At 45.7% G+C, this 54647-nt stretch carries 70 protein-coding genes and 1 riboswitch (1 of these 71 running past the window's edge); of the genes, 18 read left to right on the top strand and 52 right to left on the bottom strand.

The window, feature by feature from the left end:
• The 4 genes from BLT53_RS17665 to BLT53_RS17650 all read right to left on the bottom strand — a co-directional run.
• A protein-coding gene (locus BLT53_RS17665) for a diacylglycerol kinase (protein ID WP_090237061.1) crosses the window boundary here: on the bottom strand, window positions 1–282 show its beginning. The gene continues 639 nt to the left of window position 1, outside the view; the window shows 282 of its 921 coding nt (coding positions 1–282); its start codon is at window positions 280–282; the stop codon falls past the left edge of the window.
• Window positions 283–429: 147 nt separating this feature from the next.
• Complete coding sequence (locus BLT53_RS17660) at window positions 430–744, bottom strand: DMT family transporter (RefSeq protein ID WP_090237060.1); 315 nt, start codon at window positions 742–744, stop codon at window positions 430–432.
• Window positions 744–1085, bottom strand: coding sequence for a DMT family transporter (locus BLT53_RS17655; RefSeq protein WP_090237058.1), 342 nt, complete (start codon window positions 1083–1085; stop codon window positions 744–746). The genes BLT53_RS17660 and BLT53_RS17655 overlap by 1 nt, the downstream gene beginning before the upstream one ends.
• 13 nt (window positions 1086–1098) lie before the next feature.
• Entirely contained in the window at window positions 1099–1674 is a 576-nt protein-coding gene (locus BLT53_RS17650; RefSeq protein WP_090237057.1) for a TetR/AcrR family transcriptional regulator, read from the bottom strand.
• 137 nt (window positions 1675–1811) lie between these two features.
• Here BLT53_RS17650 and BLT53_RS17645 point away from each other — a divergent pair, with 137 nt between their 5' ends.
• The 3 genes from BLT53_RS17645 to BLT53_RS17635 all read left to right on the top strand — a co-directional run bounded on the left by BLT53_RS17645 (window position 1812) and on the right by BLT53_RS17635 (window position 3257).
• Complete coding sequence (locus tag BLT53_RS17645) at window positions 1812–2306, top strand: GNAT family N-acetyltransferase (protein ID WP_090237055.1); 495 nt, start codon at window positions 1812–1814, stop codon at window positions 2304–2306.
• 65 nt (window positions 2307–2371) lie between these two features.
• Window positions 2372–2821, top strand: a complete 450-nt coding sequence (locus BLT53_RS17640) for an HXXEE domain-containing protein (RefSeq protein ID WP_090237054.1) — start codon at window positions 2372–2374, stop codon at window positions 2819–2821.
• A gap of 106 nt (window positions 2822–2927) precedes the next feature.
• On the top strand, window positions 2928–3257 hold the full coding sequence (locus BLT53_RS17635; protein ID WP_244520495.1) for a DUF1516 family protein: 330 nt from the start codon (window positions 2928–2930) through the stop codon (window positions 3255–3257).
• Between the two features lie 46 nt (window positions 3258–3303).
• Here the strand turns inward: BLT53_RS17635 and BLT53_RS17630 are convergent, their stop codons facing one another.
• Together BLT53_RS17630 and BLT53_RS17625 are read right to left on the bottom strand one after the other, a co-directional pair.
• Window positions 3304–3876 (bottom strand): non-oxidative hydroxyarylic acid decarboxylases subunit B, encoded by a 573-nt coding sequence (locus tag BLT53_RS17630; protein ID WP_090237052.1) that lies wholly within the window; start codon window positions 3874–3876, stop codon window positions 3304–3306.
• Window positions 3877–4096: 220 nt separating this feature from the next.
• Entirely contained in the window at window positions 4097–5542 is a 1446-nt protein-coding gene (locus tag BLT53_RS17625) for a glycoside hydrolase family 1 protein (RefSeq protein WP_090237051.1), read from the bottom strand.
• 226 nt (window positions 5543–5768) lie between these two features.
• Here BLT53_RS17625 and BLT53_RS17620 point away from each other — a divergent pair, with 226 nt between their 5' ends.
• Window positions 5769–6497 carry a MurR/RpiR family transcriptional regulator gene (locus tag BLT53_RS17620; protein ID WP_090237049.1) on the top strand — a complete coding sequence of 243 codons (729 nt, stop codon included), beginning with the start codon at window positions 5769–5771 and terminating at the stop codon, window positions 6495–6497.
• A gap of 33 nt (window positions 6498–6530) precedes the next feature.
• Here the strand turns inward: BLT53_RS17620 and BLT53_RS25735 are convergent, their stop codons facing one another.
• The 7 genes from BLT53_RS25735 to BLT53_RS17590 all read right to left on the bottom strand — a co-directional run bounded on the left by BLT53_RS25735 (window position 6531) and on the right by BLT53_RS17590 (window position 9878).
• On the bottom strand, window positions 6531–6785 hold the full coding sequence (locus tag BLT53_RS25735; protein ID WP_342027876.1) for a 3-alpha domain-containing protein: 255 nt from the start codon (window positions 6783–6785) through the stop codon (window positions 6531–6533).
• On the bottom strand, window positions 6782–7198 hold the full coding sequence (locus tag BLT53_RS25730) for an MOSC domain-containing protein (protein WP_342027875.1): 417 nt from the start codon (window positions 7196–7198) through the stop codon (window positions 6782–6784). Before BLT53_RS25730 ends, BLT53_RS25735 begins: the two co-directional genes overlap by 4 nt.
• 18 nt (window positions 7199–7216) lie before the next feature.
• Window positions 7217–7708 carry a GrpB family protein gene (locus BLT53_RS17610; RefSeq protein ID WP_090237047.1) on the bottom strand — a complete coding sequence of 164 codons (492 nt, stop codon included), beginning with the start codon at window positions 7706–7708 and terminating at the stop codon, window positions 7217–7219.
• A 226-nt stretch (window positions 7709–7934) separates the two neighbouring features.
• On the bottom strand, window positions 7935–8114 hold the full coding sequence (locus tag BLT53_RS17605) for a hypothetical protein (protein WP_090237046.1): 180 nt from the start codon (window positions 8112–8114) through the stop codon (window positions 7935–7937).
• Window positions 8115–8125: 11 nt separating this feature from the next.
• Window positions 8126–8644: a phosphoglycerate mutase family protein gene (locus BLT53_RS17600; protein WP_090237044.1), complete on the bottom strand. Its 519-nt coding sequence runs from the start codon at window positions 8642–8644 to the stop codon at window positions 8126–8128.
• Between the two features lie 148 nt (window positions 8645–8792).
• On the bottom strand, window positions 8793–9248 hold the full coding sequence (locus BLT53_RS17595; RefSeq protein ID WP_090237042.1) for a GNAT family N-acetyltransferase: 456 nt from the start codon (window positions 9246–9248) through the stop codon (window positions 8793–8795).
• 12 nt (window positions 9249–9260) lie between these two features.
• Window positions 9261–9878, bottom strand: a complete 618-nt coding sequence (locus BLT53_RS17590) for a LysE/ArgO family amino acid transporter (protein WP_090237041.1) — start codon at window positions 9876–9878, stop codon at window positions 9261–9263.
• A 122-nt stretch (window positions 9879–10000) separates the two neighbouring features.
• Here BLT53_RS17590 and BLT53_RS17585 point away from each other — a divergent pair, with 122 nt between their 5' ends.
• Window positions 10001–11443, top strand: a complete 1443-nt coding sequence (locus BLT53_RS17585; protein ID WP_425284719.1) for an aminotransferase-like domain-containing protein — start codon at window positions 10001–10003, stop codon at window positions 11441–11443.
• A 10-nt stretch (window positions 11444–11453) separates the two neighbouring features.
• Window positions 11454–11978, top strand: coding sequence for a DinB family protein (locus BLT53_RS17580; protein WP_170834417.1), 525 nt, complete (start codon window positions 11454–11456; stop codon window positions 11976–11978).
• A 34-nt stretch (window positions 11979–12012) separates the two neighbouring features.
• Here the strand turns inward: BLT53_RS17580 and BLT53_RS17575 are convergent, their stop codons facing one another.
• Both BLT53_RS17575 and BLT53_RS17570 read right to left on the bottom strand, forming a co-directional pair.
• Window positions 12013–12453, bottom strand: a complete 441-nt coding sequence (locus BLT53_RS17575; RefSeq protein WP_090237038.1) for a YybH family protein — start codon at window positions 12451–12453, stop codon at window positions 12013–12015.
• Window positions 12454–12522: 69 nt separating this feature from the next.
• The gene (locus BLT53_RS17570; RefSeq protein WP_090237037.1) at window positions 12523–12978 is read right to left on the bottom strand and encodes a GNAT family N-acetyltransferase; all 456 of its coding nucleotides are present in this window, start codon (window positions 12976–12978) and stop codon (window positions 12523–12525) included.
• Between the two features lie 119 nt (window positions 12979–13097).
• Between BLT53_RS17570 and BLT53_RS17565 the strand changes: the two genes are divergently transcribed.
• Both BLT53_RS17565 and BLT53_RS17560 read left to right on the top strand, forming a co-directional pair.
• Window positions 13098–13541: a GNAT family N-acetyltransferase gene (locus BLT53_RS17565; protein ID WP_090237035.1), complete on the top strand. Its 444-nt coding sequence runs from the start codon at window positions 13098–13100 to the stop codon at window positions 13539–13541.
• A 32-nt stretch (window positions 13542–13573) separates the two neighbouring features.
• Entirely contained in the window at window positions 13574–14110 is a 537-nt protein-coding gene (locus BLT53_RS17560) for a sugar O-acetyltransferase (RefSeq protein ID WP_090237033.1), read from the top strand.
• Between the two features lie 44 nt (window positions 14111–14154).
• On the opposite strand, the gene BLT53_RS17555 is transcribed toward BLT53_RS17560, so the two are convergent.
• The 3 genes from BLT53_RS17555 to BLT53_RS17545 form a co-directional block, all read right to left on the bottom strand.
• Entirely contained in the window at window positions 14155–14706 is a 552-nt protein-coding gene (locus tag BLT53_RS17555; RefSeq protein WP_090237032.1) for a GNAT family N-acetyltransferase, read from the bottom strand.
• Between the two features lie 147 nt (window positions 14707–14853).
• Window positions 14854–15744, bottom strand: a complete 891-nt coding sequence (locus BLT53_RS17550) for a PhzF family phenazine biosynthesis protein (RefSeq protein ID WP_090237030.1) — start codon at window positions 15742–15744, stop codon at window positions 14854–14856.
• Window positions 15745–15760: 16 nt separating this feature from the next.
• The gene (locus tag BLT53_RS17545; RefSeq protein WP_090237029.1) at window positions 15761–16525 is read right to left on the bottom strand and encodes an SDR family NAD(P)-dependent oxidoreductase; all 765 of its coding nucleotides are present in this window, start codon (window positions 16523–16525) and stop codon (window positions 15761–15763) included.
• A 222-nt stretch (window positions 16526–16747) separates the two neighbouring features.
• Between BLT53_RS17545 and BLT53_RS17540 the strand changes: the two genes are divergently transcribed.
• Both BLT53_RS17540 and BLT53_RS17535 read left to right on the top strand, forming a co-directional pair.
• Complete coding sequence (locus BLT53_RS17540; protein WP_090237027.1) at window positions 16748–17476, top strand: MOSC domain-containing protein; 729 nt, start codon at window positions 16748–16750, stop codon at window positions 17474–17476.
• A 30-nt stretch (window positions 17477–17506) separates the two neighbouring features.
• The gene (locus tag BLT53_RS17535; protein WP_090237025.1) at window positions 17507–17965 is read left to right on the top strand and encodes a DinB family protein; all 459 of its coding nucleotides are present in this window, start codon (window positions 17507–17509) and stop codon (window positions 17963–17965) included.
• A 30-nt stretch (window positions 17966–17995) separates the two neighbouring features.
• On the opposite strand, the gene BLT53_RS17530 is transcribed toward BLT53_RS17535, so the two are convergent.
• Complete coding sequence (locus BLT53_RS17530; RefSeq protein WP_090237024.1) at window positions 17996–18838, bottom strand: aldo/keto reductase; 843 nt, start codon at window positions 18836–18838, stop codon at window positions 17996–17998.
• Window positions 18839–19064: 226 nt separating this feature from the next.
• Here BLT53_RS17530 and BLT53_RS17525 point away from each other — a divergent pair, with 226 nt between their 5' ends.
• Window positions 19065–19337: an excalibur calcium-binding domain-containing protein gene (locus BLT53_RS17525; protein WP_090237022.1), complete on the top strand. Its 273-nt coding sequence runs from the start codon at window positions 19065–19067 to the stop codon at window positions 19335–19337.
• A gap of 41 nt (window positions 19338–19378) precedes the next feature.
• On the opposite strand, the gene BLT53_RS17520 is transcribed toward BLT53_RS17525, so the two are convergent.
• The 8 genes from BLT53_RS17520 to BLT53_RS17485 all read right to left on the bottom strand — a co-directional run bounded on the left by BLT53_RS17520 (window position 19379) and on the right by BLT53_RS17485 (window position 26551).
• Entirely contained in the window at window positions 19379–20737 is a 1359-nt protein-coding gene (locus BLT53_RS17520; RefSeq protein WP_170834416.1) for a glycosyltransferase family 2 protein, read from the bottom strand.
• Between the two features lie 241 nt (window positions 20738–20978).
• Window positions 20979–21443, bottom strand: a complete 465-nt coding sequence (locus BLT53_RS17515) for a GNAT family N-acetyltransferase (protein WP_090237019.1) — start codon at window positions 21441–21443, stop codon at window positions 20979–20981.
• Window positions 21443–21892: an NUDIX domain-containing protein gene (locus BLT53_RS17510; RefSeq protein WP_090237017.1), complete on the bottom strand. Its 450-nt coding sequence runs from the start codon at window positions 21890–21892 to the stop codon at window positions 21443–21445. Before BLT53_RS17510 ends, BLT53_RS17515 begins: the two co-directional genes overlap by 1 nt.
• A gap of 315 nt (window positions 21893–22207) precedes the next feature.
• Window positions 22208–23518: a hemolysin family protein gene (locus BLT53_RS17505; RefSeq protein ID WP_090237016.1), complete on the bottom strand. Its 1311-nt coding sequence runs from the start codon at window positions 23516–23518 to the stop codon at window positions 22208–22210.
• Window positions 23519–23795: 277 nt separating this feature from the next.
• On the bottom strand, window positions 23796–24881 hold the full coding sequence (locus BLT53_RS17500; protein WP_090237014.1) for a glycerophosphodiester phosphodiesterase family protein: 1086 nt from the start codon (window positions 24879–24881) through the stop codon (window positions 23796–23798).
• A gap of 96 nt (window positions 24882–24977) precedes the next feature.
• The gene (locus tag BLT53_RS17495) at window positions 24978–25433 is read right to left on the bottom strand and encodes a GNAT family N-acetyltransferase (RefSeq protein WP_090237013.1); all 456 of its coding nucleotides are present in this window, start codon (window positions 25431–25433) and stop codon (window positions 24978–24980) included.
• A 27-nt stretch (window positions 25434–25460) separates the two neighbouring features.
• Window positions 25461–26042 carry a dihydrofolate reductase family protein gene (locus BLT53_RS17490; protein WP_090237011.1) on the bottom strand — a complete coding sequence of 194 codons (582 nt, stop codon included), beginning with the start codon at window positions 26040–26042 and terminating at the stop codon, window positions 25461–25463.
• 128 nt (window positions 26043–26170) lie between these two features.
• On the bottom strand, window positions 26171–26551 hold the full coding sequence (locus tag BLT53_RS17485; protein ID WP_090237010.1) for a VOC family protein: 381 nt from the start codon (window positions 26549–26551) through the stop codon (window positions 26171–26173).
• A gap of 148 nt (window positions 26552–26699) precedes the next feature.
• On the opposite strand from BLT53_RS17485, the gene BLT53_RS17480 reads away from it, so the two are divergent.
• The gene (locus BLT53_RS17480) at window positions 26700–27683 is read left to right on the top strand and encodes an arsenic resistance protein (protein ID WP_090237008.1); all 984 of its coding nucleotides are present in this window, start codon (window positions 26700–26702) and stop codon (window positions 27681–27683) included.
• 61 nt (window positions 27684–27744) lie between these two features.
• Here the strand turns inward: BLT53_RS17480 and BLT53_RS17475 are convergent, their stop codons facing one another.
• Window positions 27745–29568, bottom strand: a complete 1824-nt coding sequence (locus tag BLT53_RS17475; protein ID WP_090237006.1) for an APC family permease — start codon at window positions 29566–29568, stop codon at window positions 27745–27747.
• Window positions 29569–29688: 120 nt separating this feature from the next.
• A riboswitch (cyclic di-AMP (ydaO/yuaA leader) is annotated at window positions 29689–29832 on the bottom strand.
• A gap of 128 nt (window positions 29833–29960) precedes the next feature.
• Between BLT53_RS17475 and BLT53_RS24775 the strand changes: the two genes are divergently transcribed.
• Window positions 29961–30089, top strand: a complete 129-nt coding sequence (locus tag BLT53_RS24775; RefSeq protein ID WP_139168432.1) for a hypothetical protein — start codon at window positions 29961–29963, stop codon at window positions 30087–30089.
• A gap of 87 nt (window positions 30090–30176) precedes the next feature.
• On the opposite strand, the gene BLT53_RS17470 is transcribed toward BLT53_RS24775, so the two are convergent.
• Window positions 30177–30821: an NAD(P)-dependent oxidoreductase gene (locus tag BLT53_RS17470; protein WP_090237005.1), complete on the bottom strand. Its 645-nt coding sequence runs from the start codon at window positions 30819–30821 to the stop codon at window positions 30177–30179.
• A gap of 147 nt (window positions 30822–30968) precedes the next feature.
• Between BLT53_RS17470 and BLT53_RS17465 the strand changes: the two genes are divergently transcribed.
• Window positions 30969–31409, top strand: a complete 441-nt coding sequence (locus BLT53_RS17465) for an Rrf2 family transcriptional regulator (RefSeq protein WP_090237004.1) — start codon at window positions 30969–30971, stop codon at window positions 31407–31409.
• A gap of 112 nt (window positions 31410–31521) precedes the next feature.
• Here BLT53_RS17465 and BLT53_RS17460 read toward each other — a convergent pair whose 3' ends face one another.
• The 9 genes from BLT53_RS17460 to BLT53_RS17420 form a co-directional block, all read right to left on the bottom strand.
• Window positions 31522–32124 carry a transglutaminase-like domain-containing protein gene (locus tag BLT53_RS17460; RefSeq protein WP_090237003.1) on the bottom strand — a complete coding sequence of 201 codons (603 nt, stop codon included), beginning with the start codon at window positions 32122–32124 and terminating at the stop codon, window positions 31522–31524.
• 10 nt (window positions 32125–32134) lie between these two features.
• Complete coding sequence (locus BLT53_RS17455) at window positions 32135–32515, bottom strand: YkvA family protein (protein ID WP_061974926.1); 381 nt, start codon at window positions 32513–32515, stop codon at window positions 32135–32137.
• A gap of 140 nt (window positions 32516–32655) precedes the next feature.
• Window positions 32656–33270: a PH domain-containing protein gene (locus BLT53_RS17450; protein WP_090237001.1), complete on the bottom strand. Its 615-nt coding sequence runs from the start codon at window positions 33268–33270 to the stop codon at window positions 32656–32658.
• Between the two features lie 66 nt (window positions 33271–33336).
• Window positions 33337–33825 carry a DinB family protein gene (locus tag BLT53_RS17445; protein ID WP_090237000.1) on the bottom strand — a complete coding sequence of 163 codons (489 nt, stop codon included), beginning with the start codon at window positions 33823–33825 and terminating at the stop codon, window positions 33337–33339.
• Window positions 33822–34319, bottom strand: coding sequence for a GNAT family N-acetyltransferase (locus BLT53_RS17440; protein ID WP_170834415.1), 498 nt, complete (start codon window positions 34317–34319; stop codon window positions 33822–33824). Before BLT53_RS17440 ends, BLT53_RS17445 begins: the two co-directional genes overlap by 4 nt.
• A 118-nt stretch (window positions 34320–34437) precedes the next feature.
• The gene (locus tag BLT53_RS17435) at window positions 34438–35310 is read right to left on the bottom strand and encodes an SDR family oxidoreductase (protein ID WP_090236998.1); all 873 of its coding nucleotides are present in this window, start codon (window positions 35308–35310) and stop codon (window positions 34438–34440) included.
• 131 nt (window positions 35311–35441) lie between these two features.
• On the bottom strand, window positions 35442–36212 hold the full coding sequence (locus BLT53_RS17430; protein ID WP_090236996.1) for a GNAT family N-acetyltransferase: 771 nt from the start codon (window positions 36210–36212) through the stop codon (window positions 35442–35444).
• A gap of 102 nt (window positions 36213–36314) precedes the next feature.
• Window positions 36315–36548 (bottom strand): hypothetical protein, encoded by a 234-nt coding sequence (locus BLT53_RS17425; protein ID WP_061975071.1) that lies wholly within the window; start codon window positions 36546–36548, stop codon window positions 36315–36317.
• 23 nt (window positions 36549–36571) lie between these two features.
• The gene (locus BLT53_RS17420; RefSeq protein WP_061974938.1) at window positions 36572–36835 is read right to left on the bottom strand and encodes a hypothetical protein; all 264 of its coding nucleotides are present in this window, start codon (window positions 36833–36835) and stop codon (window positions 36572–36574) included.
• A 78-nt stretch (window positions 36836–36913) separates the two neighbouring features.
• Between BLT53_RS17420 and BLT53_RS17415 the strand changes: the two genes are divergently transcribed.
• Window positions 36914–37408 (top strand): Hsp20/alpha crystallin family protein, encoded by a 495-nt coding sequence (locus BLT53_RS17415; protein WP_090236995.1) that lies wholly within the window; start codon window positions 36914–36916, stop codon window positions 37406–37408.
• Here BLT53_RS17415 and BLT53_RS17410 read toward each other — a convergent pair.
• A complete protein-coding gene (locus BLT53_RS17410; RefSeq protein WP_090236993.1) occupies window positions 37405–37635 on the bottom strand; it encodes a hypothetical protein in 231 nt (76 codons plus the stop codon). The genes BLT53_RS17415 and BLT53_RS17410 overlap by 4 nt on opposite strands.
• 115 nt (window positions 37636–37750) lie before the next feature.
• On the opposite strand from BLT53_RS17410, the gene BLT53_RS17405 reads away from it, so the two are divergent.
• Window positions 37751–38146 carry a hypothetical protein gene (locus BLT53_RS17405; protein WP_090236992.1) on the top strand — a complete coding sequence of 132 codons (396 nt, stop codon included), beginning with the start codon at window positions 37751–37753 and terminating at the stop codon, window positions 38144–38146.
• A 26-nt stretch (window positions 38147–38172) separates the two neighbouring features.
• On the opposite strand, the gene BLT53_RS17400 is transcribed toward BLT53_RS17405, so the two are convergent.
• The 7 genes from BLT53_RS17400 to BLT53_RS17370 form a co-directional block, all read right to left on the bottom strand.
• Window positions 38173–38790: an NUDIX hydrolase gene (locus BLT53_RS17400; protein WP_090236991.1), complete on the bottom strand. Its 618-nt coding sequence runs from the start codon at window positions 38788–38790 to the stop codon at window positions 38173–38175.
• A gap of 95 nt (window positions 38791–38885) precedes the next feature.
• Window positions 38886–39362: a hypothetical protein gene (locus BLT53_RS17395; RefSeq protein ID WP_090236989.1), complete on the bottom strand. Its 477-nt coding sequence runs from the start codon at window positions 39360–39362 to the stop codon at window positions 38886–38888.
• A 16-nt stretch (window positions 39363–39378) separates the two neighbouring features.
• Window positions 39379–39927 (bottom strand): hypothetical protein, encoded by a 549-nt coding sequence (locus tag BLT53_RS17390; protein WP_090236988.1) that lies wholly within the window; start codon window positions 39925–39927, stop codon window positions 39379–39381.
• 226 nt (window positions 39928–40153) lie between these two features.
• A complete protein-coding gene (gatB, locus tag BLT53_RS17385; protein WP_090236986.1) occupies window positions 40154–41587 on the bottom strand; it encodes an Asp-tRNA(Asn)/Glu-tRNA(Gln) amidotransferase subunit GatB in 1434 nt (477 codons plus the stop codon).
• 11 nt (window positions 41588–41598) lie between these two features.
• Window positions 41599–43056: an Asp-tRNA(Asn)/Glu-tRNA(Gln) amidotransferase subunit GatA gene (gene gatA, locus BLT53_RS17380; RefSeq protein ID WP_090236985.1), complete on the bottom strand. Its 1458-nt coding sequence runs from the start codon at window positions 43054–43056 to the stop codon at window positions 41599–41601.
• A 15-nt stretch (window positions 43057–43071) separates the two neighbouring features.
• Window positions 43072–43359 carry an Asp-tRNA(Asn)/Glu-tRNA(Gln) amidotransferase subunit GatC gene (gene gatC, locus BLT53_RS17375; protein WP_061974955.1) on the bottom strand — a complete coding sequence of 96 codons (288 nt, stop codon included), beginning with the start codon at window positions 43357–43359 and terminating at the stop codon, window positions 43072–43074.
• 130 nt (window positions 43360–43489) lie between these two features.
• Window positions 43490–43843 (bottom strand): DUF3905 domain-containing protein, encoded by a 354-nt coding sequence (locus tag BLT53_RS17370; RefSeq protein ID WP_090236983.1) that lies wholly within the window; start codon window positions 43841–43843, stop codon window positions 43490–43492.
• 364 nt (window positions 43844–44207) lie between these two features.
• Between BLT53_RS17370 and BLT53_RS17365 the strand changes: the two genes are divergently transcribed.
• The gene (locus BLT53_RS17365; protein ID WP_061974958.1) at window positions 44208–44606 is read left to right on the top strand and encodes a DoxX family protein; all 399 of its coding nucleotides are present in this window, start codon (window positions 44208–44210) and stop codon (window positions 44604–44606) included.
• A gap of 48 nt (window positions 44607–44654) precedes the next feature.
• Here the strand turns inward: BLT53_RS17365 and bla are convergent, their stop codons facing one another.
• Complete coding sequence (gene bla, locus BLT53_RS17360; protein ID WP_170834414.1) at window positions 44655–45455, bottom strand: subclass B1 metallo-beta-lactamase; 801 nt, start codon at window positions 45453–45455, stop codon at window positions 44655–44657.
• Between the two features lie 137 nt (window positions 45456–45592).
• On the opposite strand from bla, the gene BLT53_RS17355 reads away from it, so the two are divergent.
• Window positions 45593–46288, top strand: coding sequence for an FHA domain-containing protein (locus BLT53_RS17355; RefSeq protein ID WP_170834413.1), 696 nt, complete (start codon window positions 45593–45595; stop codon window positions 46286–46288).
• Window positions 46289–46434: 146 nt separating this feature from the next.
• On the opposite strand, the gene pruA is transcribed toward BLT53_RS17355, so the two are convergent.
• The 5 genes from pruA to pcrB all read right to left on the bottom strand — a co-directional run bounded on the left by pruA (window position 46435) and on the right by pcrB (window position 54467).
• On the bottom strand, window positions 46435–47982 hold the full coding sequence (pruA, locus tag BLT53_RS17350; protein WP_090236979.1) for an L-glutamate gamma-semialdehyde dehydrogenase: 1548 nt from the start codon (window positions 47980–47982) through the stop codon (window positions 46435–46437).
• 198 nt (window positions 47983–48180) lie between these two features.
• Window positions 48181–49380 (bottom strand): CamS family sex pheromone protein, encoded by a 1200-nt coding sequence (locus BLT53_RS17345; protein WP_090236978.1) that lies wholly within the window; start codon window positions 49378–49380, stop codon window positions 48181–48183.
• Between the two features lie 44 nt (window positions 49381–49424).
• Window positions 49425–51434: an NAD-dependent DNA ligase LigA gene (gene ligA, locus BLT53_RS17340; RefSeq protein WP_090236976.1), complete on the bottom strand. Its 2010-nt coding sequence runs from the start codon at window positions 51432–51434 to the stop codon at window positions 49425–49427.
• A gap of 33 nt (window positions 51435–51467) precedes the next feature.
• Window positions 51468–53705: a DNA helicase PcrA gene (pcrA, locus tag BLT53_RS17335; RefSeq protein WP_090237527.1), complete on the bottom strand. Its 2238-nt coding sequence runs from the start codon at window positions 53703–53705 to the stop codon at window positions 51468–51470.
• Between the two features lie 72 nt (window positions 53706–53777).
• Window positions 53778–54467 carry a heptaprenylglyceryl phosphate synthase gene (gene pcrB, locus BLT53_RS17330; protein ID WP_090236975.1) on the bottom strand — a complete coding sequence of 230 codons (690 nt, stop codon included), beginning with the start codon at window positions 54465–54467 and terminating at the stop codon, window positions 53778–53780.
• Window positions 54468–54647 lie beyond the last annotated feature (180 nt).

Here is a 54647-nt window from a genome sequence, read left to right as displayed (position 1 = left end):
CGTTCCGGCCGGAATGATGCCGAGCTTCGGACGCTCTTCCAGATCCGCGAGCCCATTGACCACTTCATAGATCGTTCCGTCACCGCCAGCGGCAATGACAAGGTCAAATCCGCGCTCACCGGCAAGCCTGGCCGCTTTTGTGGCAGAGCCTTCCTCGGCTGTCGTGGCATGGGTGGACGTTTCATAGCCTGCAATTTCCAAACGTTCTAAAATATACGGAAGCTGTTTTTTGATCGCTTCTCTTCCGGATGTGGGATTGTATATAAGTCGAGCACGTTTCATAGTTTCACCTGATTTGTTTTTTCTAATGATTTGTTTATTAACATGATATGCCTGAACCAGAAAAACAGCCCAAACCTGGACTGCTTAATACCATCTCTTATTATAGTGATTCCCCTTCAAAAAAGCAAAACCGAAAAAAGGAAATATTTATGAAATTATTTTCAGTCCAATCGCTGCGGCAACGACCATGGACATGAATAATATCCGCTTCCAGTCCCGGGACTCTCCGTAAAAAAGCATGCCGATGAGCACGCCGCCGACCGTACCGATCCCGGTCCAGACCGCATAGGCCGTTCCCATGGACAGGCTTTCCATTGCCAGCGATAGAAACGAGAAGCTGCATACAAAACCGAGAATGAGAACGAGGATGGACACGAAGTTTTTCTTTCTGGAGATCCGGTTCATCCCGATCACACCCAGCACTTCAAACGATCCGGCAATAATGACATAGAGCCAGCCCATTATACTTCACTCCCCTTCGCTTCAGGTTCTCCGGTTACGGCTTTTAAACCCATCACCCCGACAAGCAACAGCGCGATTAACGAGACTTTCGCCCAGCTGAACGGCACCCCGAAGAACAGCATTTCCGCAAGTACGGTTCCCGCTGTCCCGAGTCCGGTAAATACCGCATACACCGTTCCGACCGGCAACTTATTTAAACATGGAATTAATAGAAAGAAGCTCACAACGATCACAAGACCAGTTGCGGTCCACTCGAGCGGTGTTTCCGCATGCTTCAGCCCGCTCACCCAGAGCACTTCAAGCAATCCTCCCATAATCACCAAAAACCAATATCGATTCATTTTCCTTCACCTCTTAATTGAATAACGCACGTTCATACATATACCAGGATGACTCCAGCCGATCCTCAGCCCGGTCGTTTCCGCCGTACAGCAACTCGACAAACACTCCGTCTAAAAGCGCAATATACGCTTTGGCGGCCTGTTTAATGTCCAGGTTTTCCAATTCGGGATGCTGTGCCTTCGCTTCCTCAAACTCCTGAAGCAGCAAGTCTTCCATCTGATCCAGATAGCGGTATACGTATTCGATGATCTGCTGCTGTAAATGTTCCGGCGGAAAAAATGACGTCCGGAGCCAGAACTTAGCCCGTTCATCCTGTTCGTAGCTTTCCTTCTGCAGCTTCAGATATCCATACAGCTTCTCCTTAAAGGATTGGCCGCCCTTTTTTATATAATCGACCGCCTGCTCCCATTCGTTCTGGACCGCCTCTTCGGTTACAGCCAAAAACAATTCATCCTTGTTTTTAAAATGGGCATAGATGGAGGGTTTCTTGATCCCCACATCGGCCGCAATCATGGCGAGTGATGCCCCGCTGTATCCGTGATTGGCAAAATGAGTGAGCGCCACGGCTTTAATTTTATCTGCTGTCACATTTATCACCTACCTACCGTTCGTTAGGTAGGATTTTCTCACAACCTTTTGCCGTTGTCAATGGAATCGCTTTAGGAAGGTTTTTACAAAGTAAGATAGAAAATAATGAAGGGAACTTAAAAAAGGAGAGAAAACTGATGACCACTATAAATCTTACCTATCGTTTTTCCAATCGCTTTGACTTTCCGCAATTGACGGAACTTGAAAACTTAGTGTGGAACACAGAGAACACACCGGCAGAGATCCGCTACACCTCTACCGAAGAATATGCACAGCACTGTCCGGAAGGCAGCCAGCTGCTCGCGCTATCCGGTGACCGGGTGTGCGGTGCTTTTTCCTACCGCATCCCTACACACCTTGAGAGCAACCAGCATGTCGCGGAATTGGCTCTTGCTATCCATCCGGATTTTCAGGGACAGGGAGTGGCCCAGGCACTGATGAAAGAAGGCGAAGATTGGATGAAGCGCCTTGGCAAAACCAAGCTTTCGCTTCGGGTCATGGCCACCAACCCACGAGCGATCCGTTTTTATGAAAAATGCGGATTTATCCGCCAGGGAGTACTGGTGAACGAATTTCGCATTAACGGACAATATGTGGATGACGTTATGATGTATAAAATGCTCGATGACTAGGGCAGAACTGAATGTACAGCCCCCCGGAGCGGAAAAGAGTCTGTTGCTGAAGTTGCTCTGGCTGTGTGTTTCTTCTTCATGATACTGAGGAAATTCTCTGGATTAAACCATTTCTCAATGCACATAAAAACGAGGCCCCCTTCAACTGGATGCCGGTCGATCGCATCAACACTCGCACGTTTACGATCAGCGTAGGGATTATTTTTCTTTTGATTTTGACGCTGTGCTTTTATATCACCAAAAACTTAGGGGAACGCCGGCCCATTTTCCGGCTGCTCACTGCCGTACTGGTTATGAATGGACTCACCCATGTGCTGCAGGCGATTTATTTTACCGGATACACACCCGGTGTGGTCACCTCAGTGCTTTTGATTTTTCCATATGCCTATTTCGTCTGGAAAAACAATTCCATAAAGGGCTGGATACTTGCGAAGTATCTGGCGGCGGGTTTCATTATTCAGATCCCGCTCGCACTTGGCGCAGTCATTGCGGGCACCCTGATTTTTCAATCGTGAACAATTTGCGGATGTTGAAGGCTTTCCCTTGTTTTAACAATAGGTAACCGATACTATTAATATGTGAAAAGGCACTTATTTGTTTTTTGAAAAGGAGGAAATTTCGTTGTTCAATATTTTTTATCAATCGCATACCGGTTCATGGGCGATTCTGATCATCTTGTTCCTGATTACATACTTCACAAGACAAAAAGTGACGCTCATGCTGCAGCGCCTCTTTTACCTCATCATGATCGTGTCCGGCGTGGGTATGCTCGCCCAGCTGAACTTCCCGCTTCATTATGTAATAAAAGGAATCCTCGCCATCGTGCTGATCGGCGTCATGGAAATGATGGTGGCCCGCAAACGCAAGGGCAATCCGATGGCAGCGATGTGGATCGTTCTCATCATCCTGTTCGCGCTCGTACTGCTTTTGGCTTATAACGTTATTGGATAATCAAAAAAATCCGGCTTCCTCTTAATAGAGGGCCGGATTTTTTCGTTTACTTTTGTGATTTGTTTATGCCGGCCCATCTTTTTGCATCCGACATATGAATGCCAAACTGATCCAATGCCCGGTATACAATATGATTAACAACATCATCAATGGTTTCCGGATGGTTATAAAATGCAGGCATAGGAGGGAAAATGATTGTTCCCATGCGTGATAGTGACAGCATGTTTTCAAGGTGAATATCATTAAGAGGCGTCTCACGCGTTAACAATAATAACTTTTTTCGCTCTTTTAATATAACATCCGCTGCGCGTGTGACCAGGTTATCTGCTATTCCCATACGGATCGATGCCAGTGTTTTCATACTGCACGGTGCCACAATCATTCCGTCCACTTGAAAGGAACCACTGGATATTTTGGCTCCCAAATCTTTATATGAATACGTATAATCGGCCAGCTTCTCCACTTCCTGCGGAGTATACGTTGTTTCTACTTTAATTGTCGCAGCGGCCCATGAAGACATGACCAGATGCGTCTCGACCTCAGTTTCTTTCAGAAGCTCCAGAAGCCGGATTCCAAAAATAGCCCCTGTCGCTCCTGACATTCCCACAATTATCTTCATCTATCGTTCTCCTTCTTTTATCAACGAGTCTATATATACCTTATCACGATCATTATACATACAGGCTTATTATAGTCATAATTGCAGGTAAATGACATCCCGTGCTCCAACTTCACCTATCTCACCCAGATAAAACCCACTAAAACCACAAAAAAGAACGCCTATAGCGCTCTTTTTTCAAATCCAAGCTGAACTCGAAACTTTACCGGCCAGCTTCCCTTTATTTGTAATCTAACCTCTCCCCGTTGGAGGCAATGACTTCTTTATACCAGAAGAATGACTTCTTCCTTTTCCGTTCAAGGGTTCCGCTGCCGTCGTCCTGCTTGTCGACGTAAATCATTCCGTACCGTTTGGAAAATTCGCCGGAAGAGGCACTCACCAGGTCGATGCAGCCCCAGCTCGTGTACCCCATAACCTCAGCACCGTCTTCAATCGCTTCTCCCACCGCTTTGATGTGTTCCCGCAGATAGTCGATGCGGTAGTCATCCTGGATGGAGCCATCGCCTTCCACTTTGTCATACGCACCCAGCCCATTTTCCACAATGAACAGAGGAACCTCGTAGCGGTCATACAGTTTATTCAAGCTGATACGCAGGCCTTCAGGGTCGATTTCCCACCCCCAGTCACTCGCTTTCAAGAAAGGATTTTTCACACCGCCAATGATGTTACCTTCGGATGCTTCCCCTCCAGTCTTCTCCTTCTTTTCTGTGCGGGACATATAATAGCTGAAACCGATATAGTCCACGGTCCCTTCTTTTATGAGCTCAAGATCGCCGTCCTGGATGTCCAGCTCGATACCGTGTTCTTTAAAATAACGCTTCATGTACGATGGATATTCTCCGCGGACCTGCACGTCTGCGCAGAAGTAGTTGAACAGGCGCTCTTCCTCATAGGCATACATCACATTTTCCGGGTTACTGTCATAGGAATAGACCGGCGCAAACAGGATCATGTTGCCAATTTTGGCTTCCGGAATGATTTCGTGGCATGCTTTAACCGCAATCGCACTCGCCACAAATTGATGATGAAACGCCTGGAATGTCGGCTGGTACTTATCCTCTTCCTTTTGAATCGCGAAACCCAGTCCCTGGATTGGCATGAACAGGCCGCTGTTGATTTCATTAAACGTCATCCAGTACTTCACGGTATTTTTATACCGGTTGAAAATAGCATTTACGTACCTCTCAAAGAAAGTGACCACCTGCCGGTTTCTCCAGCCGCCGTATTCCGTTACAAGGTGGAGCGGCATCTCATAATGCGAGATCGTCACAACCGGCTCAATCCCATGCTTATGAAGCTCGTCAAAGACACGGTCATAAAACGCCAAGCCTTCTTCATTGGGCTCCAGTTCATTACCGTTCGGAAAAACCCGGGTCCAGGCAATCGAAAGCCGGAATACTTTAAAACCCATTTCCGCAAACAGCGAAATATCTTCTTTATACCGATGATAAAAATCAATCGCCTCGTGGTTCGGATAACGGTACTTATCCTGATGGACCTTAAAATCAAAACCCGGATTAAGCAAAATATCATACCGTTCTTTTCCGCCTGGAAGAACGTCAGCAATATTTAAACCTTTTCCTCCTTCGCCAAAACCGCCTTCAATCTGGTTGGCAGCTGTTGCTCCTCCCCATAAAAAGCCTTCAGGGAACGTGTATGTTTTCAAATGGATGACCTCCGTATCTATGGTTAACACTTGTTATGATGTGTTTTTTACAGTGTTCAATACGCTTTATTAAAATCGTAACGTGATTCGGCAGGAAAATAAACGGGAGACAGATATTTGGTTTTGTATCACACGGAGAATCACTTGTGACTGGAATGTCACACTGTGTTACATAAGGAGCTATTGTGGTAGGATGAGGATATAGGACATAAGGAGATTTGAAGCCATGTTATTTTCAAATGAAATGATTGCTTCGTTTAATGAGCTGGAAATGGCTCTATATAACTATATATCACAGCACAGCGGGAAAGTGGTATATATGCGAATCCGTGAGCTCGCTGATGAAACGCATGTCTCGACCGCTACGATTCTTCGCTTTTGCAAAAAATTAAATTGTGCCGGTTTTTCCGAGTTCAAAGTTAAGCTGAAAATGGAGCTGGAACAAACGAAAAAAGCGAGACTCAACAGCCCTCAGCAATCCGTCGTGGAGTTTTTCGAGCGCACGTTAAAAGGCGATCTCGATGAGAAAATTAAAGAAGCGGCAGAACTCGTGCTCGAGGCAAATAATGTGATATTCATCGGAATCGGAAGCTCGGGAATTCTTGCCGAATACGGCGCACGTTATTTCTCCAGCCTGGGGAAATTTTCGCTGTACATTAAAGATCCCCACTTTCCGATTCATTCAAAACTTACGGCCAACAGTGTGGCCATTGCCCTGTCCGTATCCGGGGAAAACCCGTTCACTGTCACTCATCTTCACCAACTGAAACAGGAAGGCATCAAAATCATCAGCATCACGAATCAAAAGCTCTCCACCGTGGCCAAACTATCGGACCTCAACATTCCGTATTATGTCACCGAGGAATTTGTGGAGCAGTCCAATATCACCACACAAGTTCCCGTAATCTATATCCTTGAATCGATCGCCCGTGAAATTCATAAACAGCTCACATAAAAACAGATCCTGTAGAGCAGGATCTGTTTCATTTTATCCCCAGCTGTTTTTCGTTTTGGATTGGTACTGTTTGAGGAGTGTTTTGCGAATTCCTTCCGATAACGCATCGGCCGATAATGCTCGCTCAAGCTTAACTTGGTTAAACCGGTCAAAAAACTTCACGTCATTTATCAGTGAAACCGGAACTTGTACTGGATGCGGCTCAAGTAACACCAAGTTATCAGCGGGCGAAATGAACCCCTCTTTCAGCACCCTGAACAGGAAGCCTGTATAGCCTGTGTCCCTCATCCGACCACCATATCCGGCACTTCATACTTTGCCGCAAGCTTGTAACACGGATTACGGGGTTCAGAAACCTGAATCACCGCTTCTCCATATGTGAACATATCTCCAATATGCGCATTCTCTTCCGTCAAGCCTTTCACGGTAATATTTTCGCCAAAAAGAGCAGTCTGACTGAAATTCTTTAAAATATCACTCCAGTACGGATAGTAGTCGTAAGGATATAAGCATAGCGCTTTATCCTCTCCCCCATGATGTTCATAAGCCTGCTCATCACCTGCTAATCCGATTTTGCTTAGAAAAATACACTCTTGAACCGCCTCTTTCCGGATCGCCGACTCAAAGGTTCGTTTTCCATAGGTTAGCGTTTCAATTTTTCCTTCATTCAATGATTGAACTGTGTAGGTTTGCTGGTTCATTAAAACCTCATCTCCTTATCATTGAAACTCAGGCTCTTTCATCAATTTTTGAAAAAATTCGTTCTTCGCGTCCCGGTAGGCTTCCATATCTTTTCCCTCAAACTGCATTTTAAGGTCATCATACTCTTTTCTGTATTCTTCCTTTCGCAATAAAACGTCCCGGAATTTCCAAAAGAAATCGAATTCGGAGTCGATTACTGTGAGTTGTACACCAAGCGGCGGGTCGGTGGAATCGTCCTTTAATGCCCTGAAGCTCTCCGTTGCCACACTGCCTTCGTTAATTTCATACCGTTTAGACAAGGCTGCCAAGGCTTTAGGAAAATCTTCGGGCAGAACGCGTACCTGTATGTCGAGATCCCCCTTGGTTATACAGTTGGGAATCACCGTACTCCCCACATGCTGGACATCCGCACGTGGAAGTTTTTCTTGGATTATTTTTTTATGTAGTGAAAATGTCTGTTCTGCCTTTTCTTGAAAGACAGTGCTGTGTGAAAAATGAACGTGTTCCATCAATTTCTCCCTTAATTTATGTATAAGATTTTCCAATAGTTTAGCACATCCTGAAAAAAAACAAGATGACATATGTCCTTCCGGCTAGCACCCAAAGGCTCATAGGAGGCATCGTATAATTGTTCTCCGCCTACATAAAACATTTCTTTATTGCTCACAAGTTTGCACAGCAAAAAGGACCCTGTATGAAAGAGGGTCCTTTCTATATTTTATTATCTACTTCTTACTAGTTTTTGCTCCTCAATCGCAAATATACAATCTCCAACGCGCTCGATGAACATTCGATCATGTGATACAAGTGCAGCAGCATATCCACATGCGGAATGCCGTCTTCCATAAATACATCCGAAATTGTCCGGAAGCCGTGTTGAGACTCAGGCTCCTGGGAAAGGTGAAGATGTTCCATCAAACCTCCACCTACAAACCTTGCAAATGTGAAGTGCTGTTTGAAAATCTAATAATCCTCTTATCTTGGTAATAATCAAGAAGGTGTATCCCCGTATAATCCGTGTGAAACCATATATTATTTTCCGTGGGCAATTCCAGAAAGCTTTCAACAATTTGAGTAATCATGCCGCCATGAGTAACTATCGCAATCCTGCTGAAGTCACCGCTTTTTAATTTAATAAAGGATAAAACCTCTTGACCGCGTTTTCTAAACGCCAATCTATCTTCCGTGTTCTGCATTTCAATCAGATCGTCTAAGTATTCTACTGGACAACGAGTGGAGTGAGATAACATTTCTGCTGCTTGTTTTGCTCGTTTCAGTGTACTGCTCCATATTAATTCCGGCGGGAATTCGTACAATACCCTTTTGGCCATTTTCTGAACCTGTAAGACTCCCTTTTCAGTTAACGGTAAATCTGTGGAACCTACATAACCCTCATCCAAAAAGTCGTCTTCTGATTCGCCATGGCGAATTAATAGAATTTGCATAAGAACCTCTCCCTTTTCTCCTGCTAGTTTCTTAAGGCGAGACGCAAAATAGTCTTTTAAGGTTATACCAACAAAATAGTTCTACATATTTATGTAAAATCCTGTAACATACAAAGAACTGCTCTGGAAGGGAGCAGTTCTTCGTTCCTTATCTATTTGCGTTCTTCTGCAGCAGCATATCCACATGCGGAATGCCATCTTCCATATACACATCTGAAATCGTCTGAAATCCGAACGAGCTATAAAACTTCTCCAAGTAGTGCTGCCCCTGGATTTTGATCGTATCTTCGTTTAGTTCGTTCAATGTGAAATCAATGCCTCTCTGCAGAAGTTCCTGTGCGAGCCCCTGCCCTCTATACTCTTTTTTAACAATTACACGGCCGAGTGAGGCTTGTTCGTAAGATACACCTGCTGGCAGAATTCGCAAATAGGCTGCGATTTCGCCATCCACTTCTGTGTACAAATGATAGGAAGACAGATCCTTGCCGTCTACTTCAAGGTACGGACAGTTTTGTTCGACGACAAAGATTTCCGTCCGCTCTTTTAAAATGCTGTATAATTCACGGGTCGTTAACTCATCAAATGTTTTTAGTTTCCAGCTCATGATGCTTCTCCTTTATTGATTGATTAGTGATGTTCCGAGATAAATGGCCGTACCCCACATGACGAATGCGGAGATTTTATTCAGCAACGCCATGACTCTCCCCGACTTGTCGATCTTTCCGAGCATATTTCCGGCAATCCCTAACCCTAGGAACCACAGCCAGGAAACCACGATACAGGATAGCCCGAACGCAATTTTTGCCGTTCCTACATAGTTTAAGGAACTGGTTCCGATGACGCCTACTGTATCCAGAATCGCGTGCGGGTTCAGCAGGGATACTGATAGCGCAAAGGCCATCTGCTTTTTCGGTGACAGCACATTGATTTTCTCATCCTTCACCGGCCGTGGGTTGCTTCGCCAGGTCACGACACCCATATAAAGTAAAAAAAGGATCCCAAGGATGAACAGAACGGTTTTGATCCAAAAGGATCCGAGAACAACAACAGAGACCCCGGCAACAGCCAACGTAATCAGCAGGGTATCACAAACAGAAGCTGTCAAGATGACCGGCAGCACCCGGCTAAATCTTGGTTGAACCGCCCCCTGGTTGAATACAAATATATTTTGCACGCCGAGCGGCAGAATGAGGCCGAATGCCAAAATAAAACCATGAAGTGTTGCCTGTAGCATTGCTCTCCTCCTAAATTAAGGTTACCTTTACTTTATAGGAATCGGAGGCATTCGTCTCCATCCAATTGGAACGGTATCGAACCAACCAATTTGCAACGCACGGCAAGGAGAAATGAACCATGATGGAAACACGCTGGCTGCCGGTGAAAGGATCGGGGACCTCCCTTCATCAGCAGATCTATGATCATATCAAACTAAAAATCGAAAACGGCGAGTGGACCGTCGGAACAAGAATTCCGGCTCAAAGAGAACTCGCTGCCCAATTCAAGGTCAACCGGAGCACGATTGTCTATGCGCTTGATGAACTGACCGCCGACGGCGTGATCGAATCTAAGATCGGAAAAGGAACCTTCGTCGTCAACAACACGTGGAGTTTGCTCGCCTCAGCCCCACCGCCCGACTGGAACAGTTATGTTAAATCCGGTGCGTATCAACCGAATATCCAGACCATCCAGGACATCAACCAGGCGGAAGCAAATCCCGATATAATTCGGCTCGGCACCGGGGAATTATCTCCTGACTTACTGCCTATTGAGCAGACAAAAGCTCTTTTTCAGCGAGAATCAACTTCACCTTTTTCGATGGGCTACCCAGAGCCAAAAGGCGATCCTCATTTACGAGAATTAGTAAGTATGTACTTAAAGAAAAAGGGCATTGAAGCTTCGCCTTCATCCATCTTGATTGTATCCGGCGGACTCCAGGGACTGCAGCTGATTTCGTTGGGTTTGCTGCACCGGGGCTCTACTATTTTTCACGAAAACCCGTCATATTTGAATTCCGTCCACGTCTTCCAGTCAGCAGGTATGAACCTGCATGGCATACCGGTCGATGATCAGGGAATGATAAGCAGTTCAATCTCCCGGCTGAAGAAGTTGTATAATGGAGCATTGCTTTACACCACTCCTTCCTTTCATAATCCGACAGGAATTCTGATGTCTGAATCGCGGCGAAACGACGTACTGAACATCTGTACGAGCGAAAAGCTGCCGATCATTGAGGATGATGTGTACGGGGATTTATATTTTACAGAACCGCCTCCCCCGCCGCTAAAATCGAAAGACAGTCAGGGACTGGTTGTCTATATGGGGAGCATGTCCAAAACGTTGGGGCCAGGTCTTCGAATCGGCTGGGTGGTCGGACCGGAGCCGGTCATCAACCGGCTGGCCGATATCAAAATGCAGACGGATTACGGCTCCTCCTCCCTCTCGCAACATGCGGTATCTCAGTGGCTTGCGAGCGGGCAGTATGAAAACTATATCAAAGACATCCGTCAGAAATTGAAAAACCGACGGAATTTTATGCTGGAGATCCTGAATGCCCATTTCAAAGACATCGCCACCTGGACGGTTCCAACTGGCGGATTCTTCATCTGGCTGAAGCTGACGGCAAACCTCTCAATGGAAAAACTATTTAAAAAAGCCCTTCAGGAATGTATTTTGCTGAACCCCGGAACGGTGTATGACCGAAGCGACCAGCTGCACCTTCGCCTGTCGTATGCCTATGCCTCCCTTCCCCAATTGGAAAAGGGACTGGTGCGGGTGGCGGAGATGATCAAAAAAGGATAGGGGGGATTGGATGATTCATGATTTAAAAGGTAATTCTGAAATGGGGCCGGTTGCAGGAATGCTTTTCGCCATGGTAGAGGGCAACTATCAACGGTTAACGTCCATTATTGCCGGAATGACCCAGGAAGAGCTTGATTACAAAGGCCCAAACGAAGAGTATAACAGCACAGCCCAACTGCTAAAACATTTGGCTTACGTTGATCTGAACTGGGTTTTTAGAATAAAGGGTGAAGCTGTTTCATTGGAACTCGAAGAGAAATATGGACCGATGCTGGACGAGAACCGCCAATTGCCGCAAGTAAAAGGCATTGCTCTTGATGTACTTATTCGTAATTATGATGATGTAATCACTAGGATGAAATCCCTATGCTATGAGTTGACAGACAAAGGATTAAATCAAAGGGTTGAGTATGAAAACGGCAACGAAGCCACGATTAAATGGGGGATTTGGCACATTGCAGATCATAGCAGATATCATCAGGCACATATTAACCAATTGCGGAAATGGTTTAAAGAGAGTAATAGCGTAAAATAAAAGGATTGCGGCTGCAATCCTTTTATCATTTCTTTTACTTCAAGTTAAACATCCCTTTTCCTGTGTTCATATCGATTGGCAGTGAGGAATGTTCATGGGTGATTAGCCAGGAGTCCTTTTCTTTTCGCAGGCCGAAGGTAAAGCGATTGGTGATTTGCCGAAGCATCTCTCCTGACTCTTCATGGTGAGCCGCAAAAGTAACCGCGCAATGGATGAAGGCAAGATTTGAATTTTCCTCCACAATCAGATCATTAAAACCAACGTTGAGGAAAACTCCATCTGCTTTTAAACCCTTGAACCACTCGGTGACACTTTCTTTCCATGGAACAATCCCCCTGCACTCCCAGTTTCCCCAGCAATCATAAATATGGACGTCAGGAGCATAGCCGGATAGAAATCTCTCCACATCTTTTTCATAAACAGCCGATTTGTAATTGTCGAGAACGTCCTGAACAACCCTCATACTCACTGTCATACATTCATCTCCTAATAAAGCTTATTTAATACTTTTCGATAGGCTATCCGATAATCCCTTTGCCTACTATTATCCTGTAGGCATCCTGTAAATCTTTAGCGATCCGCCGCCCGGCCCATAAACTTCCCCATGTCGGTACCATCCATATCGTTCATAATAGTTTTGAAGATCGGTCGCGAGATAAAGATGAGAATAACCCTTTCGGCGCGTTTCTTTAACGGCGTGTTCAAGAAGCTGTGCGCCTAAATCTTTTCCTCTATATTCTGGTGATACATATAAACAAGCGAGCCATGGAGTTAAATCTTGTCGGCTGTTGAGATCATTCCGCAGCAAAGCAACTGTCCCGACGATCTGATCATCGACTAACCCTATGTAAAACCTCGGCAACTCTTCATCCGTCTTGCAGGAATGCTTGATGCAGTCCTGATAAAAAACGAAATTATCTCCATTGCCCCACTGCTTCCAATACGTGTTGACTGTAGAATCAAACAAATCCATCCGTTGTTGGACTTCAACGATTTCCATGGAACCACCTCCCAGCCTTTTACATTCTGCATCCCTTCCATCTTCTCCTTTTGCAAAACAGGCAAAAATGCTATACGTTATGAATAGCTAATTACACAACAGGAAAGGACGAAGCATCAATGAACGCGAAACGAATTACAACAAACCAAGGGTTAGAGCACGCATTCTCCATCCGAAAAAAGGTGTTTGTCGAAGAACAGGGTGTTCCGTTGGAGGACGAGTTTGATGAGTTTGACCAGTTGGACGGCCGCTGCGAGCACATCCTGGCTTACTATGAAAACCAGCCGGCAGGAACGGGCCGCCTCCGGTGGGTGGACGGTACCGGCAAGCTCGAGAGAATCTGCATTCTGGAATCCTTCCGTAAATTTGGACTGGGAAAGGTTATCATCAAGGCATTGGAGGATATTGCAGCAGGCAAGGGGACAAGCAGGGTCAAGCTGCACGGCCAAACACAGGCAGAAGGCTTTTACCACAAACTCGGCTATCAAACGTCCTCCGATGTTTTTATGGAAGACGGCATTCCCCATCTTTTGATGACAAAAGAATTGATTTCAGGAGCTTAGGGATAGAGGTTAATTGAAAGGAGCGATGTATTGTGAGTGGGAAAGAAAAGATTTTTTATGAACGCGGAACAGAGGAACTGAAATTAAAAACGACGGTTGCTCAAAAACTGGTACGGGAATTGAATCATTGTGACATCGAAGACGAAGAAAAGAAAGACGAAATCATTAGGGAACTGTTTGGAAGCGCCGGCGAAAAACCCAGCCTTGAAGCTAATTTCCAATGTGACCTTGGCTACAATATTCACGTGGGTGACAACTTCTATGCGGGCTATAACTGCACCATTTTGGATATGGCAGAAGTCAGAGTGGGACACAATTGCATGATCGGTCCCAATGTGGGAATCTATACGGCAGGTCATTCCATCACACCGAAAGACCGGAATAAGACTGGATATGCCATTCCCATTACCATCGGGAATGACGTATGGATCGGCGGAAGCTGTGTCATTCTGGCCGGTGTGACGATTGGTGACCATTCCATTGTGGCAGCGGGTTCTGTTGTGACGAAAGATGTTCCCCCAGATACGGTTGTGGCTGGAAACCCAGCAAAAGTAATTAAATCTATATAAAACAAAAAAGGCAGCGCAATTAGCTGCCTTTTCCAATGGTCTATTCACATTGAAAAGTCTTCCCTCAACAATCCCATCACGACCGTATCGTAATACTTCCCGTTAATATAAGAATGGTTTCTTAAACGCCCTTCCACTTCAAATCCGCACTTTTCATATGAGCGGATCGCTCTCTTGTTTCCGCTCCAGGTGTCGAGTTGAATGCGTTCCAAATTCATCGTTTGGAATAAAAAGCGGATGAGGATTTTCATCGCATCTGTCCCGTAGCCTTTGCCCCAATACTCTTTGTGGCCGATCCCGATTCCCACCGTGCAGCGCCTGGCAATCATGTTCAGTTCCCGGTAGCCAATGGATCCAATATGTTCCGGAGTATCTTCCAGGGCATAAATGGAAAACTCTCCTTCTTCCCGTTTATCCAGTTTGATGATCGATTGCTCATAGTCCGCTTCAATTTTTTCCATTGGCACATTGCTGAGGCGAAAGAAACCTGTACCGGCCTCGAGCCGCGCCGTTTCCTCGTCATTTCGCCAGTTATAGGTTTTTTTAAAATCGTCGAGTGACACCGGCCGCAGTTCGACCTTCAGTCCAGTCATCATGAATAACATCCCGTCCTTTTATTCGTTTTTTACAAATGGTGATCTGGCCATAAACACGATTCATGCGTACCATAAGCGTCACATCCCTTCAGAAAAATAAACTCCTCTATTTACTATTCTTATTTCAGCAAAGATTCCCTGCTGTTTCTAAAAAGCGACTTCAAAATCGTCCACTCTGACTGCTGTACCGGTGATTTGGATTTTCATTCGATTGTCCGATTTCGTGACTTGCACCTTCACACGCCCGTCCCTTTCGATTTCCTGCCCCTGTTCGACTAGCAGGTGTATAGGGCTTTCCGCTTTTTGATCAATGAAAGCTGCATAATAAGCCCCCATGACACCCGAAGCCGTTCCGGTCACAGGATCTTCAATGGTCCCTGAGTAAGGAGATGAAAAATGCCGGCCGTGCATGTCTGCGTCTTGATCAAAAGTCTCAAGGCAAAATGGGTGCACCGAGGCATGGGGCATTTCTTTTAGTATGGAAGGAAATCTTTCATTGTCCGCCTTCATTCTCTTGAATGCATCCAAGCTTTTGATTGGGACTAAAAGCGTCCAGTTCCCGGTGCTTCCGTATGTAATTGGCAAATTGAAGTCCATATCATCATGTTCAATCCCCAGTGAATGGGCCAGCTCCTCGATCGAGCCGTTAAAATCCCTGAACTCAGGTGACGCTTGCTGCATCGTAATTATAATGTCCTGCCCGTCAGAATGGACTTGAATCGGCAAAACGCCTACATTCGTTTCCATCTGCAGATCTGTCTTGTCACCAAGCAGCCCCTTGGTTTTCAACGCAAAAAGAGTCGCCATCGTCGCATGGCCGCAAAGATCGGCTTCATGTCCAGGGGTAAAGAACCTCATTTTCAAGTCTGCACTCTTTGAACGGACGGGAAAAGCCGTTTCGTTAAATCCTACTTTATGTGCGATTTCCTGCATCTCTTCCTCAGTTAGCTCATCGCCGTTCAGTACAACGCCTGCCGGATTGCCTTTATGAGGCACCTTGCTGAACGCTTCGTAATGATACACCTTAACTGTCTTCACGTTTTCATTCCTCCTCTTAGTCCATAAACGAACCACAGGTTAAATTGGCGATGGTTCCCGTCATTGCGCTGGCATGGTCAGAAGCCATTAAACAAGCGGCATTGGCTACTTCATTCAACTGTGGTAATCGCCCAAGTACTGTACCGCCTTCCATATAGGCCTTCACGCGGGCCACATCACCGCTCCATGTTTCCGGGATAGCATCCGGCCGCAGACAAACAACACGCACACCCGCCGGGCCAACTTCGCCTGCCAAGCTGCGGGAAAATGCTTCAATCGCAGCACATGCGGTAGAGAAGCCTCCGGTCAAATGGTATCTGCGGTCACGCCCTGACAGTACAGATGACGAAGAAGAAAGCGTCAAGATTACCCCGGATTTTTGCTGTACCATGTGGCGCGCCGCAGCTGTCCCTGTCAGGAAATGCGTTTTGATCCCTGTCAGTACGGGCATCGTAAAATCCTCGGCGGGCATATCCAGCAGTGGTGTCCCCTGCAGATCCCCACGAATCCATATGGCGTTGAAAGAAATGTCGATCCTTCCTGCTGTTTGCAGGATCTCATTCAGATGCTTCCCGATGGCCTCCGGATTTAGTCCATCGACTTGTGCGGCTTCAGCTGTTCCACCTTCGCTTTTAATTTCTTCTGCCACTTTTTGAAGGGAACTGAGGGTGCGTCCGGCCAGAAATACCCGAGCCCCTTCCCTCGCAAAAGCCTTGGCAACCGCACTGCCGATCGACCCGGCTGCCCCGTAAACCACTGCATTCTTGTTTTCAAGCAACATTATGAATCCCCCTGTTCAAACGTTTTTATATGTCGGATAATCCTGAAGTCATGATGGATGTGGGTAAAGCCGCAGATTGATGAATAGAGTGTCAGGAAAAGTGATTTCGTGGTGTTAAAAGTTCTATGACCAGTATACCATCCCGACAGGCTGCGGTAATGTAATGAAAGGAATTCTCCGGTTTCCATCGAACCTATAGGAGATACAAAAGGAGGCGGTAATATGTTAGTTGGCCACATCAAAGAACTGGTTCGCCATCCTGTGAAATCGTTCTTCGGTGAAAGCGTGCAGGAGACACAAGTCATGGATTATGGGCTGTATGGTGACCGCAGCCATGCCTTTTTGGATAAAACACGGGAGGACAAGTTTTTAACCATCACGCAATTTCCAGAGATGGTCCGGTACAAAGCAAGATTCTCAGGTGAAGAGTCCTTGGACCGTTATCCGAATGTCGAGATTACCACACCCGAGGGCAGGACAGCAGCGTGGGGAGATGAAGAGCTTACAAAGGAGCTGGAAGCGCAATCACAACGAGAGCTTTCACCCGTTTCCTATACCCCTACGCATGTCCCTATAGGTCCGATTGAGGAAGAACATCTGCAATTGGTAACGGATGCTTCCCTGGAAAAATTGAAGGAACTGACTGGAAAACAAATGATAGAGCACCGGCGTTTTCGCCCCAATCTATGCCTATCACTTATCGAAAAAAATCCATTCATCGAAGAAACCTGGTTCGGAAAACGAATGAAAATCGGAAGGGAGGTGGAAATTCAGTTTCTGCGGCATTGTGAGCGGTGTTCCATCATCACGTATCATCCCGAAAGTGCCGAACGGGATGCCTCTTTACTGAAAACAGTAGCGAAAGAACGGCAGAATCACTTTGGCGTCTATGCTTCAGTCATCAAAACCGGTACAGTGCGTGTGGGTGATGCAGCCTATCTAGTTGTTTAAATAACTTTTAAAAATAGGAGGAAATTGTCCATGGAACATGTGATCAGTGGAATAAACCATTGGATACTTGAATTGCCGCGAGCGCTGGGACAGATGTCTGAAACAGAAACATCTCATCGTCCTGCGCCAAATAAATGGTCCAAAAAGGAGATTGTGGGGCATTTATGTGATTCGGCAATCAATAATATGACCCGATTCATTAAGATGCAGTACGAGGAACAGCCCTATGCAATCCAACCGTATGATCAGGACCAATGGGTGTCGGAACAACATTACCAGGATCAGACGCTTGAAGAGGTACTAACCCTTTTTATTGTCTTAAATCAGCAAATCATAACGATTCTTTCAAGCGTTCCAAAAGAGAAATTATCATACCTTTGTATTATTGGAAGTCATCAACAGGAAACCTTCGATTGGCTAATCAACGATTACCTTGAACATATGGACCACCATATAAACAATCAAATTCTAACCAGAAGTAAAGCATAAAAAAAGGACCAATACTGGCCCTTTTTTGTATTAAAAATCAAAATTGTCCGGATCTGGTCCTACCCGCAGGTTTTCGTTCAACGCGTCAATTTGATCCATCTCTGCAGATGTTAATTCAAAATCGAAGACTTGTGAGTTTTGAACAATGCGGTGTTCTTTTGTGGATTTTGGAATGGTGACTACACCATTTTGCAGATCCCAGCGTAAAATTACTTGCGCCACGCTCTTTTGGTGGGCGCCGGCAATTTCTTTCAGCACCGGGTGATCCAGCAATTGTCCCTGCATGAGCGGGGACCATGCTTCCAGTTGAATGCCTTGAGCCTTGCAGAACTCCTGAAGCTCTTTTTGCGTGAGCTTTGGATGATATTCCACCTGGTTGATCATCGGTTTGATTTCGGCATCTTTCATTAATTCTTCAAGATGGTGAATTTGAAAATTGCTTACACCGATCGCTTTTACTTTGCCTTCTTTATAAAGCGTTTCAAGCGCTCTCCAAGCGTCTTTAAACTTGCCTTCCACCGGCCAGTGTATGAGGTACAAATCAAGATATTCCAGATTGAGCTTTCTCAAGCTTTCCTCATACGCTGCAATCGTTTTTTCGTACCCCAGTTCAGAATTCCAAACTTTTGAGGTCACAAACAAATCTTCCCTGGAAAGTCCAGCTTCCTCAAGTCCTTCCTGGATCCCGGTTCCTACGCCTTCTTCATTTTCGTAAATCGCCGCAGTATCGATGCTGCGGTAACCGTTCTTGATGGCTGCCTTTACAGCATTCACAAGCTCCGGTCCTTCCTCTACTTTAAATACCCCAAGTCCGAACCAGGGCATTCTTACTCCATTACGCAAAGTGGTTGTATCCTGTAAATGATTGGCCACACTAATTCCTCCTATGCTTGAGCTTATCAAACAAGGTCTATTATTCCCCATAATGACGTGCTTGAAAAGTACGCACTTTTCAGTATCGTAGGAACCAAAAAGTTTTATGGGAACTTTTAAGTGCCTGTAAAACAGCAAAAGTTTGGTTCTTAAACCAGGAAAATCGTTGCGGGTAATAAGTACCTGCTATAAAATAGAACTACATACATAAAAAGGAAGTGTACGAATGAAAAAAGTCAGCGCCGTTCTTTTAACCTGCGGGCTCGTTGTCAGTTTATCCAGTGGTCTCTCTGCAGAAGCCAAAACATCTGTGGCCAAAGTAAAAACCTATAAAAACTGCACGGAGATGCATAAGGATTACAAAGGTGGAGTATCCCGCGCCAAAAACGTTAAGAACAAAGGCGGCAAAACAAAATATAAACCACATGTATCCAAAGCGCTCTATGATGCAAACAAAAAAAGTGACAGAGACAAAGATCTTATCGCTTGTGAACAATAAAAAAAACAGACTTTCAGGAATCCTGAAAGTCTGTTTTCACTTTATGCAGCTGTTTCTTCTCCTGTTTCATAATGCCGGCCGGTTCTGGCCACTTTGTTCCAGGCCTTTCGGTTGAAGAAATAGTCCACCGTGCCAAAGATAACAGCAAACATGGTGATAAAGCGATAGAAGAAAATATCAAAGATAATCACCATCAGCAAAGGATACGTGTCCTTTTCCTGAAAAGCATAGCCATGCCTCTCGCTCATGCCAATGGCGACCATATCATAAACCAGGCCGACCCCCAAAATATAAGCTACATATAGTAAAATGAAGGTCCATGAGAACAGCTTTCCGTCCAGACCATCCATAATCAATACGCCTGTCATAATATAAACCGCCATTGTACCGGCAAAGAACCCTTCAAACAAATAGAAAAAGGACACCGGTTTGGTGAACAGCGTTTTAAGTAAAAACGGTCCAAAATAAAAAAGGCAATCCACGAATGCTTTTTGCCAACGCACCCTTTGCTTGAAAAGATCTTTCCAGTTCTCCGGCAACTCTGTGTAACATACCGCATCCCGAATAAGCAGCACTTTACTTTTCTTATGCTTGGCCATGTATTTGTGCATCTTCAGCGTAATATCAATATCCTCCCCGACGGTCGATCGGTAACCGCCCACATCAAGTAAGGCTTTCTTTGTAAAAATTCCAAAAGCACCGGATATGACAGCCAGTGCTTTGAAACGTGCCAATGATACTTTATTGACATAAAATGCCTTCATAAAGTCTAGCGCTTGCGCCCGTACCAGCATATTGGCACTCTTTAGTGACAGGCCATCCATAGGCTTTTGGACTTTTGTTTGAAGCACGTGCACGACTCCGCCCGCCGCAATGACATTTTCATCTGAAAAGGCCTGGTTTACTGCGGGTAACGCCTCATCCGTTAAGATTGTATCCGCATCAAGGGTGACAACGAGCGGCTGGCTGGAATATTCGATGCCGGCGTTCAATGCATCTGCCTTTCCTCCATTTACTTTATCCAGCACGAAGATGTGCGGATAGTATTCGGACTGGTACACGCCTTTTACATTTCTATGCTGTAAATGGCGGGTATGAGACTTCATGCACGGCGTTAAGTTTAACAACGAATCAAGCCTGGCAAACGTCTTGTCTGAAGAACCGTCATTAATATAAAGAATTTCCGCCTTCGCATAGGAAAGGGTCTTCATGCTGCTGACTGACGTCTCAATGATTCCTTCTTCGTTATAGCACGGAATAAGTATACTGACTCCCTTTTCTTCCAATGTTCTTCTTTTCCGCTCAAGACTGTCCCGTCTGAACAGGGGCAGGCAATGAACAGAGTGCAGAAAAGGAAATGCGATCGATATAAAAATGAAAAAATACCATAAATAGTCCAACTCAAATCCTCCTAAACCCATAAATAATAACGATATAACTATAGTAATTGGAACTTAAAAGGATTTTTTAGTGGGTCATTGAACGATTTGAGTAGATAGTCGTTATTTGTCGAACACAAACAATATTCGGTATTACCACGAAGATATTGTGCAAAAGGCGAAAGACCCATACTCGGTAAAAACTTTGTAAGCAAAAGTTTAAGCGCCTGCAAATTTGTTTTAAAATATATTAATTTCCTGCCTAAGTCCACAATGATTTCAAACGCAAACAATGGGTAGAATGGGGATACCTTGTTTCTTGAACGAACCCGAATGAAGTGTAGAATTGGTCTCCCTGCTCTGTATCCGTATGCAGCACCAGTACGTGAAAATGGAGGTTGGCCTCATGGATGATCCTTCTCAGCAAAAGCGTTCCGAGACCCATCCTTCGAAACGTGCAGGATACATAAAATCTTCTTAATCTTCCAATTGATGTCTCGTTTGTATAGGGATCGCGATTAAGCCCGCCAATGGCCACACATTGACCGTCTTGATCAAATACACCCCACAGAGACTCCCCTCGCTGGTCAAAGGCATTACTGCCGTTCTTGTAATCACGGATTAACCGGTCGAGAAAACGAAAGCCTTCCCGTTTACTCTCCTCAACCATTTGAGTGAGTTCCTCCTCATTCAGGTCATCTATTTGTTTAACGGTGAATTGTTCCATTACTGGGCTGCTGGAATGGCTTGTTTTTGTTTACGCAGCATTTCGGCTTCCTTAATACTTTCGGCGAGCCAGATCGGCGTTTTAGGGTGATCTAGTATTTCCTCTTCTGTTAACCAATACAACGCCTCGACCTCATCCGGACTTTTCACAAAAGGCGTACAGTCATCCAACTCACATAAGAAAACCACATTAATAACTTCTCGGCCGTCCTCAAGCGTAAACATCGTGCTGCGGACATATTGAAGCTCACCTTTTACTGTCACTCCGACCTCTTCAAAAAGCTCTCTTTTTACGCTCGCCTCCAGAATATTGACAGATTCCCCTGCTGAGTCCACCTTTCCGCCCACGAAGGCAAGCAGTCCTCCTGCATGGTCTTCTTTTAAGCTGCGTTCAATGATTAGCCATTGATCATCTTTGTATACTGCGGCTTCTGCATTTACGACAAACATCTAATTCTCCCCCTTAAACTTAATTCCAACTCTATTTATACTTCACAAAGCTGTTTTTTCCTTTTATTAGGACAAAAAAGCCAGGCTAATGCCTGACTTTGCTGTTTTTATATCATTTCTTGTTCCCAAAATTTAACTTACTCTCAAAAAGCCTTCTTTTATTCTCAAAAAAAACTCTTTTATTCTCGAACTAGGTCACTTTATTCTCAAATTCGGGTGAAATATTCTCAAACGGATTAACCCTAATGCATTTCGACTAATTTCGACGTATTCTTTTACTAGGATACGAGCGGTTCATCCATCGCTAGACCTATGTTAATTCACTTCAGATGGCTGTTCTTCCATTTCCCGCACCTGAATCTTTTTGATCTGGTGGCCATCCATCCCTACCACTTTAAATTCATATTTTTCATGCCGGACCACGTCGCCTTTCTGAATGTCCGAGTTCATGGAAAGCATCCATCCGCCAATCGTGTCCAGATCCGTTTCATCGATATCCAGGGCGTACAGATCATTAACGTCTTCAATCAGCACTTTGCCATCGAGCATTCTCGTTTTGGCGTTCACGTTTATGATCATTGGGGATTCATCCTGGTCAAATTCATCCCGGATTTCACCGACCAGCTCCTCCAAAATATCCTCAATAGTCACCAGGCCTGATGTTCCGCCGTATTCATCCATCAGGATGGCCATGTGAGCACGTTTTTTCTGCATTTTGGTTAAGAGTTCCTGGATTGGAATATTCTCAAACACGCTCAAAATCGGACGAGTATACTCCTCGAGCGGTACCGCTTGTTTTCCTTTCATGACGCCATGGAATAACTCCTTGGAGTTGATCATTCCCAGGATCTCGTCTTTGTCCTCACCGACAACAGGATAACGGGTAAATTGCTCCTGAATGATGGTTTCAAAGGCTTCGTCCAGGGCCTGACCCGCCTGAAGGGTAACAATTTCCGTTCGCGGCACCATGATTTCTTTGGCGAGCCGGTTATCAAACTCAAATACATTGTTCACATAGCTGAATTCCGATTTATTAATCTCTCCGCTTTTATAGCTTTCGCTTAAAATGGAACGCAGTTCTTCTTCCGAGTGTGCCATTTCATGCTCTGAGGCCGCTTGAAATCCAAACAATTTTACAAACAGCTGGGCGCTTCCGTTCAATGCCCAGATAAAAGGGTACATGATTTGGTAAAAGAAAAGAAGCGGCCGGGATAACAGCAAACTAACACTTTCCGCTTTTTGAATGGCAATGGTTTTTGGCGCCAGCTCACCCAGCACGACATGTAAAAAGGTAATGGACGCAAAGGCAATGATAAACGAGATGGTCTTCGCCAAAGCTGCTGAAAGCTCCAGGTTTACAAATAAAGGGTGAAGCAGATGTTCAACCGTTGGTTCACCGAGCCATCCCAGTCCGAGTGCTGTAATCGTAATCCCCAGCTGACAGGCTGACAGGGATCCATCGAGGTTGGTTATGACTTTTTTGGCTGCAACTGCATTTCGGTTCCCTTCCGCCACCAGCTGATCAATCCGGGTGATACGCACACGGATGATCGAGAATTCTGCAGCTACGAAAAACGCCGTAAGTAGGATCAGTACAGCAACCATGAATAAATTAAATATATCCAATAGGGTCCTCTCCATCCCAAAGGGATAAAGAGGTTCCACCTCCCAGGTAAAAAATATTTGATCTTTTTCCTTTGTATTAAATTACGCCAATAGTCCGTTCTCAATACCATTTCATGAAATTGTTTCCTACATTTGATCTCCCCGTAATCCAATTCTTCACTCATCTCCATATCAAGTACGAAACAAAGTCTGTGAAGTTTCAATTTTTGTCTAACGTTTGTTAATTGGACACAAAAAAGACGGCAAGCTCATCGGCCGGCCGTCTTATCCTTATATTTTAAGAATGTTGTGGTGCTTTATATGGTTTCGGAAGCTTAAACCCGTGCTGGGCCATCACCTGGCGCAAACGGTCGGGATAATCGGTAATCAAGCCGTCGGCCCCGTCATTAATCAGCTTGTTCATGGTTGGTATATCATCCACCGTCCAGGGAATGACCTTCATCCCCGCCTGGTGAGCCTTATCCACCATTTGCTTGGTCACGTAGGGCTCATAGTTTTCATCGGTAATTTTTCCATCCTGCGGGAAGCCATGAACAGGTGAGATCGCATTTGCCCCAAACGAGTGGGCGGCCGCTACCAGGTCACCGTTAAAATCGTCAATATCAATGCCGCCAAGCCATGGGGAAGCTCCTGGCTGCCCCGGCTGCAGAAATTGTGGCCCGTTTGTCAGTGCGACAATTGGCAGGCGGGGTTCGACTTCACGCATCCGCATAAGAGATCCCCAATCAAAGCTTTGTATCGAAACGCGGTTCAGCATCCCGGCTTCCCGGACCTGACGGGCGACGATTTGTACAAATTCTTCCCGCGGAGCCGTCTCTTCCGGAGCACCAGCTTCTACTTTAGTTTCAATGTTCATCCATACCTTCTTCGCTTTATAGCGTTTCACAAGATCAAAAATATCCGTTAACAACGGCATTTGGGCACCAGGGCTTGCCACCTGTCCCGGAAACTGGGGCAGCGTAGAAGATCCACAGTCCAACGTCCGAATCTGACTCAGTGTCAGATTATTTATGTATTTGCCAACATACGGGTATTCCGGATCTCCTGCCGTAGCAGGCTTGGTATCCCGGCATTTAGCCCCCGAAATTTGCCGATCATGCGTTACAACAGCCTGATGGTCTTCTGTAATTTGCACATCCAGCTCCAGCGTGCTCACCCCAAGCTCCAGAGCACGGGAAAAAGAAGCGATGGTTGATTCTACCGTAAGCCCGATTCCTCCGCGGTGGGCTTCCAGATCAAAACCCCTCTGTCCAAAAGATTGATAGCCCTTATCAGCTGCAAAAACGGTTGGCCCCGCTCCAAAAACAGCCATTGAACCGATCATGATTGCTGAAATAGCCGTCCCTATAACCTTCTTTTTCATCTGCTTTTCTCCCCTTAAACGCTATAATAGAATACGTTTCAAGTATAAAGGGCATTTATGAACCCTTTTTGAAGCAAATGTTAAGAAAACATATGGTTAGAGCTTCATTGTCATAAACACACTGTTCGGATCATTGGTATAATGAGCAAACGGCTTACACTCCTCAAATCCGAAACGAGTGTAAAGCCTTCTTGCCGGTTCAAAGGCTTTCATGGAGCCGGTCTCAAGGCTCAGCCGCTCATAGCCGCGATGTTTCGCTTCGGCAATGATGTGTTTGAGAAGGCTCTGTGCCACTCCTTTTCTTAAATGGGTAGTGGCCGTGCGCATGGACTTGATTTCCCCATGCCGGGCGTCCAGTTCCTTTAAAGCACCACAGCCCATAAGCTGACTGTCCGTCCATACACTCCAAAACGTGATATCTGCTTCCCGTAAGCCCTCCGGATTCAAGGCATGAATGCTTTCCGGGGGCGAATGCAGCTGCATTCCCTGAAGATGCTCCCCAATCAGTGACCTGATTTCCGTTCCTGTTAAATCATCTACTCTTATAACCATTTTCTTCGATTCCTCCCCACTCAAAATCTATTTCTGATCAGCAGTCTGATAATGTAATAACACATTGCCTGATTCAAACGCCTGGGTTCTTACCAGTGTCAGAGAAGTTTGTTTCATCCCCTGATACATCGCCTTCCCTTCGCCCGCAATCACAGGCGTCATAATCAGCATGTATTCATCAATTAAGCCTGCATTTCCCAGCTGCTGGACGATTGATCCGCTTCCAAAAATCAAAATATTGGCGCCTTCTTCCTGCTTAACCCTTGTGATTACCTCTACCGGGTCACTGCTGTACAGCTCGGTATTTTCCCATGTGGCTTTTTTAATCGTTGTTGAAAAAACAATTTTGGTATGATCAGTGAGTACCTGGGCAACATCCTTTAAATACTGCGGAGTATTGGGATCGTAGAGCATGGGCACCCAGCTTCGTTCAAACCCTCTATACGTATTGGCACCGAAAATAAAGGCTGATACTTCTTCCTGACCGCTCCGGACCGCTTTGTCCACTTCCGGATCCTGAATGAACCAATCCATTCCAAATGTGGCTTCATTCAGACTCGCAAAATACCCGTCCACCGATACTCGATTCAGTACCGTAATTTTCCGCATCATTCATCATCCTTTCCAAGATATAAACACTGCAGCTACGGAAGTCGATTAAGTATTTTATCCTTTACCCCATTTTTTACCGCGGCCAAAAATGGATCATTGACCAGCTTTGCTTGTATTCATCTCTTCTATTTCTTCATCATGTTCAGCTGCCAGGAGACGCCATAGCGGTCCTCGACCCAGGAGAACTTTTCACTGATCGGTGTATCAGCAATCGGCATAAGCACCTTCCCGTTGTCCGCCAGTTTGTGGTGTAGTTCCTCCAGTTCCTCGCCGGAATCACATTCTATAAATAACGAAAGAGCGGGAGTAAACGTAAAACCATGCTCAATAATGCTGTCAATGGCCATCACCGTTTGTCCTTTAATGGTGAACGTCGCATGCAGCACCATCCCATTTTCCTGGTACAAAATGGTTTTAACTTCTGAATCCTTGAACGTTGAAGTATAAAAACGGATCGCCTCTTCTGCTTTCCCTTCAAACAACAAAAACGGCGTTACTTTTTGCATTGTACCTCTCCTTTCTACATAATTTAATTTTCAAGAACAAACTTTCATTTCCTTTTTATACAATGGTTATTATTGATTTTTCACCAACCGAAATGGTAGCGTAAGGACAACTAGGACTACAGAATACAACAAAGGGGAAACCAATTTAATGATTTCCAGAGAAAGATTAGAAAACAAACAAGTTTGGCTGTATGTCATTGTACTGATAGGAGCAGCCGGGCTCGGATTAACCGCTCCTGAAGTTGGAGCAAAATTAGATGCCACCATTTCCTTTGTCATTGCTATCTTGATGTATAGCATGTTTTCACAGATTCCATTTACTTCTTTAAAGGAGTCATTGGCTAATCGCCGTTTTATTGGGGCGTTATTAACGGTGAACTATATTGCCGTTCCGATTGTGGTATGGCTTCTGTCAAAATTACTTCCGGACTATCCCCCGTTATTGCTTGGAGTCTATCTGGTATTGCTTACACCATGTATTGATTATGTCATTGTCTTTACAGCCCTTGGACGAGGAAATGAAAAGATTATCCTTACTTCTACACCTATTCTCTTCATCACGCAGATGCTGCTCCTACCACTTTATTTATGGCTGTTTATTGGAAATGACGCGGCAGAAATCGTAGACCCGCGTCCGTTCCTTGAAGCTTTTTTCGGTCTCATTGTTATCCCTTTAGGACTTGCTGTGATGCTGCAGCTAGTTGCAAAAAAGGCATCTGTCGGGAGTAAAATCATAGATATATCAGCATGGCTTCCTGTTCCACTCATGGCACTTACGCTTTTTGTCGTTGTATCTTCTCAAATCGGCAAATTATCAACCAATATGGACCTGATTCTGAAAGTCATTCCTATCTATATTGCTTTTATGATCATGATGCCGTTCATTTCCAGGTTCATGGCCAAGTGGTTCAACCTTGATCTTGGTTCAGGCCGTGCACTGATTTTCAGCGGATCCACACGGAACTCGCTTGTCGTGCTTCCTCTCGCTTTAGCCTTACCGGGTCAATTGAGCGCATTGGTAGCGGCCATCATCGTCACACAAACCATCATCGAGCTTGCCGGTGAACTCATTTATATCCGCTTAGTACCAAATATTCTTTTACGCGAACGTAAGGATAAGGAAACAACTTAACTGGTCCATACCTAAACAAAGAAACCCAACTGGTTAAAGTTGGGTTCTTTTGTGTTCCATATTATTTTTTAAACCGGAATGGCACTGTCGCCACCACGACATCCCGCTTGAACAGCAGATAGGCCCGGATGAGCAGACTTGACTGGTTATGCAGAATGTTATGCCAGTTCTTTTTAGTGATGAACTGCGGAATCAATACCGTTACCCGGTAATTGTTTTCTTCCGCTTTATTTTGGACCGTATCAATAAATTTCGTAAGCGGCATAATGATGCTTCGGTATGAGGAATGCAGAGTAACGAGCCGTACATTTGGCTGCCACTTTTTCCATTTCTCTTCAAACGCATGTTCATCTTCCCGTTCAAAAGCCACATAAACAGCAATGACCTGGTCCGTAAGGGAAGTTGCGAAGTTAATTGAGTTTTCAACGACCTTCGTAATTCCTGCCACAGGAACAATAATTACATTTCCTTCAACAAGTTTTGGCGGCTGATTCGGATTGATGCGCAGCTGTTCACCCACAAGATCATAGTGCGTTTTGATTCGGTGAAACAGCAGAACGATCAGCGGCAGGAAAACGAGCACCGGCCACACTTGCGGAAATTTGGTTAAAAAGAACATGATGGTGACGATGAAACTAATAAGTGCTCCCGTAGCATTGGTAATCAGTTTTGGCACCCAGCCTTGTGGCTTTTCCCTCATCCATTTCAAGATCATTCCCGTTTGGGACAGGGTGAACGGGATAAATACACCGACCGCATACAGCGGAATGAGATGCTCGGTTTTCCCGTTGAACACAATAAGAAGAAGGATTGCTGCTACTCCAAGCGTGATAATACCGTTGGAGTATCCGAGCCGGTCACCGCGGATCGTGAACATGCGCGGGATGAATTTATCCTTCGCCAGGTTTACCGCCAGCAGCGGAAAAGCGGAATAACCAGTATTTGCAGCCAAAACAAGGATTAATGCGGTTGTACCTTGAATAAAGAAATACATAAAGGTTCTGCCAAACGTGTCATCCGCAATCTGTGAAACGACCGTTTCTGTGGCATTCGGGGTGATGCCGTAATAATAGGCAAGAAAAACAATCCCCGAGAACAAAATAGCTAACAGTCCGCCCATTGCCATAAGCGTTCGTGAGGCATTCCGTGGTGCAGGATCCTTAAAGTTTGGAATAGCGTTTGAAATCGCCTCAACACCGGTAAGGGCGGAACTTCCTGATGCAAAAGCCTTCAGCAGCAGGAAAAGGCTGATTCCGGCTACCGGTGTACCGATTGGTGTATGCAAGTTCTCAGGCACATGGCCGGTAACACTGTTGTATACGCCAACCCCGATCATGACGATCAGGGCCACAACAAATAAATAAACCGGATAAGCCAGCACAGAAGCTGACTCGGTGACTCCCCTTAAGTTCAGGGTAGTCAGAAACAGGACAAACACGATTGAAATTGGCAGATTATAGGGATGCAGCGCGGGAAACGCAGAAGTAATCGCATCCGCACCCGCGGACACACTAACCGCAACCGTTAATATGTAATCCACCAGCAGCGATCCGCCGGCAATTAACCCCGGATTTTTCCCAAGATTGTCCCTGGAGACCACATAAGCCCCTCCGCCATGTGGGTACGCATAGATAATTTGCCGATAAGATAAGATGAGAGCAGTAAGCAGAATGAGTACACCGGCGGCAATCGGAATGGAATACCAGAAGGCAGCTGCACCTATGGTAAATAAAACAATCAATATTTGTTCAGGCCCGTAGGCAACTGATGATAAAGCATCGGAAGAAAGAATGGCCAAAGCTTTCGTTTTATTCAGCTTCTGTTCCCCCAGCTCAGTTGATTTGAGTGGTCTTCCGATCAATAACCTCTTCAAGGAAGTTAACATATTGAATTCACCGCCATTTAAAATTGATCTCTTGATGACTAAAAAAAGGTATCAAAAAAGCCCACAAGCCGACGTAAATAGACCTGTGGACATTATAATTTTAGTCGCACAAGCTTCACCTTCTTGTCTCTAAAAACGCTTACGGGGTTAGCTGTCGGATTCGGGCCTCAAGAGTAGCCCTACCTTTTAAAGGATTCACCCCGTGGATGGATTTATGCATCCAGATGGTTCCCCCGCACACTAAGGTTTCAGCGATTTAAGAAATTGAAACTTCGTATATCATACTCCTGCTTTCGGCAATTGTAAATAAAAAGATTAAAACCTTTAAACACAGGTAATCTTATTAATAATAAGCTTCGAAAATCACCCTACTTTTGATAGGAGGATGTGTCATGCCGGAGAAAAAAGAGCCACTTTTAACGGACGAATTTCTCGACCAGCTGGCAAAGGAAATTAACGAATTATATGGCGGTCCTGCTTTTGAACAAGGAGATGTTTCCGAGAAAATGGAAGCAGATTAAAAATATTTATGTTACTAAGTTTTACAAAGTAATACTTCTGCAAAAGAAATACCATTAGCTTTTCACTAATGGCATTCGATATTATCATTATTCTTTTTCGCCGACTACTGTAAAACGCTGATTTTCATGCTGAGGATTTTCAATTTCATCGAGCACTGCAATCGCATAATCAGCATAGCTGATATAGCTTTCACCTTCAGAATTCAGGATCATCTGATCTTTCCCTTTTTGATAGGAACCAGTACGTTTGCCATTTGGATTGAAAAAGGCGGCGGGGCTAAGATATGTCCAGCTGATCCCCTCTGAACCTTGCAATTCCTTCAAATTTTCAGCCGCCTTTGAAGCAGTTGGGTAATACGCTTCTGGAAAGTCAGGAGTTTCCAACATGCGGGTCGTTTGCGCCTCATCTACAAACAGGCTGCCAGCGCCTCCCACTACAAAAAGCTTGGTTTGCGGTGACCTTTTTATAGCCTCGATTAAAAGATGGCCGACTTTAACATGCTGATGCTCCTCACCAGGAGGTGCATTAAATGCATTAACAACCACATCGAAGCCTTTTAAGTCTTCTGTCTTCAGATCGAAGATATTCCTTTCCAGTACTTTTGCTTTCTCATTTTTGACCTTGGCCGCATTCCGGACGATGGCCGTCGCTTCATGTCCCCTTTCTATCGCTTCATTGATAATAAGACTTCCAACTTTACCGGTCGCACCAATAACTCCAATTTTCTTCATCTGCTGTTCCCTCCATTAAAAAATTAATCATTGCTTTTACTTGTAATCATTTTAATTACATGTAACTGTTTTGTCAACAGGTTGAACTTAAGCTATACTAGTACTATACGTTAAACGTTATCCGCAACTATAAAGAAGGTGATCAATTTGTCCATCAGCAGCCGATTTTCTGTAGGCGTTCATATACTCTCTCTCCTGGAGATTGATAAAAGTGAAACAAAATCATCTGAGTTTATCGCAGGAAGTGTAAATACCAATCCCGCTGTTATCCGAAAAATTATGGGAATGCTAAAAAATGCAGGGCTCGTCAACGTCCGGCCCGGAGTAGCTGGTGCAGAACTGGCGAAGAACCTCAATGAAATTACCCTTCTGGATGTCTATAAGGCCGTCAATGTCGTGCAGGAAAATGAACTGTTCAGTGTTCATGACCACCCCAATCCTGAATGTAGGGTCGGCCGCAATATCCAGGAGACCATCATCCCTATACTTTCCATCGCTCAAAGCGCTTTGGAAAAAGCATTGAGCAATGTAACGATCGCGGATGTGGTAAAGGATATTGAAGAAAAAGAAAAACGAAACAGTAAGTGAAAAAGGCATCCAGATCAAATGGATGCCTTTTAAATTAGTTTATTGGTTATTCGAGTCATTTTAGAAGAATTCTGGAGAGCAGAGATTACCTCGCTCTTTTTCGCCCTTCCGTTTACAGATTTTCTGGCAAACCATTAAGATACATATCAAGTGCATCGTCATTTTCCTTCAGTACCGCAATGGTTTTGGAATGCGGAGCAGCGTAAATCACCGGATAATCCTTTTCGCCCTGCTCTGGTTGAACTGCAAATGCCAGCTTTTCTTGATCAACGGAAAACTCCGCAGACACTCCCTCTTTATTGCCTCTCCCGTCCAGACGGACCCACTTCTTCAGGGATTTTAAATAAACCCCATTTAATGCATGAATACAATATCCTTTATCTGGTGTATCAAAAAGCATCAGCCGTTGATAACAGAAACCCGCCGGTATTCCTTCCCTTCTCAACAGAGCGGCCAGCAGATTGGATTTTGCATAGCAGATCCCTTCTTTATGAGTAAGCACATCAGACGCTGAACACGTAATCCTCCTGCTTTGTATATCCCATGAGTGTGCGATTTCATCGCGGACGTATTCAAACACTATTTTTACCTTTTCCAGCTCAGTTTGAGAGGGGTGAAAAAGTTTGTCCGCCAATGCAGCAATAGCAGCGTGGGAAAAATCTACGACTTCCGTTTCGCGTAAATAATCATCTAGCTGTTCTGACTCACTTATCATGCCTGTCTCCTTATGTATAAATTTTTACGGCCTTTACAATAATCCATACAAAAATCAAAGCCCAGACCAGCAGAATGAGTCCGCCCGCCATCCAGTTCTTCGGCTTTTTCTGTCTGATCAGTTCTTCTGCCCTTTCCTCACAATCGTTCAGAACATGATTGGGTATCATTTTCAAAGCCAGCCAGATCCCAGCAGGTACCAGGATGATATCATCCAATAACCCAAGAACCGGTATAAAGTCAGGAATAAGATCAATCGGGCTGAAAGCATAAGCTACCACCATTGCGGTAAATGCTTTAGCATACCAGGAGACCCTGTTATCTCTGCAGGCAAAGTACAAAATATAAATCTGTCGTTTCAGTTTTCTGGCCCAGGATTTTAATTTATTCATAGGTCCTCCATACATGGGTGATTTCCTATGCTTCTTCACTAGCCAGACTAAATCCTCTTTCAAATATATTCCATTACTAAAGAAAACCGCTTAATCTCTTTTGCATAAAAAAACAGGCCGCTGTATGCAGCCTGCCTTACTTAATTATTAATATACTTTTCAAATACATAGCCGTAATCTTTTACGTGATACTCTTTACGGCTTTCCATGAGCCACGTAAAGGCGGCATCATTCAACTGGTTGAAGCTGTCGACCAGTTCGTTTTCCTTGCTTTGGATGCGGCTGAGAGTCGTGGATGCGACATTGATGCTCTGCTGGGCATATTGAAGGGCAAACTCATTCTCATGAGCAATCTCCGCAATTTTACAAAGGGACTTATACAGATCCTTCAGTTCTTCAATGTGTTTTTTGTGCACATCGATAGAAAACGGAACCGACCCGATCACAAATTTGATTTCCACGTCGAGATCCACCGTTCCCGCAGTCTCCAAAGAAACGTTTGAAATCGTGTTCTCGCTGTAGCTGTAGCGGTGAAGCATGCGTTTTTTGCTGACTGCGCTCGTTCCGTCCAAATGAATGAGCGCACGGTTCGTAAAGCAGTATTCATCTGTTTTTGACTTGATCAGAAAATAGATCTTCTCATTGTCCTCATGAAAAACGTAATCATCGGCGTCCACCTTGTCGTAATCGACCGGCTTGATCACACTCCCGACATCACTTAATCCCAATGCATCTGAAGCTAGGCGCTTTAACATTATTTCTTCCTCTCCTTGTTACGATCTATCCTATATACGATATCATAGTTTAAAAAGTTTCATTGCTTAGTGGACTCCGTTTTCCGGATTCCAGCTGCCCTGCTTTTTACGGGCGAACAAAATCTGGCCGGTATGGTAGGCCACATGAATGGTCAGGTTGGCGATGACACTGCCCCATGCAGCTTCCCGGTTTCTATAGGCATTCTCGTCAAACCGCGCCTCGTCTGCAGCTTCCACTGCTTCACGCCACTGTGCGGTAAGATTATTCAGCTTGTCCATCGTCTGCTTCCAGTCCAGTTCTTCCTGATCCTGAAATGTATCATCGTTCTCCAGGCTCACACCTGTTGCTGGCTCCGGACTGTGAAAGCGGTTCAAGTAAAGTTCATTCCAATAAATGAGATGATTGGCAATCTCGCGGATCGAATTGCTTTCCGCCGTTTCTTTCCACGCTGCCTGCTCATCGGTAAGCCCTACGAGCGAGTTTTTCAATGATACAAACCAGTGATTGTTTTCTAACGCGTCCAGCTGTTCAAGCAGCACTTCTTTTGCGTTCATTTTACGGCCTCCCTGGTAACTGTTTTGGATGTTGTAAATGTCTGATACCGAACCTGATCGGTGTCAGAAAACTGATCAGTAAATTCTCCGTTGGTATAGTCATCAATGATCCGGACCCAAAAGGATTGTGCCGGTTTGTTCTTTGGAATCTGCGCGACATCCCATTTGCCCGGAAACCGGTCAAACGTAAGAAAAGCCGCTTGCCGGCCAATCCCCATTTTGCGGTATTTCTTCATAACAAAAAACTCAGCGATCGCATACGTATCTCTGATTTTTCGGACAAGCACAAATCCCGCATACCGGTTGTCCACTTTTATAAAAAAGGGATGACGCCCTTCCTCTTGCCAGTAGTCATCCAAATAGGCATAGCCATACTGGCCGTCTTCATTCAGATCCGAGCTGTCAAATTCGCTGAAATCGTAGCGGTACAGCTCCAGCATTTGTTTTAGTACGTTCTTATTTTCAAGCGTTGCTTTTCCAAGTGTCAGTTCCATGGGCATCCCTCCTCCGGGCGTCAAATTTCCCCATCCATTACATTCTCTTCTGCTGTTTGGAATCCCTTTTTCACCCATAAAAAAAGACAGGCAGCGAAGGCTGCCTGTCTGAAATCATTTATCCATTGACGACCATACCGCCATTAATATGAATGACTTGCCCCGACATGTAAGAGGAATCGTCCGAAGCCAAAAGCACATAGCCCGGTGCCAGCTCTTCCGGCTGACCAACCCGTTTCATGGGAGTTTCCTGGCCAAAGGTATCCACCGTGGATCTTGGCTGGCTCGCCGGAATAAGTGGTGTCCAAATCGGTCCCGGCGAAATTCCATTTACCCGGATGCCCCGGTCGACGAGCTGAAGCGAGAGTGATCTCATAAAACCAAGAACAGCTGCCTTGGAGGATGCATAATCCAACCCGTTCTTCTGCCCTTTGTAGGCCGAGTCAGAGGTCGTAAAAATGATGGTGCTGCCTTCTTTCAAATGAGGAACGGCCTCTTTGGTGATGTAGAAGGCGCCAAACACATTCGTTTCAAAGGTGGTGACAAAGTCCTCGCAATGAACATCCTCAATCTGGTCCTTTAAAATTGCTGTAGCGGCATTGCTGACGAGAATATCCAGCTTGCCGAATTTCTCAATTGTCTTCTGAACCGCTTCCTTGGCGAACGCTTCCTTCCGCAAATCTCCAGGAATAAGAAGACATTCTGCTCCTTCTTTTTCTACCTCTTCCTTCGTAAACTCGGCATCCCTGTGCTCGTCGTAGTACACGATCGCCACATGGGCGCCTTCCTTCGCATATAACGAAGCAACAGCCCGTCCGATCCCGCTGTCGCCTCCGGTAATCAGTGCCACTTTATCCTTTAATTTGCCTGATGCCCTATATTCCGCACGGTCAAACTGCGGGCGCAAATACATGTCTTCTTCAATGCCCGGCAGCCGGTTTTGCTGTTCGGGCGGTGTATCGGTTGGATAACGCTGTTGATCCTGGTCCATACTGAAGCCTCCCTGTCTGATTGGAAAATTTAACAATGTACTTTTCCACATCCTGCGGGGAGATAAACCACAGTTCGTTCTCTTCGCTTGTTTTTTCTTCCATTATTTTTTAGTTTCGGCACATTCCCCTGTCATCTGACAAAGTTTAATAATCTTGTTTTTGTCACCATACCCGCCCGTTCCAGCGTCTTTTTGGAGTTGGTATTGTAGTACCAGCAGCCGCAAATGGGGATCATATTATGCTCGTAACACCATTGTTTCAAATGATGGATGATGGTTTGACCGACTCCCTGCTGACGGTACCCCTCTTTGGTGAACATACCGATGCTTGCATACCCCGTGAGGAGCTTGCTGTGTTCCCAGACTCCGATTCCCAGCAGAGTATCTTCCTTCATGAAAGTAAACAATTCTTCTTTTTCTACTAATTCTTCGACCTGCTGAAAAAAATCGCCGGAAACCGCTATGATTTCAGGAATATCTTCTGATCTTGCCAGCCGGAACTCCCCGCCGGGATAGAGACTTTCCGGCACTCCCTGTTGTTTACTGTCCTGAAAGAAATAGGCTTGTTTTTCGATCTTATAATCCTGATCCGCTGCCAAGCTCAAAAAGAGTTCGTCAGATGTTGGTACAAATAAGGATCGGACCGAATAGCACTCCAGCACCTGTTTAAACCTATCCTGAGCCAGATGAAGATACGATTGACGGATATAAAACTGGGTCATCTTTTCCTCGTCATGGATGGCAAAATACCCGATTATGGTTGAACCGTTGTACATCTGATTGAACTCCGATTTCAAAATATGATTTTCTAAAAAGGAATCAATTGGCGAGCTTAAGGTTTGTATGTATTCCTCCATTAACTCTTTTACATCGTCCCTGCTGCATTTTTTAAAAGGATCCATGTTCTGCCTCCCCATCATTTTCTGATGAAACCTTCTCTCCCTCCTATCAAATTCCTTCCGGCCACTGAATGAAAAAAGAGCCGTTCAAGGACGGCTCTTATGCTACAGCACACTATTCTTAACAGAGTTTGAATCGATGACATCCTGATCAGCCACCCAGATAATCGGCAGGTTAACGACGGTAAGGTCACCGTTATCCTCCCCGAATCCCTGATTGATTTTGTTCGAGCTGAACAGGTCCAGCTGCTGGACCGGCCCAAAGCCAAGAGTGGCCGAACGGTCCATTGTATTGACTTTAAACCCAAGCATGTTGACGACCATGGGTGAAAACAGCACCATGTGAACCTCCTGCTTTTTTGTCAGACCTTCTCAATCAGCGATGGAATCTCCCGTCCGTAGGATGATTGTGTAACCGGGGAATCGACGGCATCCCGGTCATCCACCGAATTGTCATTGCCGATAAACCTGGCATCATCTCCAAAGCTCTGGCCGAACCCCTGATTTTTTTTATCTGAATTGTGCCAGTCAGACAAGTAATTCTCTCCAATATTCACAGCCGACGCATTTTCAAAGGAATTAATTTTAAAAAGAAAAATATTTATAACAATAGAAGGTGAACCCACTAATTTCTCCCTCCTTTTCCCCTAAATATATGTTTGTTCCCTGTAAATATGTTTGCTTGAATCTGGAGGTGGCAACGAATGGACGTCGATAAACTGAAACAGTGGCTGGAGCTCGCTCAGAAGGTACAGGGAAACGACTTTTGGAACAGTATTTTTGATGGCCCGCCGGGCGGCCAAATTGGCCAGGTCAATAACCAGCAGGATGCACGGCACCGGTATAACCATTACCAGCCCAACCAGAGTGCACCGTCCTCTCAGGCGGAATTTCCTAAGGTCGACATTTATACGAACAACCGGGAATGGATGGTTGTGGTTGATCTTCCCGGCATCCGGAAGGAAGATGTGAACCTCTCCATGTCGGCCAACAGCCTGACGATCAAAGGAGTGCTTCACTCTCCCTACAAGGATGCTACAATGGTTAAAGCGGAACGGCCCACCGGTCATTTTGAGCGGACCATTCAGCTTCCCGAGCTGATTAATGAGACCCGCACGGCCGCCCGTTTTTTCAATGGTATACTGGAAGTGAGGATTATGCGCAATCTGGCCCCTGAACGAAATATCCGGATTGACTAGAGACGATTGTTTTCCGTGTCACTATCCATTACATCATTATCGTTGGTTCTGTATGTCTCACCTGTATGCAGAGAAAAATCGCCATTGCTCTCGCCAAAAGCCGAATTCTTTTTCGTCGTATTATAGACCCGGCTTCGAACCGTCTGGCCAAACGAAAGCAAGCAATTGTTGCCCATTTTGTTCAGATCGAGAAACCCAAGATTCACCTTAGAAGAGGAAAATTTCATTCGTATCCTTCCTTTCTCTTTTTGGATAATGGAGAAAACAGACATGTTATCCTTATTTATTCATAGACTAAAGTACAAGCCGATCATCAATGCTAACGGAAGCGCGGGGTAGCCTATGCCTTTTTTTAAAACCATACTCAACGCCATTACAAATCATGATAAAAACATGGAGGAAATTCACCTGCACCTCAAGCAGCTGCAGGCCGAGCTTTCGGAATTTAAAAAAGACAACGATAGCACGCCGCCTGTTGTCATTGAACATATCAACATCGAAACCCTGAGAATTGATAAATACGATCTGACGAATAACTTCGCCAACCTTGGCATCAAGGATTTGAGCGGCAAATTGAACATCGGTGCCAACTACGGACAGGGAATGAGCCTGCAGCCAGATAACGGCGAGTCCAAAACTGCCCATGATGCCATGCAAAAAATGGCCGCTAAAAAGGATAAAATCCAGCAAAAAAAGGACGGACCAAGCTATTCAATCAAGGGCCGCCCTTCCACATAAAGGGACTGAATAGCCTTGGGGGCTATTTAGTCCTTGTTTTGTTCCTTCTCTACCTCATCCTGTATCCGCTCAAATACGTCAGTATAATAATCAACTTGATCTACAAAATCCGTTTTGTCCACCCGCTTTTTCTGTTGACCCGGATAAACCTCAACAGCCTCAATTTTCGCTTTATTGTCAGTAAACAGATCCACTCCATCCTGCAATCTGATTTTATAAATGGCATCTACCTCTTCCTTTTGAAGAATAAAGGCCGGCATCTGGTCGCAATTGTACATATAAACATGGCAATATTCACGGTCCCACATGTTATCCTGTTTAATTTCCCCTTTAATGATTCCAAGTGGAATGAGCTCTTCAAAGGGGATGGAAACGCCCAGTTCCTCCTCAATCTCCCTTGTCCCATCGTGAACCCTTTCATCGGCCATTAAGTGTCCGGCCGATGTAATGTCCAACAGACCCGGATAATCCTTTTTCACTTCTGCCCGTTTTTGTAGCAGTATATAATGCTCTGATCCTTCCAACAAAGTAAACCAGCAATGAAACGTTTCATGCCAGACTCCGTCTCTATGTACTTGTTCTCTTGTTTTCTGGCCTATACACTTCATCTGATCATCGAATATTCTTACAACCTCACTGTTCATATGTTACGGCTCCTTCAAACATGTTCTAAAGTATCCATCTCATTGTATCAGTTCATCACGTTAAAAGACCGGCTCCAGGAGAGCCAGCCTTATTTTCAGTCTTCTATATGAAATTTGCTTTTCAATGATCTCCATGAAACGATCAGGACAGCGGCTGCTCCTATCAATACAAAAAAACTAATCCATGGATTGGCCTCGGCTTCCCTCATAAAGTTGGCCACCATGCCGGCTTCTTGATATTTATGTTCCCGGATGGCTTTTATATATTTTCCACCAGGCTCCTCAACGGCAATCGCCTTGTCGGTGCTAACGCCTTTGATCTCGAAATACTTTGTTCCTTTTTTATATTGATTGGAGAAGTTACCGGTGTATTCTCCTTCCTGGTCGGAATGCTTTGTCACCTCACCGATCTCTTTTCCCACTTGATCCACATATTCCTCACTAATGGAATAGGTGTAATGATCCCAGACCACAAAAGGATAGGCCCAACTGGCTGAAACAAGACTTTTAGAAAAAAATTGGCCTGCCAGGAGCAAGGCAAACATGACTGAAACACATTTTAGCATTTTCATAAGCCGCTGTCCCCTTCTACTCGATCGAATTAGCAATTCCGAGAAGCTCTTTTTTTAACTGCTTTTGGGTGTACTCTGAGGCAAACATGTGCCGAAGATCATACTCCTCCCCATCCCGAACCCAAAACAGTTCGGCATAGTTTCCAAAGTAGGCAAAGTAGGCTTTTTTCCCATCAGCCAGCTTTAGCGTTTCTTCATATTTTTTCTGCTTGATCAAATCACTCACTAAATTTTTATGATTGAAAATTTTAATCGCTATAAAGCCTTTTTGTGTATTTTCGTCTTTCCTTATGTACTGCATCTCCAGCTGAAGTTTTTCTTTTTTTCCCCAGTCGGTGATCACCACTTTGGGCTCTTTGTATTTGTACGGAATGTATTGTGGAAGGTGTGGTTCAAATGGTAGAACATCCTCGCTTTTATCAATGGAAACCGGTTTGTATGACCGTGGATAATGACCTTTCGAATGCGTGTCCAGCTTAAGTTCGCCATCCGCCAGCATGGAACCCTGACATGAAGTTAACACGGTTACAAGCAATGCCGCTGCAACTGCCCCTGCTTTTCTCAATGCCCCCACCCCCTATTCTGTTACCTAAATCATACCATTTTTCCAGGGACTTCCGGACAAGCAATCGTACGCAAGTTTCGACGTTTTTTGTGGCTACAAAAAACGCCCTCTACCATATGAGGCAGAGAGGCAATCCATTTGATTTTGGTGCAATTATGGTTGAATTCCATCGCAAGCCTCCACCCCACTAAAAAAGCTGCCGGAAACACATCCGGCAGCCCACTAATTAACGATTTTTCAGTTCTTCAGCGATCAATTTGTTTACCAACGGAGGATTTGCCTTACCTTTGGTCTCTTTCATGACCTGGCCAACGAGGAATCCGATGGCTTTGTCTTTTCCGTTCTTGAAATCCTCAATGGACTGCGGGTTGCGGTCAAGAACAGCCACTACAAACTCGCGAATTGCGCCTTCGTCCGAAATCTGGACAAGGCCCTTTTCTTTGACGATCGTTTGCGGATCGCCGCCGTTTTCAATCATTTCCTTGAAGACTTTCTTCGCGATCTTGGAAGAGATCGTGCCGTCTTCAATGAGCTTGATCATTTTCGCCAAGTTACCTGGCGTTAATGGAGTTTCATCGATTTCTCGTGAAGCGTTGTTCAAGTAGGCGCTCACTTCACCCATCAGCCAGTTAGAAAGCATTTTCGGATCGGCTTTTTCCTGAATACCTTTTTCAAAGAAATCCGCCATCTTGATGGATGCGGTCAGCACACCTGCATCATAAGCCGGCAATCCAAATTCAGAAACATAGCGTTCCTTCCGTGCATCCGGAAGCTCTGGAATTTCAGCGCGCACACGCTCAATCCACTCTTCGGACACACTGAGCTGCACAAGGTCTGGATCCGGGAAGTAACGGTAGTCGTCAGATCCTTCTTTTACACGCATAAGGATTGTTTTGTTGGATTTCTCATCAAAACGGCGTGTTTCCTGAAGAATTTCGCCGCCATTCAAGATTTCCTCTTCCTGGCGCTTTTCCTCGTATTCGAGTCCTTTTTGGACAAAAGCAAATGAGTTAAGGTTCTTCAGCTCGGTTTTTGTACCAAATTCCTTCTGGCCGACAGGACGGATGGAAATATTGGCATCACAGCGCAATGATCCTTCTTCCATCTTACAGTCGGATACACCGGTGTATTGAATGATCGCTTTCAATTTTTCCAAATAGGCATACGCTTCTTCCGGTGTGCGGATATCCGGCTCGGAAACAATCTCCATAAGCGGTGTACCCTGTCGGTTCAAGTCCACAAGAGACGATCCGTCAGCTGCATGCGTCAATTTCCCTGCATCCTCTTCCAGATGAAGACGTGTAATGCCGATTTTTTTCTTTTCGCCGTTTACATCGATTTCGATCCAGCCGTGCTCACCGATCGGCTTGTCCAGCTGTGAAATCTGATAAGCTTTCGGGTTATCCGGGTAAAAGTAGTTTTTACGGTCGAAATATTGCTCACGGTTAATTTCACAGTTTAACGCCATCGCCGCACGCATGGAAAATTCCACGGCCTGCTTGTTCAATACCGGCAAAACCCCCGGGTGTCCAAGACAGATCGGACATGTATGGCTATTGGGCGGTGCTCCAAAGTCGGTGGAACAGCCGCAGAATATTTTAGAATTGGTTTTCAGTTCAACATGGACTTCTAATCCAATGATCGTTTCAAAATTGCTCATCCCTGCACCTCCTACAATTGCGGTTTCGCTTTATGGTGTTCCGTTGCCTGTTCAAAGACCGAAGCAACACGGTAAATCGTGCGTTCGTCAAAGTGTTTTCCGATGATCTGCAATCCGACCGGCAGTCCGTTGGAGAAGCCGCACGGAACGGAAATGGCTGGCACACCCGCAAGGTTAACAGGAATGGTTAGAATATCGTTGGCATACATGGTTAACGGATCATTCGTCTTTTCACCGATTTTAAAAGCAGTCGTCGGTGTTGTCGGCCCAATAATCACATCAAAGTCATTAAACACTTGTTCAAAATCATTCTTGATCAGCGTGCGGACTTTTTGCGCCTTTTTATAGTACGCATCATAGTAACCCGAGCTGAGCGCGAATGTTCCGAGCATGATACGGCGTTTCACTTCATCGCCAAAGCCTTCGCTTCTGGAGTTTTTATAAAGCTGAAGAAGGTTCTCCGCATTGTCTGAGCGAACGCCGTAACGAACACCGTCAAAACGGGAAAGGTTGGCTGAAGCTTCAGATGAAGACAACAGATAGTACGTGGCCAACGCATACTTGGAATGCGGAAGAGACACTTCCTCCCATGATGCACCCTGTGCCTCAAGCACATTCAAGGCTTCAAGCACTTTTTCTTTTACCTCAGGGTCCACGCCTTCTGCCAAATATTCCTTCGGCACGGCAATGCGCAATCCTTTGATGTCTCCGGTCAAGGAAGATAGATAATCAGGAATTTCAACGTTCGCAGAAGTGGAATCCATCGGGTCATGGCCGGCAATTGCCTGTAAAAGATATGCGTTATCTTCGACTGTGTGAGTAATCGGTCCGATCTGGTCAAGAGAAGACGCGAACGCGATCAACCCAAAACGGGAAACAAGACCGTATGTGGGCTTCAGGCCAACCACACCACAGTACGCTGCAGGCTGGCGAATGGATCCTCCGGTATCTGATCCTAAAGAAAACAGCACTTCGCTCGCTGCTACGGATGCCGCTGAGCCACCGCTGGATCCTCCAGGGACATACTCTGTGTTCCAAGGGTTTTTGGTCACATGAAATCCTGAATTCTCGTTGGAAGACCCCATCGCAAACTCATCCATGTTCAATTTTCCAATCGTAATCGCTCCTGCTTCATACAGACGGTTAGCGACCGTTGCATCATAAATAGGATTGAAGTTATCGAGGATCTTACTCCCGCTTGTGGTGCGGAGCCCTTTTGTGGAGATGTTATCTTTCAAGGCAATCGGAAGTCCTGCCAGGATCCGCTCTCCGGGGTACCCTGCAAGCACATCGTCCAGCTCTTTCGCCATACGGCGTGCGTGTTCCTCGTTCAGGCTCAAGAACGCCTGGACTTTGCCTTCCACCTGTGAAATTCGGTCATACGATGCATCAACCAGGTCCGTCACATTGATTTCTTTCTTATGTAACAGGTCGTGCAGTTCTGAGACTTTCTTCTCTAATAATGACATGTGCTGCCTCCTACTCTAAAACGTCTTCGGTACTTTAAACTGCCCATCGCGCTCGTCAGGAGCATTCTTTAATGCTTCTTCGCGTGGTACGGATTCTCTTGCCTGATCGTCGCGCAGTACATTTTTCAGCTCCAGCACATGGGTTGTTGGTTCGATATTTTCTGTATCCAGTTCATTCAATTGCTCGGCAAAACCGATAATCGCATCCAGCTGCTCCGTGAACATGTCCACTTCTTCTTCACTCAGTGAAAGACGAGCCAGGTTCGCTACGTGTTTTACCTCATCTTTTGAAATTTGAGACAAGCTTGCCACCTCCAAAACAGTACGTTTCACAATATATAGATGATACCAAACATCAAGGCCCATGAGCAACAAAGGGCGGGTTTTTTTACGTTAAAGCAAAAAAGGCCGACAAATTGCCGGCCTTTTTCTCTTAATCCTTCCTGTAGCTCGTATCTATAGTGGGATGCGTAAAGGGAACGCCCTTGGGCTTGACCTTCTTTTCGATTAATTCCCGGTTTTCTTCCGTGTTCCATCCGATATCATTGGTGGGATGCACCCACTGGTCGCCAGCCATGATGCTCGGGTCTGTATCTTCGCTCCAGTTATTGAGCGGTGAATTCTCCGAGCTGTACAGGCTGTCTCCGATCACCACTCCATGCTCGTTTACAAAAGGAGCCTGCATTTTCACTCCTGATCCTTTAAAAGAGGGCGAATCAGCTTGATGGGGCAGGGTTTCATCGAGAATGGGGGAATCCAGTTTCTCTTCTTTCTTCTTATCCGGCATTTGCACGTCCTCCAATCCAAAAGCGTTACTCCTAATTTCTCCAGATCGGCATCTTTTATGTTGCCTTACTTCCCTAATAAAAAACCCTCCACAGATGCATGGAGGTTTTACTATTGTCCATTCTCTTTCATGCATATGGGCCAGGCCGGCTCATGGCAATTCCTCCTTAACGTGAGTTCCACTTTTCAATGTATTTCTGAATTCCAGAGAGCGTCAGCTTCAATAAAAAAGAATGTCTTGGAATAGCGTACAAGGCCTTTGAATAAAATATTTTAAAAGGTACTTTACAAAAGTAAGAGTTCATCATATAATACTAACATAAAGTAAGTAATTAACTAATTTTATATAAGGGGTGTTGAACAGTATGTTAGATTTAGGTCTTCTTATTATTCGTATTGTTGTAGGTCTGTTGTTCGTCGGCCACGGCGCGCAAAAGTTGTTTGGGTGGTTCGGTGGCCACGGTTTGAAAGGAACAGCCGGCTGGCTCGAGTCCATTGGCGTTAAACCCGGCTACACTATGGCCGTGTTTGCAGCACTTGCAGAATTCGGCGGTGGCTTGTTGTTCGCAGCAGGACTTGTGACATGGCTTGGAGCTGCAGCGATTATTGTTACCATGCTGATGGCCATTGTGAAAGTTCACGGTGCTAACGGTTTATGGTCAACTGCTGGCGGTTATGAGTATAACCTCGTTTTGATCGCAGTCGCACTTGGTGTGGCATTTACAGGCGCAGGCGCGTACTCTCTTGATGCACTTTGGTTCTAATCCAATACACAAGAAAACAGGCAGGAACTTAGGTTCCTGCCTGTTTTTTTATTGGTTTTCCTCAAGCAGTTCGATCGTGTGATAAAGAAGGGATTTCCCTCCCACATTTCCATGCCCCGGTACAACGGTTCTGGCTTTTGGATAGCGGTCAATGACCCGCTGCACAGAGGCTGGCCAGGCCTGTACATCCCCGTCCGCTGTGTTCCCAAGATCTTCAGCCTTCTGGTCTTTGATCAGACAGCCTCCGACAAGCAGCTTATACTGAGGGAAATAAATCGTAATGTTGTCCTCAGTGTGTCCCTTTCCCGGATAGAACGTTTCCACCTTTACATCACCAAACTTTAAATCCGTCAAAACGGGGTCGAGCAGCCGGTCCGGTCCTTCATATCCATTTTGCATACCGAGTGTCGCTGTCATCTCTGTGGTATATACACGAATTCCTCTATCTTTCAGCGTTTTGATCCCGCCCATCCGGTCGGAATGCCAATGGGTGATGATCGCATTTTTGATTGGTTTTTTAAAATGCTGATCAATGACATCCAGCAGTTCATCAGTCTTCGGATCATCCCATGAGGAATCGACAAGCAAAAGCCCTTTTGACGTTTCCACTAGAAGACCGTTGGACGGGACCGCCACTCCGTTAAACTCTCCAATGGTTGTATGTACCCATACATGGGGCTTGATCTGAGTGAGGGTCACTGTCCCGCTTTCATTTGTGATTGTATTTTGATGATGGCTAATTTCTGTTTTTGGCACTTGAGCATGAGCTCCGGTAACGAACGGTGCAGCCAGGAGTCCCGCTGCCATCATCCCACATACGAATGCTTTTCCCATTTTCTTTTTATCCATGACCATCCTACCTTTCATTCCTTGAAATTTCCTGCTATGGTATTGATGGTATTCTTTCTCATTCTTATCATCAATGGAACAAGACTGACAATTCTCTAATAACTATCAGAAAAATCAGATAAATGAAGGTGAAGGAAATGGACGTTTTAGAAAAGCGTCATTTATTGATTGAACGGGGCCAGCCGTATGAAAGTGAATTTATTTATTTGAAGCGCAAATTATCCATCGGACGGTTTGGGGCAAGTCCTGCTCCCGGGATTGCTTTTCATATCCCGCTCGTCTCCAGACAGCATTGTGTCATCGATTGCGAATGCTCTGCGCCCCAATTGATGGATCTTGGAAGCAAGCATGGCACGTGCCTGAACGGCATTCCGCTCGTTCCAAATAAAAACTATTCGTTGAATCATGGGGACCAGATCACGCTCGTCAATGGCATGATTTCCATGAAGTATATGGTAACCAACTCGTTTGAGACGCTCGATTATGATCCTGTAACGCCGGTCAGCCGCCCATCTGCCAACTTTATTGAGGTATATGAGGTGCTGCAAAAGGTACGTTTGAGGGAAACTGACATTCATTTCTCCCATAAGGAGTTTCAGTGTTTTCAGCTCCTTTACGCTTCCCTTGGACAGTTTGTTTCAAAGGAAGAAATGAAACGGCACGTCTGGAATGAGCGGGCCTGGATCGATGGCCGTGTGCCTGATGTAGGATCAGATGAATTGAATTCCTTGATTTACCGGGTACGAAAAAAGCTGTCCCCCTGGCTGCAAATTGAATCGGTTCTCCGTAAAGGCTTTGTGATGTCCGCTCTTGACGCTGATCATCACCTGTAAAAAAAGCTGCCGAGTTCCCGGACAGCTCTTCTGACAGGGTGCATGGTGAGGTTTACTCACGGTATCGGAGAATTTACTCACCCAACACATCATTTTTACTAAATAAAATCCCCCTATGGCCGAGGCCATCAGGGGGATTTTCTGTTTTATAACAATTCTGAAGTTGTTTTTGCCTGCATGTGAAGAAGAAGGTAGTCAGGACCGCCCGCTTTGGAGTCAGTACCGGACATGTTGAATCCGCCAAACGGCTGATATCCAACAATCGCTCCAGTACAACCGCGGTTGAAGTAAAGGTTTCCAACATGGAATTCTTCTTTCGCACGATCGATGTGCTCGCGATTATTTGTAACAAGTGCACCTGTTAAGCCGTACTCTGTGTTGTTTGCGATTTCCATCATGTGGTCGAAGTCGCGTGCCTTGCAGAATGCCACAACCGGTCCAAAGATTTCTTCCTGCATAACACGTGCTTTTTCATCCACATCTGCCACAATCGTCGGCTGGATGAAGAAGCCTTTAGAGTCGTCGCCTTCTCCGCCTGCCACAACTTTGCCTTCTGTTTTGGCAATTTCGATGTAGCTCATGATTTTGTTAAACGCAGCCTGGTCGATCACAGGGCCCATGTAGTTTCCGAGGTCTTCCGGATTTCCTACGCGAAGAGACTTGGTAAGGGCAACCGCCTTTTCAAGCACTTCATCGTATACGTCCTGATGCACTACCGCACGGGATCCTGCAGAACATTTTTGTCCGGAGAAGCCAAACGCCGAGAATACAATCGCAGATGCCGCCATGTCAGTATCTACGTTGTTGTCGATAACCATGGTGTCTTTTCCGCCCATTTCAGCAATCACACGCTTCAGCCAGATTTGGCCAGGTTGTACTTTTGCTGCGCGCTCATAAATACGGCAGCCTACTTCACGGGAACCTGTGAAGGATACAAAGCGGGTCTTCGGGTGGTCAACAAGATAGTCGCCGACTTCTGCTCCGCTTCCAGGGATGAAGTTCAGGACACCCTCAGGAAGTCCGGCTTGCTCCATAACCTCTGCAAATTTCGCTGCCACAACCGGTGTGTTGTTTGCAGGCTTAAGAAGAACCGTATTTCCTCCGACAATCGCAGCCACTGTTGTTCCTGCCATGATCGCAAGCGGGAAGTTGAATGGAGAGATGACAATTCCCACACCCAATGGGATGTAGTTGAACTGGTTGATCTCGCCTTCACGGCTTTTAACCGGTACGCCGTTTTTCAGTAGTTCCATTTGGCGCGCATAAAATTCAAGGAAGTCAATTGCTTCTGCAGTATCTGCATCTGCTTCCTTCCATGGCTTTCCGCCTTCTTTTACCAGATATGCCGAGAATTCATGCTTACGGCGGCGCAAGATGGCAGCCGCGCGGTAAAGAATGCTGGCACGTGATTCTGGAGACCACTTTTTCCATGTTTCAAAGGTGGAAACTGCGGTTTGCATGGCTTTTTCAGCCAAATCTTTATTTGCTTTAGAAACCGTACCAATTACTTCTTCTTTATTGGCCGGATTAATAGAAACAATCTTTTCATCAGTTGTGATGCGCTCTCCGCCAATGACAAGAGGATACTCTTTGCCTAGCTGGGAATTAACAAGATCTAAAGCTTCCTCAAAAGCCTTCTTGTTTTCTTTAACTGAAAAATCCGTAAATGGTTCGTGTTTGTACTCTCGAATCATTTTGTCCCCTCCTATGCGCTTAAGCGTTTTCATTATGCAACATGTCTATTCTACCCTAAACTCGTGCCACAGTTCAAACTATGAAAAATAGTCGGAATTATTTGAAATGTACAATAAACCCTTTGTTTGCAAGGGTTTTCATAAGTATGCAAATAGAAGAAGACAGACCCTTGAGGGTTCAAAGGTCTGTCTCATTCACTATCTATAAATATGCACGTTTGGTTCGCCGCTGCCATCATCCCGGACGATCAACGCTTCCGGTTCGTTGACCGCAGATTGGATGTTAATCGTCACCGGCACGTTTGGAAGTTCCTTCATAACCGAAGACGTTACATACTGTGTAAAGGAAATAACTTCGGCTTTCCCTTGGAACTGCATCGGAATATCAATATCCAGCCGGTCCAGGCTGCCATCATGGTAATGAGCCTTACCAATGACACCCACATAGTTCGGGAAGTAATCCTGAATTTTGGATTTGAAGTTATTAAACTTCTCCGCATCATCCCGCTTATTTGCTGTGGCTTCTTTTGATGGGAACAGATAGTACTTCTCATCGATCTTGTCCCAGCTGCCCAGCTGGGTGCTGCCTGCTCCAGCTTCCGCTTTTGCAAAAAAGTGTCCTGGAGTAACCGATTCCTTCTCTGCTTCCTGGTAAAGAGCGATCGTGATCGGCACATTCTTCAATGAACTATTTTGACGCAGTCGTTTCAACACCTGCTGACCCATCTGTCTTGCTTCCTGGGCAACATCACTTGCCTGCAGCTTCTTGGATCCATTGTAGATCAGGCCGGAGCTGTCTGTTGCTTTGTAATAATAGGTAGAGTTAAATGAAAGCCCCACTACCAGGCCGCCCAGCTTTACTTTGTCGTTTCCGCTTTGAACCAAATAGTTTTGTTCCAGAACGTAAGATAAGTATTTCGGATGCTTGTCTTCGGCATCCAGCACTTGCTTGTAAGGCGCATCCTTTTTCACGCCAAGGGCAGGATTGAGTCCTTTTTGCGACATGTCCGTCTTGCTGTTTTTATCCACTTTTTCATCTGCACGCTTCAGCCAGTTATTGACGGTGGTAGAAGACAGATATTGCCCTTCCTGGTAATAATACTTGTCTGTGCTGAAATCGTCCTGAGCGATCCTCATAAGACCAAGTTCAAATTCGTTAATGTCCAGACGGTTGTCCACGCCATACTTGATCAGGCCGCGGGCGCCGCCGGGTTCAAAGGGCACGATGCTTCGGTAGTATTTTTCCCCGGTGTTGATTTCCCCAGTAATGATTGCCTTTTCTTCGGTCTTCCCTTTTTTCTTAACAACTTCCTCTTCCTTTTGCAGCTTGTCTCTGTTCAGACAGCCGGTCAGGAGCAAAAGGGAGCTTAACAGGATCAGACTGATCCGTTTTATCATGGTAAAACACTCCTCCAAATAACTTGATGGAACAGAGCTATTCTTTATTTTTCAAGCTCCTCAATAAATTGCTGTTCCGTCCAAACCTCTACACCAAGGGATTGAGCTTTATCCAGTTTGGAGCCCGCGTCTTCCCCCGCAATCAGCAGGTCGGTATTTTTAGAAACGCTGCCGGTGACTTTTCCGCCGAGCGCTTCGAGTCTCTCTTTCGCTTCATTCCGGTTTAAGATGGAAAGCTTTCCGGTCAGAACGATCGTCTTTCCTGCAAAAACCGAATCCACATCTTCTGCCCTGATGACCCTCGGCCCTTTGTATGCCATATTAACGCCATATTCCTTCAGCTCGGATATTAGCTCCGCAACTTCCGGTTTATTAAAATACGTTTCAATGGAATCGGCCATTTTCTCGCCGACCTCATCAATCGCCATCAGTTCTTCCTTCGTGGCCGCCATTAAACGATCCATCGTTTCAAACACCTGGGCAACCGTTTTGGCTGCTTTTGCTCCGACATGCCGGACGCCAAGGCCGAACAACAGCTTCTCGAGCGAATTCTCTTTCGATTTTTCTATAGCTTCAAGCAGATTGTCAACCGACTTTTCTCCCATTCTCTCAAGGTTCAGCAGTTCTTCCTTATTCAATGTGTACAGATCGGCTACATCCTGGATCAGATTTTCCCTGAAAAGCTGGGCAATCACTTTTTCACCAAGCCCATCGATGTTCATGGCATTCCTGGAAACAAAGTGGATCAGCCCTTCACGGATCTGAGCCGGGCACTGCGGATTCAGGCAGCGCAGCGCCACCTCTCCGTCCAGCCGCTCCAGTTCGCTTTCACATTCGGGACAATGGGTGGGCATGTGGAAGTCCTTTTCCTCCCCGGTACGTCGGTCAACGATCACATTAACGACCTCAGGGATGATGTCTCCTGCTTTCTTCACGACTACAAAATCGCCGATTTTAATGTCCTTCTCGCGGATCAAGTCTTCATTATGCAACGAAGCCCGTTTGACGGTCGTACCAGCAACCGTTACCGGGGATAAAAGAGCGGTCGGTGTAACCACCCCTGTACGTCCGACGTTCAGCTCGATGCCTTCCAGCTGGGTGACAACCTCTTCTGCCGGGAACTTGTAAGCGATCGCCCAGCGGGGGCTTTTCGCTGTAAACCCAAGCTCCTCCTGCTGATGAAGTGAGTCTACTTTAATAACGATGCCGTCAATTTCATAGTCAAGATTTGGCCGTCGATCTCCCCAGCCTCTGACAAACTCGACGACTTCATCGATATTTTGGCAATGATGCCATTCCGGATTCGTTTTGAAGCCGAGGCTCTGCAAAAATTTCAGGCTCTCACTATGAGAGTCGACCGAATGGCCGGAAAGCTGACCGATGCCGTAAACGAAAATGGACAGATTCCGCTTTCCGGCAATGTTTGGATCCAGCTGGCGAAGAGAGCCTGCCGCCGCATTCCTCGGATTGGCGAAAAGCTCCTGTCCCTCTTCCTGGCGGGATTCGTTCAGCTTTTGGAAGGAGCGCTTCGGCATATAAGCTTCCCCGCGCACCTCAAGGGACACATCTTTGTTCTTGATGCGCAGAGGAATGGCCCGGATGGTTTTCAGATTATTCGTGATGTCTTCACCAGTCGTTCCATCGCCACGGGTCGCGCCCAGCACAAAGCGCCCTTCTTCATACGTCAGGGACACGGCAAGACCATCGATCTTGAGCTCGGCAACATAGGTTACATTGTCTCCAACTCCGTTGCGCACCCTGCGGTCAAAGTCGCGCAAATCTTCTTCATTAAAGGCATTGGCAAGGCTGAGCATCGGCACCTTGTGCTGCACTTTTCTGAAATAGTCAAGAACCTGACCGCCCACGCGGACAGTCGGGGAATGCTCGTCCCGAAGTTCCGGATGGTTGTTTTCAAGTTCAATCAGTTCTTTTAACAGCCTGTCATACTCGGAATCGGGTACGGTCGGCTTGTCGAGGACGTAATATTCATAACTGTATTTTTCAAGGAGCTCACGTAATTCATTCACCCGTTGGCTGGCATGCTCTTCGTTCAAATCCTTCAACTCCTTCAATCTTTCACGTAAACTCTATACTTTTTCAATTGGTGCAAACTTGGCGAGCAGACGCTTAAGCCCCACCGGCTGAGGGAAGGCGATATCAAGTTCGATAGAGTCGCCTTCACCCTTCATGCTGACGACAACTCCGGTTCCCCATTTGCGGTGTTTTACTTTATCGCTAACTTTCCAGTCTGCATTTTCACCGCCGGGTGATGTAAATACCGGTGATGTTTTCTTCGCTCCCGGCTGTCTCATGAAGGACGGTGCCGTATTGGAACGTGAAGGTCTGCCCCAGCTTGGAGATGCCTCTTTTTCCTTCTGCTCAGATTCCAAGAGTTCTTCCGGAATTTCACCGATAAAGCGGGAAACCGGGTTCATGTTCGTACGGCCGAAGAGTGTCCGCATACGTGCGTTGGTCAAAAACAGCTCCTCCTCAGCACGGGTGATTCCCACGTAAGCCAGACGGCGCTCTTCTTCCATTTCGCTTTCTTCAAACAGCGCACGGCTGTGCGGGAAAACTCCTTCTTCCAGACCCATCAGGAATACGACCGGAAACTCCAGCCCTTTGGCAGAGTGCAAGGTCATAAGTACAACGGATTCCTTCGGCTTGTCGCCTTCATCCTCATCCAGACGGTCAATGTCAGCCACGAGGGCAAGATCCGTCAGGAAGGCTACAAGGCTTTTGTCGTCCTGATTCTTTTCAAAGTCCTGGGTAACGGAAAGAAATTCGTCGATGTTCTCCAGACGGCTCTCTGCTTCAAGCGACTTATCCGCCTTCAGCATGTCGCGGTAGCCGGTTTTATCGATGACTTCTTCCACAAGCTCGGTAACGGAAAGGAATTCCTGCATCCGGTTCCAGTTCGTGATCAGCTCGGAAAACTCCCGCAGTACATTGGTAAAGCGAGGAGACAGGCCGATCTGCTCCACTTCCTGAAGCGCCTGATACATGGAAAGGTCGTTATCTGCACCATAATGCAAAATCTTATCAACGGTCGACGCACCAATTCCGCGTTTTGGAACATTGATGATTCGCATCATACTGATATCATCATCGGGATTTGCGATCAGCCGCAGGTAGGCAAGGATGTCCTTGATCTCTTTTCTGTCATAGAACTTGATGCCCCCGACGATATTATAAGGAATGTTTGACTTGATCAAAATTTCCTCGATCACACGGGACTGTGCGTTCGTCCGGTAGAGAATGGCAATGTCCGAGCATTTACGCGGGCCGCCGGCGGTCATTTCACGGATTTTCCCCGCGATATAATGGCCTTCATCGTGCTCATTATCTCCCTGGTAGTAGGTGATATTCTGGCCCCCGGTTTTGTCGGTCCACAGATTCTTGGGTTTGCGGTTAAAGTTGTTTTCGATTACCTTGTTCGCCGCATCAAGAATGGTTTTCGTGGATCGGTAGTTTTGTTCAAGAAGAATTACCTTGGCGTCGTTATAATCCTTTTCAAAGGAAAGAATGTTGGCGATGTCCGCGCCACGCCAGCCGTAGATGGACTGGTCGGAGTCCCCGACCACACAGAGGTTGCGGAACCGGTCAGCCAGCATATTCACGAGCATATACTGCGCACGGTTCGTATCCTGATACTCATCCACATGAATGTACTGGAATTTACGCTGATAGAATTGCAGCACTTCCGGCACACGCTTGAATAAATGAATGGTTGTCATAATTAAATCATCAAAATCGAGCGCAGAGTTCTTTTTCAAACGTTTTTCATATTCTTGGTATACCTCATGCACTACTGTGTCATACGGCCCGTTCATCGTTTTTTCAAAATCGCCGCTCGTTTTCAGCTCATTTTTCAATGATGAGATGGAACCCAGAATGCTTCGAGGCTCAAACTTTTTCGGATCAATGTTCTTATCTTTTAAAATATTTTTGATTACCGAAAGCTGATCGGTAGAATCAAGAATCGAGAAGTTCCGGCTGATGCCGATCCGGTCAATATCACGGCGCAAAATCCGCACACACATCGAGTGGAACGTGGAAATCCAAATGTCCTCCGCGACCGGTCCGGTTATTGCCGCCACCCTGTCCTTCATCTCGCGCGCCGCTTTGTTCGTAAATGTAATTGCGAGAATGTTCCACGGAGCCACTTCTTTTTCCATCATTAAATACGCGATGCGGTGGGTCAGCACACGTGTCTTCCCGCTTCCCGCTCCCGCCATAATCAATAGCGGTCCTTCTGTATGTTTTACGGCTGCCTTTTGTTCAGGATTAAGCCCTGTCAGCAACTGTTCAACCATTTGATGCATACTCATTTACACTTCACCTGCCCAAACATTTGTTCTTATTTCTATCATAAAGGAATCTCAAGCTGTATTCAATTATCCTTTTGCAGCTTTTACCGTTTCAATTGCTGCCTGCACATTGTCATAAATGATGTTTCCGACCACAACCGTATCGGCAAACATGGCCATTTCCCTGGCCTGCTCCGCACTTTGAATGCCGCCTCCATAATAAAACCTGGTGCGGTCCAGAACTTTTCTGACCTCTTTTACTACTTCGATATCGCCATATGTTCCGCTGTACTCCAGATAAAAGATGGGGAGCCGGAACATTTTTTCCGACATGCGCGCATAAGCTACAACATCTTCCAATGAAAGACTGGCATTGGCGCTTGAATAGCCGGCAGCTTTGCAATCGGGATTGGCAATGCAATAGCCTTCTGTCACAACCTCGTCCCAGTTCATCAGATCGCCGTATTCTTTCACAGCTTCATGCTGAAGGCCAACAATAAAGCTCGCATCCTTGCTGTTTAGCACTGTCGGAATGTAATACAGATCAAAACCCGGTGTGAGGGATTCAATCGTGGTCACTTCCAGGACACACGGAACGGCATACTTGCGCACACGAGACATCAGATCAAGAGTATTATCAAGTGTTACTCCGTCACTTCCGCCCACAATGATGGCATCTGTACCCGACTCGCAGATCGCTTCAAGATCCGCATCGGAAATTTCCTTATTGGGATCCAGCTTAAACACATGCTTCCAAACCCGATAATCAAAATTCATAAATCCTCCTAGTTAACTAAAGCTGAAGCAGCCGTTTAGGGCCGATAAGCGTTGGAACTCTCAACCAGCAACACGATTTTTGTGTTGAGGGTTGAGAGTGAAACGATCGAGGCACTGGCTGCTGAAGCTGGATGATGACTAAAGCTGAAACGCTCGTTTAAAAGCGGCAGACGTTGGAAC

It is taken from the genome of Fictibacillus solisalsi, from assembly GCF_900103485.1.
Lineage (GTDB): Bacteria > Bacillota > Bacilli > Bacillales > Fictibacillaceae > Fictibacillus_C > Fictibacillus_C solisalsi.
The sequence above is the reverse complement of the archived record's forward strand: the minus strand, read 5'-3'. Positions and strand labels throughout refer to the sequence as shown.

Bases quoted from the DNA above. Each gene is read 5' to 3' on its own strand.
- BLT53_RS17575 (WP_090237038.1), bottom strand. From the start codon at position 12,453: ATGACAGTGAGTATGAGGGTTGTTCAGGACGTTCTCGACAATTACAAA.
- BLT53_RS17430 (WP_090236996.1), bottom strand. From the start codon at position 36,212: ATGGATCCTTTTAAAAAATGCAGCAGGGACGATGTAAAAGAGTTAATG.
- BLT53_RS17660 (WP_090237060.1), bottom strand. From the start codon at position 744: ATGGGCTGGCTCTATGTCATTATTGCCGGATCGTTTGAAGTGCTGGGT.
- BLT53_RS17450 (WP_090237001.1), bottom strand. From the start codon at position 33,270: ATGTTAAAGCGCCTAGCTTCAGATGCATTGGGATTAAGTGATGTCGGG.
- BLT53_RS17475 (WP_090237006.1), bottom strand. From the start codon at position 29,568: ATGTTAACTTCCTTGAAGAGGTTATTGATCGGAAGACCACTCAAATCA.
- BLT53_RS17540 (WP_090237027.1), top strand. From the start codon at position 16,748: ATGTTAGTTGGCCACATCAAAGAACTGGTTCGCCATCCTGTGAAATCG.
- pcrB (WP_090236975.1), bottom strand. From the start codon at position 54,467: ATGAATTTTGATTATCGGGTTTGGAAGCATGTGTTTAAGCTGGATCCC.
- gatA (WP_090236985.1), bottom strand. From the start codon at position 43,056: ATGTCATTATTAGAGAAGAAAGTCTCAGAACTGCACGACCTGTTACAT.
- BLT53_RS17605 (WP_090237046.1), bottom strand. From the start codon at position 8,114: ATGGAACATCTTCACCTTTCCCAGGAGCCTGAGTCTCAACACGGCTTC.
- BLT53_RS17440 (WP_170834415.1), bottom strand. From the start codon at position 34,319: ATGGAACTGACACTTGGAAAAGCAACGCTTGAAAATAAGAACGTACTA.
- BLT53_RS17400 (WP_090236991.1), bottom strand. From the start codon at position 38,790: ATGAACAGTGAGGTTGTAAGAATATTCGATGATCAGATGAAGTGTATA.
- BLT53_RS17610 (WP_090237047.1), bottom strand. From the start codon at position 7,708: ATGGAACACGTTCATTTTTCACACAGCACTGTCTTTCAAGAAAAGGCA.
- BLT53_RS17355 (WP_170834413.1), top strand. From the start codon at position 45,593: ATGGACGTTTTAGAAAAGCGTCATTTATTGATTGAACGGGGCCAGCCG.
- BLT53_RS17495 (WP_090237013.1), bottom strand. From the start codon at position 25,433: ATGGTTATAAGAGTAGATGATTTAACAGGAACGGAAATCAGGTCACTG.
- bla (WP_170834414.1), bottom strand. From the start codon at position 45,455: ATGGATAAAAAGAAAATGGGAAAAGCATTCGTATGTGGGATGATGGCA.
- BLT53_RS17345 (WP_090236978.1), bottom strand. From the start codon at position 49,380: ATGATAAAACGGATCAGTCTGATCCTGTTAAGCTCCCTTTTGCTCCTG.
- BLT53_RS17500 (WP_090237014.1), bottom strand. From the start codon at position 24,881: ATGAAAAAGAAGGTTATAGGGACGGCTATTTCAGCAATCATGATCGGT.
- BLT53_RS17585 (WP_425284719.1), top strand. From the start codon at position 10,001: ATGGAAACACGCTGGCTGCCGGTGAAAGGATCGGGGACCTCCCTTCAT.
- BLT53_RS17595 (WP_090237042.1), bottom strand. From the start codon at position 9,248: ATGAGCTGGAAACTAAAAACATTTGATGAGTTAACGACCCGTGAATTA.
- BLT53_RS17415 (WP_090236995.1), top strand. From the start codon at position 36,914: ATGGACGTCGATAAACTGAAACAGTGGCTGGAGCTCGCTCAGAAGGTA.
- BLT53_RS17545 (WP_090237029.1), bottom strand. From the start codon at position 16,525: ATGTTGCTTGAAAACAAGAATGCAGTGGTTTACGGGGCAGCCGGGTCG.
- BLT53_RS17535 (WP_090237025.1), top strand. From the start codon at position 17,507: ATGGAACATGTGATCAGTGGAATAAACCATTGGATACTTGAATTGCCG.
- BLT53_RS17580 (WP_170834417.1), top strand. From the start codon at position 11,454: ATGATTCATGATTTAAAAGGTAATTCTGAAATGGGGCCGGTTGCAGGA.
- pruA (WP_090236979.1), bottom strand. From the start codon at position 47,982: ATGATTCGAGAGTACAAACACGAACCATTTACGGATTTTTCAGTTAAA.
- BLT53_RS25730 (WP_342027875.1), bottom strand. From the start codon at position 7,198: ATGAACCAGCAAACCTACACAGTTCAATCATTGAATGAAGGAAAAATT.
- BLT53_RS25735 (WP_342027876.1), bottom strand. From the start codon at position 6,785: ATGAGGGACACAGGCTATACAGGCTTCCTGTTCAGGGTGCTGAAAGAG.
- BLT53_RS17460 (WP_090237003.1), bottom strand. From the start codon at position 32,124: ATGATAAGTGAGTCAGAACAGCTAGATGATTATTTACGCGAAACGGAA.
- BLT53_RS17565 (WP_090237035.1), top strand. From the start codon at position 13,098: ATGAACGCGAAACGAATTACAACAAACCAAGGGTTAGAGCACGCATTC.
- gatB (WP_090236986.1), bottom strand. From the start codon at position 41,587: ATGAGCAATTTTGAAACGATCATTGGATTAGAAGTCCATGTTGAACTG.
- BLT53_RS17655 (WP_090237058.1), bottom strand. From the start codon at position 1,085: ATGAATCGATATTGGTTTTTGGTGATTATGGGAGGATTGCTTGAAGTG.
- BLT53_RS17525 (WP_090237022.1), top strand. From the start codon at position 19,065: ATGAAAAAAGTCAGCGCCGTTCTTTTAACCTGCGGGCTCGTTGTCAGT.
- BLT53_RS17620 (WP_090237049.1), top strand. From the start codon at position 5,769: ATGTTATTTTCAAATGAAATGATTGCTTCGTTTAATGAGCTGGAAATG.
- BLT53_RS24775 (WP_139168432.1), top strand. From the start codon at position 29,961: ATGCCGGAGAAAAAAGAGCCACTTTTAACGGACGAATTTCTCGACCAG.
- BLT53_RS17435 (WP_090236998.1), bottom strand. From the start codon at position 35,310: ATGGACCAGGATCAACAGCGTTATCCAACCGATACACCGCCCGAACAG.
- BLT53_RS17480 (WP_090237008.1), top strand. From the start codon at position 26,700: ATGATTTCCAGAGAAAGATTAGAAAACAAACAAGTTTGGCTGTATGTC.
- BLT53_RS17630 (WP_090237052.1), bottom strand. From the start codon at position 3,876: ATGAAGATAATTGTGGGAATGTCAGGAGCGACAGGGGCTATTTTTGGA.
- BLT53_RS17410 (WP_090236993.1), bottom strand. From the start codon at position 37,635: ATGAAATTTTCCTCTTCTAAGGTGAATCTTGGGTTTCTCGATCTGAAC.
- BLT53_RS17365 (WP_061974958.1), top strand. From the start codon at position 44,208: ATGTTAGATTTAGGTCTTCTTATTATTCGTATTGTTGTAGGTCTGTTG.
- BLT53_RS17600 (WP_090237044.1), bottom strand. From the start codon at position 8,644: ATGCAAATTCTATTAATTCGCCATGGCGAATCAGAAGACGACTTTTTG.
- BLT53_RS17510 (WP_090237017.1), bottom strand. From the start codon at position 21,892: ATGTTTGTCGTAAATGCAGAAGCCGCAGTATACAAAGATGATCAATGG.
- BLT53_RS17555 (WP_090237032.1), bottom strand. From the start codon at position 14,706: ATGATGACTGGACTGAAGGTCGAACTGCGGCCGGTGTCACTCGACGAT.
- BLT53_RS17405 (WP_090236992.1), top strand. From the start codon at position 37,751: ATGCCTTTTTTTAAAACCATACTCAACGCCATTACAAATCATGATAAA.
- BLT53_RS17645 (WP_090237055.1), top strand. From the start codon at position 1,812: ATGACCACTATAAATCTTACCTATCGTTTTTCCAATCGCTTTGACTTT.
- BLT53_RS17490 (WP_090237011.1), bottom strand. From the start codon at position 26,042: ATGCGGAAAATTACGGTACTGAATCGAGTATCGGTGGACGGGTATTTT.
- BLT53_RS17395 (WP_090236989.1), bottom strand. From the start codon at position 39,362: ATGAAAATGCTAAAATGTGTTTCAGTCATGTTTGCCTTGCTCCTGGCA.
- BLT53_RS17470 (WP_090237005.1), bottom strand. From the start codon at position 30,821: ATGAAGAAAATTGGAGTTATTGGTGCGACCGGTAAAGTTGGAAGTCTT.
- BLT53_RS17445 (WP_090237000.1), bottom strand. From the start codon at position 33,825: ATGAACGCAAAAGAAGTGCTGCTTGAACAGCTGGACGCGTTAGAAAAC.
- BLT53_RS17485 (WP_090237010.1), bottom strand. From the start codon at position 26,551: ATGCAAAAAGTAACGCCGTTTTTGTTGTTTGAAGGGAAAGCAGAAGAG.
- BLT53_RS17370 (WP_090236983.1), bottom strand. From the start codon at position 43,843: ATGCCGGATAAGAAGAAAGAAGAGAAACTGGATTCCCCCATTCTCGAT.
- BLT53_RS17590 (WP_090237041.1), bottom strand. From the start codon at position 9,878: ATGCTACAGGCAACACTTCATGGTTTTATTTTGGCATTCGGCCTCATT.
- BLT53_RS17570 (WP_090237037.1), bottom strand. From the start codon at position 12,978: ATGGAAATCGTTGAAGTCCAACAACGGATGGATTTGTTTGATTCTACA.
- BLT53_RS17455 (WP_061974926.1), bottom strand. From the start codon at position 32,515: ATGAATAAATTAAAATCCTGGGCCAGAAAACTGAAACGACAGATTTAT.
- pcrA (WP_090237527.1), bottom strand. From the start codon at position 53,705: ATGCATCAAATGGTTGAACAGTTGCTGACAGGGCTTAATCCTGAACAA.
- BLT53_RS17515 (WP_090237019.1), bottom strand. From the start codon at position 21,443: ATGGAACAATTCACCGTTAAACAAATAGATGACCTGAATGAGGAGGAA.